Annotated in this window: 26 protein-coding genes (1 of these 26 running past the window's edge); 21 read left to right on the plus strand and 5 right to left on the minus strand. The window is 73.3% G+C overall.

All coding sequences use genetic code 11. The features are described 5' to 3' along the window. Positions 1 to 192: 192 nt before the first annotated feature. Positions 193 to 1353, plus strand: coding sequence for a cytochrome P450 (locus tag ACLJQZ_RS41005; RefSeq protein WP_410626277.1), 1161 nt, complete (start codon positions 193 to 195; stop codon positions 1351 to 1353). Between the two features lie 7 nt (positions 1354 to 1360). Here the strand turns inward: ACLJQZ_RS41005 and ACLJQZ_RS41010 are convergent, their stop codons facing one another. Next, entirely contained in the window at positions 1361 to 2122 is a 762-nt protein-coding gene (locus tag ACLJQZ_RS41010; RefSeq protein WP_410626279.1) for a DeoR/GlpR family DNA-binding transcription regulator, read from the minus strand. A 43-nt stretch (positions 2123 to 2165) separates the two neighbouring features. Next, positions 2166 to 2963, minus strand: a complete 798-nt coding sequence (locus ACLJQZ_RS41015; RefSeq protein WP_410626281.1) for a thioesterase II family protein — start codon at positions 2961 to 2963, stop codon at positions 2166 to 2168. 187 nt (positions 2964 to 3150) lie between these two features. Here ACLJQZ_RS41015 and ACLJQZ_RS41020 point away from each other — a divergent pair, with 187 nt between their 5' ends. From ACLJQZ_RS41020 to ACLJQZ_RS41050, 7 genes are all read left to right on the plus strand, one after another. Further along, positions 3151 to 3417: a hypothetical protein gene (locus ACLJQZ_RS41020; protein WP_410626283.1), complete on the plus strand. Its 267-nt coding sequence runs from the start codon at positions 3151 to 3153 to the stop codon at positions 3415 to 3417. Positions 3418 to 3476: 59 nt separating this feature from the next. Further along, a complete protein-coding gene (locus ACLJQZ_RS41025; protein WP_410626285.1) occupies positions 3477 to 6245 on the plus strand; it encodes an AAA family ATPase in 2769 nt (922 codons plus the stop codon). 248 nt (positions 6246 to 6493) lie between these two features. Further along, positions 6494 to 6742, plus strand: a complete 249-nt coding sequence (locus ACLJQZ_RS41030) for a hypothetical protein (protein WP_247051668.1) — start codon at positions 6494 to 6496, stop codon at positions 6740 to 6742. A gap of 164 nt (positions 6743 to 6906) precedes the next feature. Beyond that, a complete protein-coding gene (locus ACLJQZ_RS41035; RefSeq protein ID WP_410626287.1) occupies positions 6907 to 7770 on the plus strand; it encodes a 3-hydroxyacyl-CoA dehydrogenase family protein in 864 nt (287 codons plus the stop codon). Next, positions 7767 to 8042: an acyl carrier protein gene (locus ACLJQZ_RS41040; protein ID WP_247051670.1), complete on the plus strand. Its 276-nt coding sequence runs from the start codon at positions 7767 to 7769 to the stop codon at positions 8040 to 8042. Before ACLJQZ_RS41035 ends, ACLJQZ_RS41040 begins: the two co-directional genes overlap by 4 nt. Beyond that, positions 8035 to 9156: an acyl-CoA dehydrogenase family protein gene (locus ACLJQZ_RS41045; protein WP_410626289.1), complete on the plus strand. Its 1122-nt coding sequence runs from the start codon at positions 8035 to 8037 to the stop codon at positions 9154 to 9156. Before ACLJQZ_RS41040 ends, ACLJQZ_RS41045 begins: the two co-directional genes overlap by 8 nt. A 26-nt stretch (positions 9157 to 9182) precedes the next feature. Next, positions 9183 to 10253 carry an HAD-IIIC family phosphatase gene (locus ACLJQZ_RS41050; RefSeq protein WP_410626306.1) on the plus strand — a complete coding sequence of 357 codons (1071 nt, stop codon included), beginning with the start codon at positions 9183 to 9185 and terminating at the stop codon, positions 10251 to 10253. 77 nt (positions 10254 to 10330) lie between these two features. Here ACLJQZ_RS41050 and ACLJQZ_RS41055 read toward each other — a convergent pair whose 3' ends face one another. Beyond that, a complete protein-coding gene (locus ACLJQZ_RS41055) occupies positions 10331 to 10996 on the minus strand; it encodes a class I SAM-dependent methyltransferase (RefSeq protein WP_326949516.1) in 666 nt (221 codons plus the stop codon). Positions 10997 to 11256: 260 nt separating this feature from the next. After that, positions 11257 to 11898 (minus strand): DUF742 domain-containing protein, encoded by a 642-nt coding sequence (locus tag ACLJQZ_RS41060; protein WP_410626291.1) that lies wholly within the window; start codon positions 11896 to 11898, stop codon positions 11257 to 11259. A 298-nt stretch (positions 11899 to 12196) separates the two neighbouring features. On the opposite strand from ACLJQZ_RS41060, the gene ACLJQZ_RS41065 reads away from it, so the two are divergent. The 10 genes from ACLJQZ_RS41065 to ACLJQZ_RS41110 all read left to right on the plus strand — a co-directional run bounded on the left by ACLJQZ_RS41065 (position 12197) and on the right by ACLJQZ_RS41110 (position 25370). Continuing rightward, on the plus strand, positions 12197 to 15085 hold the full coding sequence (locus ACLJQZ_RS41065) for an AAA family ATPase (protein WP_410626293.1): 2889 nt from the start codon (positions 12197 to 12199) through the stop codon (positions 15083 to 15085). A 6-nt stretch (positions 15086 to 15091) separates the two neighbouring features. Next, a complete protein-coding gene (locus tag ACLJQZ_RS41070; RefSeq protein ID WP_326949519.1) occupies positions 15092 to 17911 on the plus strand; it encodes an AAA family ATPase in 2820 nt (939 codons plus the stop codon). Between the two features lie 359 nt (positions 17912 to 18270). Continuing rightward, the gene (locus ACLJQZ_RS41075; RefSeq protein WP_326949520.1) at positions 18271 to 18963 is read left to right on the plus strand and encodes a helix-turn-helix transcriptional regulator; all 693 of its coding nucleotides are present in this window, start codon (positions 18271 to 18273) and stop codon (positions 18961 to 18963) included. Between the two features lie 400 nt (positions 18964 to 19363). Then, a complete protein-coding gene (pfkB, locus tag ACLJQZ_RS41080; protein ID WP_410626295.1) occupies positions 19364 to 20299 on the plus strand; it encodes a 1-phosphofructokinase in 936 nt (311 codons plus the stop codon). A 93-nt stretch (positions 20300 to 20392) separates the two neighbouring features. Further along, positions 20393 to 21502: a mannitol-specific PTS transporter subunit IIC gene (gene mtlA, locus ACLJQZ_RS41085; RefSeq protein WP_410626297.1), complete on the plus strand. Its 1110-nt coding sequence runs from the start codon at positions 20393 to 20395 to the stop codon at positions 21500 to 21502. 34 nt (positions 21503 to 21536) lie between these two features. Next, positions 21537 to 21845, plus strand: a complete 309-nt coding sequence (locus ACLJQZ_RS41090) for a PTS lactose transporter subunit IIB (RefSeq protein WP_247051679.1) — start codon at positions 21537 to 21539, stop codon at positions 21843 to 21845. Beyond that, complete coding sequence (locus ACLJQZ_RS41095; RefSeq protein WP_247051680.1) at positions 21835 to 22290, plus strand: PTS sugar transporter subunit IIA; 456 nt, start codon at positions 21835 to 21837, stop codon at positions 22288 to 22290. Before ACLJQZ_RS41090 ends, ACLJQZ_RS41095 begins: the two co-directional genes overlap by 11 nt. Beyond that, positions 22287 to 23345, plus strand: coding sequence for a zinc-dependent dehydrogenase (locus ACLJQZ_RS41100; protein ID WP_326949522.1), 1059 nt, complete (start codon positions 22287 to 22289; stop codon positions 23343 to 23345). Before ACLJQZ_RS41095 ends, ACLJQZ_RS41100 begins: the two co-directional genes overlap by 4 nt. A 36-nt stretch (positions 23346 to 23381) precedes the next feature. Beyond that, on the plus strand, positions 23382 to 25049 hold the full coding sequence (ptsP, locus tag ACLJQZ_RS41105) for a phosphoenolpyruvate--protein phosphotransferase (protein WP_410626300.1): 1668 nt from the start codon (positions 23382 to 23384) through the stop codon (positions 25047 to 25049). Positions 25050 to 25085: 36 nt separating this feature from the next. Then, on the plus strand, positions 25086 to 25370 hold the full coding sequence (locus tag ACLJQZ_RS41110; RefSeq protein WP_247051683.1) for an HPr family phosphocarrier protein: 285 nt from the start codon (positions 25086 to 25088) through the stop codon (positions 25368 to 25370). A gap of 306 nt (positions 25371 to 25676) precedes the next feature. On the opposite strand, the gene ACLJQZ_RS41115 is transcribed toward ACLJQZ_RS41110, so the two are convergent. Further along, the gene (locus tag ACLJQZ_RS41115; RefSeq protein WP_410626301.1) at positions 25677 to 26735 is read right to left on the minus strand and encodes a DegT/DnrJ/EryC1/StrS family aminotransferase; all 1059 of its coding nucleotides are present in this window, start codon (positions 26733 to 26735) and stop codon (positions 25677 to 25679) included. A gap of 195 nt (positions 26736 to 26930) precedes the next feature. Between ACLJQZ_RS41115 and ACLJQZ_RS41120 the strand changes: the two genes are divergently transcribed. The 3 genes from ACLJQZ_RS41120 to ACLJQZ_RS41130 all read left to right on the plus strand — a co-directional run. Continuing rightward, positions 26931 to 27965 (plus strand): GDP-mannose 4,6-dehydratase, encoded by a 1035-nt coding sequence (locus tag ACLJQZ_RS41120; RefSeq protein WP_247051685.1) that lies wholly within the window; start codon positions 26931 to 26933, stop codon positions 27963 to 27965. Positions 27966 to 28153: 188 nt separating this feature from the next. Continuing rightward, entirely contained in the window at positions 28154 to 55279 is a 27126-nt protein-coding gene (locus ACLJQZ_RS41125) for a type I polyketide synthase (protein WP_410626303.1), read from the plus strand. A gap of 26 nt (positions 55280 to 55305) precedes the next feature. Further along, positions 55306 to 57671, plus strand: partial view of a type I polyketide synthase gene (locus ACLJQZ_RS41130; protein WP_410626304.1) — the 5' portion only. It continues 23101 nt past the right edge of the window; only the first 2366 of its 25467 coding nucleotides appear in the window; its start codon is at positions 55306 to 55308; its stop codon lies beyond the right edge, outside the window.

Genomic DNA, 57671 nt, shown 5'->3' on the forward strand with positions numbered 1-57671 from the left:
GGACGTCCGCGAGTGGATCAAGGACTGGAACGAGGACCCCAAGCCGTTCGTGTGGAAGAAGACTGCCGAAGAGATCCTCGACTCGCTCGCCCGATATATCTCACGAATTTCCGGCGCAGGACACTAGGGGTTCTTGCAGACTTCCGCCGTCGCAGCAGCCTTGGCGGGCAGCCGGGCGGTACAACAATCCGCATGGTGAGCACGGAATCCGGCGTGGTGAGCTTCCCCCGGCGCGCGCCCGGCCAGACCTCCCCGCCCGACGGCTACGCCGCGCTGCGCGGGAGGCCCGGGCTGTGCCGGACCATGCTGCCCGGCGGGAACCTGGTCTGGCTCGTCACCCGGCACGAAGACGTCCGGGCCGCGCTGACCGACCCGCGGCTCAGCTCCAACCCGGCGCTGCCCGGCTTCCCGGCCACCGGCGGGGCGCCCGAAGCGGTCCCCGGGTGGTTCGTCGCGATGGACGCGCCGGAGCACACGCGCTACCGGAAGCTGCTGATCCCGGAGTTCACCGTCCGCAAGGTGCGGGAGCTGCGGCCGGGCATCCAGCAGGTCGTCGACGACCGGATCGACGCGATGCTCGCCGCCGGCAACGCCGCCGACCTCGTGTCCGCTTTCTGCCTCGTGCTGCCCTCGCTGGTCATCTGCCAGCTGCTGGGCGTGCCCTACGGGGACCACGAGCACTTCGAGTCCCGCACCCGCGTCCTGGTCAGCCTGGCCTCGACGGCGCGCCAGCGTGAGGTCGCGCTCGGCGAGATCACCACCTACCTCACCGAGCTCATCGCCGCGAAGCGGGCGGAGCCGGGGGAGGACCTGATCAGCCGGCTGCTGGCCGGCGCCGCGTTGGACGACGACGAGCTGCGCGGTGTCGCGATGCTGCTGCTGGTCGCCGGCCACGAGACCACGGCGAACATGCTGTCCCTCGGCGTGGTCACGCTGCTGGAGAATCCACAGTGGATCGGGCACGAGGGTGTCGTCGAGGAGCTGCTGCGGTTCTACTCGATCTCCGACGTCGTCAGCCTGCGCGTCGCCACCGAGGACCTCGAGATCTCGGGCCAGCTCATCCGCCGCGGCGAGGGCGTGGCGCCGCTCGGGCTGGCGGCCGGGCACGACGGGACGGTGTTCGACGACCCGGGCGAGTTCTGCCCGGCGCGGTCCGCGCGCAGCCACGTCGCCTTCGGGTACGGCATCCACCAGTGCATCGGCCAGAACCTGGCGCGCCTCGAGATGGAGGTCGCGCTGACGACGCTGTTCGCCCGGATCCCGCGGCTGCGCCTGGCGGTGCCGGCCGACGAGCTGAACTTCAAGCACGACGGTGTCCTCTTCGGACTGTACGAGCTGCCGGCGCGGTGGTAGGGCGGCCTCACGCCGTGAGGACGTTGACGCCTTCACGCTCGATCTCCGCCGCCACGGTGTAATCGATGCCGCCGTCGGTGATGAAAGTGTCCACTTCGGACAGTTCGGCGAAGCGGGCGAAGTGGTCGTTGCCGACCTTCGTGTGATCGGCGAGCAGGACCACGCGGCGGGCGCCGGCGATCGAGGCGCGCTTGACCATCGCCTCGGCCGGGTCCGGGGTGGTCAGGCCGCGTTCGACCGACAGGCCGTTGGTCGCCATGAACGCCACTTCGACGAACGTCTCGCTCAGCGCGTGCAGGGCCCAAGCGTCCACCGACGCGAGCGTGCGGGCCCGCAGCCGGCCGCCGACCAGCATCACCGTCAGGTTGGGGCGCTTGGACAGCGACAGCGCGATGTTGACGGAGTTCGTGACGACCGTGAGGTTGCAGTCGATCGGCAGGGCCTCGGCCAGGTGCGCGGTGGTCGTGCCGGCGTCGAGCAGGATCGCGCCCTCCGACGGCAGTTCCGCCAGCGCCGCCTTGCCGATGCGCTTCTTCTCCGCCGTCATCACGCTTTCCCGCGTGGTGAACGCCGGTTCGAAACCCAGCCGCTCGATGGGGATCGCCCCGCCGTGCACGCGGCGGAGCGACCCGTGCCGCTCCAGCGTGGTGAGGTCGCGGCGGATGGTCTCGGTGGTGACGGTGAACTCGCCCGCCAGCTCGGCGACGTCCACTCTGCCCCGCGTACGTGCACGCTCGAGGATCATTTGCTGACGCTCCTCCGCGTACATCGCCGCCCCCTCCATGTCGGTGTGTGTTGCCGCCGATGTGAGTTTATGTTGAATCACGTCCGGAAAGCAACGCCGGGGTCTCCGTGGCCAGGGCCCGCAGTTCCCGCTGGATCTCGCCGTTGACGGCCCCCTGGTGACGCGCGAGGAAGAAGTGGCCGCCGGGGAAAACCTCCAGCCGGAACGCGCCGTCGGTGTGCTCGCGCCAGTTTTCCGCCTCTTCGGCGGTGACCTTGGGGTCGTCGGCGCCGATCAGGGCGGTGAGCGGGCACGGGACGCGGCGGCCGGGGGCGCAGGTGTAGGTCTCGATCGCGCGGTAGTCGTTCCGGATGGCCGGCAGGGCCATGCGGAGGATCTCGTCGCCGCCGAGCACGGTCAGGTCCTGCTTGTTGAGCTCCTTGACCTCCGCGATGATCCCGTCGTCGTCGCGTTCGTGGATCCGTTCGTCGCGGTGGGTCGAGGGACCGCGGCGGCCGGACGCGATCAGCGCGCCGGGTCCCGGCGCGCCGCGGTCCGCCAGCCGCAGCGCGACTTCGAAGGCCAGCACCGCGCCCATGCTGTGGCCGAAGAACACCGTCGGTTTCGCCGACAGGGCCAGCAGTTCCGTGGTCAGCAGGTCGGCCAGGTCGGTGATGGTGTCGACGCACGGTTCGCGGCGGCGGTCCTGGCGGCCGGGGTACTGCAGGGAAACGACGTCGACGTCCGGTGCGAACCGGGCGGAGACCGGGTGGAAGTAGCTGGCGGAACCGCCGGCGTGCGGGAAGCACACCAGCCGGGTCCGTGCTTCGGCCGCCTGGTGGTAGCGGCGGATCCACGGCGTCGTGGCGTTGTCCGCGATGTTCACGAGGCGTGTTCCTTTCGGCGTGCTTACGGGTCACCAGTAAACCCAGGCCGCCGCAACGGAAACCTTAGTGTTGCCGCTCACCCGCGACGGAACGCGCGAGATCCACGGTTTTCCGGGTCGGGGCCCGCCTAGCCTGCGCGTACGGCCGTTTCCCCGGCCGCGCCCGACCGCCCCGAGAGGAGCTCCGATGACCGGTGACGCGCTCGCCCTCGCCCGGCGCAAGGCCACCGAGCTGCGCCGGGCCGTCCAGTCCCTGCACCGGATCCACGGCGACACGCATTCGATGCGCCGGTTGCTGAGCGACCTCGACTGGATCGACGCCGGCCTCGGTGAGCTGCCGGCCTCCGCCGCGTGCGAGGGCATCGAACGGATCGTCGTGCCCGACACGCCCTACCGGCTGGACATGTGGCACGGCGCGGACGACGAGGGGCTCGGCGGCCGCCGGCACCAGTGAGTCGTTGACCTCGAATCGCTGACCTCGACGGTGCGGGAAGCAGGTGCGGGATGCCCGGTGTGGCGAGTGGGACCGCGGCTCGGACGACCGGGCGCCGGCGCGAGCTGGAGATCCTGAGCTCGGCGTTCGCCAACGCGCGCGCGGGCGCGGCCACGCTGGTGCGCGTCCGCGGCGCCGCGGGCACCGGCAAGACCACGGTGCTGGACGCGTTCGCGGAGCAGGTCGAGGACCGGGCGACGGTCCTGCGCGGCACGTGCCGCCGTCCCGGCCGCGCGAACGCCGAACGCGCCGTCGAGGAACTGCTGCCCGGCGGTGCGAGTAGTGCCGGCACGCCGGTCGCGCTCGTGTCGCGGCGGCTGGGCCGGTGGCTGGCCGAGGTCACCGCCACCCGGCCGGCCGTGCTCCTGCTCGACGACTTCCACTGCTGCGACGAGGCTTCGCTGCGGGTGCTGGCCCACCAGCTGCACCGCGCGGCCGAACTGCCGGTGCTGCTGGTGGTCGCGCAGCGGCCGGCCGACCTGCCCGTCTGGCCGCCGCTGGCGCTGCCGCCAGGTGATGTGGCGACGATCGACCTGGCCGGGTTCGGGGAGGCGGCCGTCGAAGAGCTGGTCACGGAGCTCTGGCCGATCCGGCCGGAGCCCGGCTTCGCCGCCGGCCTGACCGCGCTGACCGGGGGAAACCCGTCGCTGCTCGGCCAGGTCTGCCGGACACTGCGCGCGGAAGGCTTCGAGCCGGACGACCGCGGTGCGGCACGCGCCCGGCTGCTCGCCCCGGGCGCCCACGCCCGTCTCGTGGAGCGGATCCTCGCGGGCCGCCCCGCGTACGTCCGCCGTGTCGCCGAGGCCGCCGCCGTGCTGGACCGGACCGACGTCGAACTGGTCGCCCTGCTCAGCGGCGTGCCCGAACCCCTGGTCGGCGACGCCGTCCGGGTGCTGGCCGCCGAACACGTCCTCAGCCCGGCCGGCCACGGGTTCACCTCCGCCGAGGCGAGGGCCGGCGTCCTGGCCGGGTTGTCCGAACGGCGGCTGACGGCGTCGCGGCTGACCGCGGCCCGCCTGCTCAACGACCGCGGCCGGCCCGCGGAGGACGTCGGCACGCACCTGCTCGGCCGGCGGCGGCTGCCCGAACAGTGGATGCGGGACGTCCTCGCCGAAGCCGCGCGCGTCGCGGAGCGGGCCGGACGGCACACCGACGCGGCACGCTTCCTCGGCGTCCTGGTCGCCGACCGCCCCGAGGACGTGCCGACCCGGATCGAGTTCGCCCGCGTGGTCGGCGTGCGCGACCCGCTGGCCGCGTACGCGACGCTCGCCGGGACGTCGGTACCGGCCGGGGACACCCGCAGCCGGGCCCGGATCTCCCTGCAGCTGGCCAAGGCCGCGCTGACGGCCCGCGAGCCGGGCGAGGCGACCCGGCTGCTCACCACGGCGCTGGCCGAGCTCGACGCGGAGCCGGCCGGCACCGCGGCCGACGACGGCCGGGGCCTGCGCACCGAGCTCGAGGCCACGCTGCTCGTGGTGGCCTTCGAACAGCCGGGGACCCTCGGCCTCCTCGACGGCCGCCTCACCGGGATGTCCGGCCTGGGCGGCCAGACGCCCGCCGAGACGAGCGTGCTGGCCCTGGCCTCGGTGGCCCACATGCTGGCGGGCACCGACCGCGAGACCGCCGTGTCCTGCGCGCGCCGGGCCCTGGACCGGCCGGAACCCGCGGTGCTCTGGTCCGGTTCGCTGGCCGCCTACGTCCTCTACCTCGCCGACGAGGTGGACGAGGCGACCGGCGCGCTCGACGCCGTCGTACCGGACGCGCCGCGCGACGAAGCCGGCTGGGCCGCGATCACCGCCCTGACCGCGCAGTCCTGGCTCATGTGCGGGGCCGGCGACCTCGCCAGGGCCCTGTCCGACGCGACCGCCGCCGTCCGGCTCGCCGACGGCGACGGCCGCCCGGAACTCGCCGGGGCGCCACTGGTCTCCCAGGCGCAGATCCTGCTGCGCCAAGGTGACGTCGGCGGCGCGGAACACGCGCTCGCCCGGGCCGAACGGGAGGGCCCGGACACCGCGGTCCTCCGGCTGCCGCACCTGCTGCTGGCCCGGGCCCGGCTGTGCGAACTGGGCGACGACGCCGAAACCGCGCTCGGTCACCTCCTGCGCTGCGGCCGGCTCCTGCGGGAGGAGGACGTGCGCAACCCGGTCTTCGCGCCGTGGTGGCTGGACGCCGCCCGCGTACTCGTCCGGCTCGGCCGGCGGACCGAGGCGATCGAGCTCGTCGACCAGGGGGAAGACCTGGCCCGGAGCTGGGGAACGGCGTCCGCGCGGGGCCTGGCCCTGCTGGGCCGCGGCCTCACCGCCGAGGGGAGCGCGGCCGTCGACCGGCTGGCCGCGGCCGCCGAGGTGCTGGCCGGCACACCGGCGTCCTGGTACCGGACGGAGGCGGAGATCCTGCTGGGGCAGGCGCTCCTGGACGCGGGCGACCACCCCGGCGCCCGCAAGCACTTCCGGGCCGCCGTCGACCTCTCGGTGCGTGCGGGGTTCTGGGGCCGGGCGGACCGGGCCCGGGCCGGCGTGACGGCGTCGGGCGGGCGGAACTACGCCGTGACCGGCAACGTCACCGACGTGCTGACGGTGGGGGAGCGGCGGGTCGGGGACCTGGCCGCGACCGGCGCCACCAACCGGGAGATCGCGGACCGGCTCCTGCTGGCCCTGCGGACGGTGGAAATCCACCTGACGAGCGTGTACCGCAAGCTCGGCGTCAACGGCCGCGCCCACCTGCAGGAGAGCTTCTCGCGGGGCCTGCTCGCGCCGGAGCCCGCACTGGCCGGACCGGAATTGTCCTGACGGACAGCGGGGAATAATCGCCTCCGCGTGCGGTGGGGGTATTCCCATCCGATCCGCGTAATCGCGTGCGAGAATGCGCGTGCGTCCCGCCGACTGGGAACCACAATAGGTGACAAACGTCCTGGTCTGTTCCCGACCTGCGGTGATAGCGTTCGAGGAGAAGTCGTTCGAGGGCGCTGACGATGGGATCCGGCAGGGGGATCCGCGGGGATCCGACGCGGGAGAAAACGGGGAGCGGAATGCGGCCGGTGGCGGGACTGGCGGTGGTCGTGGACGACGCCGGCGTGCTCGAGATGTCGCTGCCCTCCGGTGAGCAGCGGGTCCTCGCGCAGGGCATCGGCGCGGCCATGTGGATCGCGCTGGCCCAGCACGACTGGGACCCCGGCGAAGCGGCGCTGACCCTCGCGCCCGAATGCGACCTCGAACCGAACGAGCTGGCCGACTCCATCCGCGCGTGGATGGGTGACCTGGCCGCGATCGGCGTGCTGGAGTCCTGAACGCGCCCTGCCGTCAGTTCTGAATGGATAGTCCGCTCTCCACCCGGAAACCGCCGTGTCCGGCGGAAAAACCCTAGAGTTGGCCCCGGCTCGTTGACCGCTCACACCTGAGTGACAGACCCTCCCAACGCACGAGGGAATGTCCCGAGGATTGTGGAGGCGCGGTGGTGGGCGGACAAACGCAGGATCACCCGGCCGTGATCGGTGGCGGCGTGATGGGATCGGCCATCACGGCGACGGCACTGGGACACGGTGTTCCGGTCACACTGGTCGAAGCCGGCGAAGAAGCACTGGCCCTGGCGCGGCGGAGGGTGGATCAGCAGCTGCGGCACGGCCGCCTGATGGGCGCGTTCCCCGACGTCGAACCGGGCGAGCTGACGGCGACGACGGACCTGACCGCGGCCAAGGGTGCCACGGCCGTCGTCGAAGCGATCATCGAAGACGCGTCGAGCAAGGCCGGGGTACTGGCCAGGATCGCGGGGCTCGTCGCCCCGCGGACCCCGTTGATCACCAACACCTCCGGCATCCCGGTCGACGAGCTCGCCGACGCGGTCGAGCGCCCGGAGGACCTGCTCGCGACGCACTTCATGAACCCGACGTACCTCATCCGGACCGTCGAGGTCGTGCGCGGCCCGCGGACCGGGAGCGACACGCTCGCAGGAGTCCTCGCGCTGCTGGAACGTTTGAAGCGGCGCCCGATCGTCGTGAACGACTCCCCGGGGTTCGTCACGAGCCGGCTGCTGCACCCGCAGATCAACGACGCGGCGCGGCTGGTCGAAGAGGGCACCGCGTCGGTCGAGTCGGTCGACGAGCTCATGCAGGGCTGCCTCGGCCACCCGACGGGCCCGTTGCGCACCGCGGACCTGATCGGCCTGGACAACCTGGCCGACGCGCTGCGGCTGCTGTCCGAACGCACCGGCGACCCGCGGCACCTGCCGTGCGCGCTGCTGGAGTCCAAAGTGGCCGAAGGCCACCTCGGCCGGAAGTCCGGACGAGGGTTCTACGAGTACGGGAAGGTGTTCCAGTGAACGACGTCTCCACCACCGAAACCCCGGCGCGGACGCCGGAGGTCGTCGCCCAGCAGATCAAGGACTTCCTGGCCGGGCGCATCAACCAGGAGGTCCCCTCGGACCAGGACCTGTTCCGCACCGGGCTGGTGTCCTCGATGTTCGCCATGGAACTGGTCGTGTTCCTCGAGCAGACCTACGGCATCGCGATCGTCGGCCCGGACCTGAAGCTGGACAACTTCCGCACCGTCGACGGCATGTCCGCACTCGTCCGGCGCCTGCTCGATGAGTGAGGACCCGCTCGCCGGCGCCGCCGCCGAGCTGACCGCGCTGGTCGCCGACCGGGCGGCCGGCTGGGACGTCGAGGGCCTGCTGCCCGTCGACATGCTGCGCGGTCTCGGTGCCCGTGGCCTGCTGTGCGCCGAGGTGCCCGCCGACTTCGGCGGTCTCGGCGCCGGCAGTCTCCACAGTGGACACTTCACCGCGCACGCCGGTGCGCTGTGCAGCTCGCTGCGCAGCGTGATGACGTCGCAGGGCATGGCGGCGTGGACGATCCAGCGGTTCGGGGACCGGGCCCAGCGGGCCCGTTACCTCGGGCGCCTGACGTCGGGTGACCTGGCCGCGGTCGCGTTCAGCGAACCCGCCGCGGGCAGCGACCTCTCCTCGGTCGCGACGACCGTCCGCACCGACGGCGACGACATCGTCATCACCGGCGAAAAGGTCTGGATCACCGCGGCGGCCTACGCCGACCTGCTCGTCGTCGTCGGCGAGCTCGACGGCCTGGGTGCGGCGGTGGTCGTCCCGGCGCGCGCGGAAGGCGTGTCGATCGAACGCATCCCGTACCCGAGCGGGTGCCGGGCCGCGGGGCACTCGACCGTGCGGCTCGACAGCGTCCGGCTGCCGCGCTCCGCCCTGCTGGGCGGAGGCGGCGTCGACCTGTCCATGCTGGTCACGACGGCGCTGGCGTACGGCCGGATCTCGGTCGCCTGGGGGTGCGTCGGCATCCTGCGGGCCTGCCTGACGGCGGCCGGCGACCACGCGGGCAAGCGGCACCAGGGCGGGATCCCGCTGGCCGACCGCCAGCTGGTCGCCCGGCACCTCGCCGACCTGTTCGCCGACGAGCAGGCCGCGACCCGGGTGTGCGAGCACGCCAGCCGGGCGTGGGACCAGCGCTCCCCGGAGATGGTGGTCTCGACCGTGCTGGCGAAGTACGTCAGCTCGACGAGCGCGGCACGCGGTGCCGCGGCGGCGGTGCAGGTGCTGGCCTCGGCCGCCGCGCAGGACGGCCACGTGGTCGCCCGCGCGCACCGCGACGCGAAGCTCATGGAACTCATCGAGGGCAGCAACGAAATCTGCCAGCTGATCCTGGCGGGGCACACGCGTGTCCTCGCGAACAGCGGCGGCTAAGGAGGAGTCCGGTGGCAAGCACGCAAATGGTCAAGTGTCTCGTGTGGGACCTCGACAACACGCTGTGGAACGGGACACTGCTGGAGGACGGCTCGGTCGAGATCCCCGAGCCGATCCGGGAGCTCGTGCGGACCCTGGACGCGCGCGGCATCCTGCAGACCGTCGCGAGCAAGAACGACCACGACCACGCCTGGGCGCGGCTGGAGGAGCTGGGTCTCGCGGAGTACTTCGTGCTGCCGCGGATCGGCTGGAACCCGAAGTCGGAGTCCATCCGGTCGGTCGCGGACGAGCTGAAGTTCGCCCTCGACACCATCGCCTTCGTCGACGACCAGGAGGCCGAGCTCGCCGAGGTGACCTTCCACCTCCCGCAGGTGCGGACCTACCGCGCCGAGCAGGTGCTGGAGCTGGCCGGTCTGCCGGAGTTCAGCCCGGCGACGGTCACCGTCGACTCGCGCCGCCGTCGGCAGATGTACCAGGCGTCGTTCCGCCGCCAGGAGGCGCAGGCCGGCTTCACCGGCCCGGACGAGGACTTCCTGCGGTCGCTGGAACTGAAGATGACGATCAGCCCGGCGACCGACTCCGAGCTGACGCGCGTCGAGGAGCTGACCCGGCGCACGAGCCAGATGAACGCGACCGGCGTCCACTACTCCCACGAGGCGCTGAGCGCCCTGATCGACGACCCCGGGCACCGGGTGCTCGTGGTGAGCATGCAGGACCGCTTCGGCCCGCACGGCGCCGTCGGCGTGCTGCTGCTGGAGACCGGGTCCGAGGTCTGGCACCTGAAGCTGCTCGCCACCTCCTGCCGGGTCGTGTCGTTCGGGGCCGGCTCGATCATCCTGCGCTGGCTGATCAACCAGGCCGCCACCGCCGACGCGCACCTGGTGGCCGACTTCCGGCCGACCGACCGCAACCGGATGATGGAGATCGCCTACCGCTTCACCGGGTTCGCCGACGAGGCGTGCGCGTGCCAGGCGGTGCTCGCCGACCCGGGCCTGGACGGCCTGCAGCGCCTGCACCTCGAGCCGGTGCCGCAGGAGGAGCCGACGACGGTGGCCCTGGTGGCCCCCGACCTCACCGAGGCGATCGGCGTGCACTGAGCGCCCCAGCAAGGCAAAACCGAAGGCCGCCGCGGGAATCCCGCGGCGGCCTTCGGTTTGTGCGTGTGGTCGGGGGTTCAGCTCGCCTTGCGGATGAGGGTGATGCCGTCGGCGACCGGCAGCAGCGACATCTCCACGCGCGGGTCGTCCCGCACGAAGCGGTTGAACTCGCGGATGGCCACCGTGTCGGGGTCCTGGGCGTCCGGGTCGGTGACCCGGCCGAAGAACAGGGTGTTGTCGACGACGACGAGCCCGTCCGGTGCCAGGAGCATCAGGGCGGCCTCGTAGTAGGCGGCGTAACCCGCCTTGTCGGCGTCGATGAAGACCAGGTCGATCGAGCCCGGGCCGTATTCGGCGAAGAGCGAGTCGAGCACCGCGGTCGCCGGGGCGATCCGCAGGTCGATCCGGTCGTCGACGCCGGCCCGCTTCCAGTAGGGCCGGCCGAACGCCGGCCAGCGGTCGGTGACGTCGCAGGTGATCAGCAGGCCGCGGTCGGGCAGCGCCCGGGCCATGCAGAGTGAGCTGTAGCCGGTGAAGGTGCCGACCTCCACCACCGTCCGCGCCCGCGTGAGCTTGACCAGCAGCGCGAGCAACTGGCCCTCCTCGGCGGACACCTGCATCGCCGCACCCATCGGCAGCGACGCCGTTTCTTCTCGCAACTCGCGCAGGATCTCGTCCTCGGCACGGGAATGGTCGCTCACGTACGTGAGCACGTCGGAGGACGCCAGTAGTTGGCTCGCCATGGCGTGAGCGTAGGGGCGCGGCTACCTGGAACTGTCTAGATTCTCGCCGGCCCGGAGGTGCACCATCGCGTGTTGGCCACTCCGGTCGCTGTGTTGGCCACTCCGGTCGGCGTGTTGGCCAGTGTGGTTCACGAGCCGACTGGGAACGTACTTCGCCGCGGTCGTCCGCCGCCCACCATCGCGACCGGAGTGGCCAAGATGGCGACCGGAGTGGCCAAGATGGCGACCGGAGTGGCCAACACGGCGTTTGGGAGGGCCGCTCAGCCGAGCCGCAGCAGGCCCGCGTGGACGCGGTGCAGCAGCTCGAGCGGCGGCCGGTCGGTGCGCCCGAGGTCGGTTCCGCGCGCGAGCAGCAGGCCGTCCCGGATGCCCTGCAGGACGAGCGGGCGGGTGACCTCGAGCGGCCGCATGAGGTAGGCGGCGACCTCGGCCACCGACGTCGGGATCTGGCACATCCGGCAGACGGCCACGAGGTCGGGGTCGAGGCCGGTGGTGGTGCGGTGCCGCCCGGTCGTGGTCAGCATGACCTCGGGCAGCAGGGGGTGACGCGGGCCCGGCCGCGGTGGTCGGGTGCCGCGGACGTAGGGCCGCGGGCGGAGCGGCTCGCGCATACCGAGCGGCTCGCGGGCGGGGCTCTCCGCCGCCGGCCAGGACGGCTCGGGCGGCTTAGGCGGCTCGGGCGGCTCGGCGGCGGGTGTTTCGGCTGGTCCGGCGGGCACGGTCGTGGCCGCCGTGCCCGCTTCGGCCCCGTTCGTGCCCGGTTCCGGGCTCGCGGCGCCCGGCTCGGACTTGGGTTTGGGTGTGAACCCATGTTCGACCCACAGCTCGTACTCACCCCAGCCGCCGAAGGACAGCGGGTGGTACTCGATCTTGCTGGGGCGGCGTTTACGATTCTTATTCATGTTTCTGGCCCCGTAAAGTCCGTGTGCGGCGCGGCGCACAGCCTGGCCACCGGGCGGTCAGGCCTGTCAAGTATCACCGCCAGAGACGTGGGTTTTCCTGGGACTTCGTGGGTAGTGCGTTGTCCACGAGGCCCAAGTACAGACAAAACGAAGGCGCTGGGCTTGTTAAACCAACATTCTGCGTCCTACGCTGGGAGGCCAAGTCGCTCGACGCAACGATGGGTGAGCGGCGGCGACGAGCCGCTGTGTGGGTCGGAGGGTGATGGTGTTGCCCGGACCAGGTAGGGCTGAACCGGCGATGGCGGACGCGCTCGTCCGCCCTGTCGCGGCGCCCGCCGTCCGGGAACGCCCGGCCGGTGGTGACGGCCCCGCGGCGCCGTCGGTGCTGACCCTCCCGTGGCGGGGCGAGTTCGAACGCCGCGCCCGGCGCGCCGGGGACGTCCGCCTCATCGAACGTGAAGACGAGATCGCCGTGCTGCGCCGCGGGATCCGCGGCGCGGTCGCCGGGCGATCGGGCCGGGTGGTCGTCGTCGGCCCGCGTGGCGCGGGCAGCAGCGCGTTGCTCGCCGCGGCCGTCCGCGAAGCGCGCGTCGCCGGGATGATCACGGCGTTCGCCCGCTGCACGCCCGCCGAATCCACCGTCCACCGCGGCGTGATCAACCAGCTCTCCGCGGACATCGCGGGCGCCGGCTGCCGGCTGGACAGCGGCACGCGCACCTGCGGCCGGGCGCTGACCGAGCGGACCATCCCGACGTTGTGCGGGGACTTCGTGGGGGTCGCCAGCCAAGGCCCGCTCCTGATCGCCGTCGACGACTCGCAGTGGTCCGACCCGGGCTCGCGGGCCTGGCTCGAGGCCATGGAACACCGCCTGCAGCAGGCGCCGATCCTGCTGGTCCGCGCCGTCATGCAGGCCGGTCACCGCCCGCTCGCCGTGCGGGCCGACGGGGTGGACACCGTCGTCGTCCGCCCGCTGACCGAAGACGGCCTGCGGCAGCTGGTCGCGGACCGCTTCCCGGGCACCCGCCCGGACGCGCGGTTCGCCGCCGGGCTGCACCTCGCCACCGGCGGCAAGCCGGCACTGGTGGCGCCGGTCCTCGAACGGCTGTCCGCCGCCGGGCTCGAGCCGGTCGCCGAGCGCCTGCCCGCGGTCATCGCGCACCTGGCCGACCTGCGCGACGCCGACCTCGCCGTCTCGATCGCCGCTCTTCCTGCCGACGCCCTGCACCTGCTGCGGGCCATCGCGATCTGCCGCGGCCTGCTCGACTTCGAGCTCGTGACGACTCTGGCCGGCCCGCTCACCGGCTCGGCCGAGGTCGCCCTGCGCATGCTCAGCGGGTTCGGTCTCGTGTTCGGCGGCGCGGAGCCGAAGGTCGCCGACGACGTCACCGCGGACGCCGCCCTGGGCACTCTGAACTCCGCCGAGCGCGCCGCCCTCGCGACCCGCGCGGCCGAGCTCGCCTACCGCGCGGCGGTGCCGGACGACCAGCTCGCCGAGCTGCTGACCACGATCCGGCCGATCGGCACGACCTGGGCGGTCGCCACCCTGCGGCGCGCCGCCGAGCAGCGCCGCGCGGTCGGCGACCGGCACGGCGCGGCGCGGCTGCTGACGCGGGCGCTGCGCGAACCGGTCAGCCAGGCCGAGCGCCGGAAGCTGATGCTGGGCCTGGCCTTGGCCGAGGTCGCCGACCAGCCCGAGCTGAGCGACCTGCGGCTGCAGCGGGTGCTGCTCGACGCCGGGCCCGAGGTCTCCGGCGCCGTCCTGCTCGACGCGGCCGACCACCTGCTCTCGCGGGGCGACACCCGCACCGCGCACCGCGCGATCGCGGCGACCTGGCGGCGGCGCAGCGCGTTCGACGCCGGCACGTCGGCGCTCGCCGCGCTCGGCTGGCTGGCGCAGGAGGACTCCGTGGCCGGCCCGGTCGTGCCGACGCCGGTGTTCGGGGCGCCCGCGGCGCAGCCCGGTCCGCCCGACGCGGCGCGCGCCGCGACGATCGCGTCGGAGCTCGCCGGCCGGGGGCGCGAGTTCGACCGGGCGCGCGAGCTGGCCCGGCTGGCGCTCGCGCCGCGGTCCGGGAAACTGCCGTCCAGCCTGCGGATCCAGGCCTCCTGGGTGCTGTTCTGCACCGACGACCTCACCGAAGCCGTACTGGGCCTGACCGACGTGCTGCAGGACGCCACCCGCGTCGGCGCCCGGGCGGCCGCGGCCAACGCGCTGCTGATGCGGGCCCGCTGCGAACTGCGGCGCGGCAACCTCGGCCAGGCCGAGGCCGACATCGAGGCGGCGGAGACCCGGCTGCCGGAAGCGGCCTGGCACCCGCGCTCGGTCTCGCGGCTGCTGGCCGTGCGGGCCGAGTTCGCCCTGGCCGGCCTGCGGCTGGACGAGGCCGAAAAGGCCGTGGCCGACCCGCTTCCCGCCGGCGCCGAAGACGGCATGGCCGCCGCGTACTTCCTGGTGCAGCGGGGTGCTGTGCGCCTCGCCGGCGGCGACCCGGCGGCGGCACTCGAAGACTTCCGCGCGGCCGGCCGCGGCACCCGTGCCCGTCGCGAAGGCAACCCCGTGGACCTGCCGTGGCGCACCGGCGTGGCGATCGCGCTGGCCCGGCTCGGCGAGCCCGCCGCGGCCGCGGAGATCGCGCGGGAAGCGTTGGCGCGCGCGGAGAACTGGGGCGCGCCGAGCGGCCGGGGCACGGCGAACCTGTACCTGGCGGAGGTCTTCGGCGGTGCCGAAACCCGGGCCCGGCTGGAAGAGGCGGTCGCCCTGCTGGAGGGATCGCCGCTGCGGGTCCAGTTCCTGACCGCGGTGACCGATCTGGCCGGCGCCTGCCTGGACGACGGCGATCCGGTGGAGGCGGCGGCGCTGCTGGGCCGGGTCGCGACGATCCGCCCGCTGCTGCTGCCCGCCGGCCTCGTGGCCAAGATCCGTGACGTGAGCGGCCGGCTGACCCGCAGCACGGGCACGGCCACCGTCGAGCCGGTGGCGGGCGACCCCGTCGGCTCACTGTCCGAAGAGGAGGCCAGCATCGCGGCGCTCGCCGCCGCGGGCCATTCGAACTCGGAGATCGCGCGGTCGCTGCGGCTGAGCGGCCGGCTCGTCGAACTCCGGCTCACCCGGATCTACCGGAAGCTGACGGTGACCGGGCGGCGCCAGCTGACCGAGCTCATGAGCCCCGATTCCGCGGCGAGTTGATGACCGGTGCTACTTGAGCGTGACGCCGAGCGGGCCGCGATCGCGACCGCGCTGAACGCGGCCGCGGGCAATGACGGCTCGCTGCTGCTGATCAGCGGGCCGGCGGGCAGCGGCAAGTCGGCGCTGCTGCGGGACGCGACCGCGTCGGCGCTGGCCGCCGGCGCCCGGGTGCTGCGCGCGGACGCGACCCAGCTCGAAGAGGACTTCGCCTTCGGCATCGCGCAGCAGCTGTGCCGCCCGGTGCTCGTCGCCGCCGGCACGGCCGAGCGGGAGCGCTGGTTCCAGGGCGCGTCCGAGCAGATCCTGCGCGCGCTGACCGAAGAGCGGCTCGTCACCAACGGCCACGAGCACAACCTGCCCACCGAAGCCGTCCTCTATGGACTGCACACGGTGGTGCACGCGATGTCGCACGACGACCTGGTCGTGGTGATCGTCGACGACCTGCAGTGGGCGGACCACGGTTCGCTGCGGCTGCTGGCCTACCTGGCCAAGCGGCTCAGCGGGTCGCGGATCCTGCTCGCGCTGGCCGTGGCGGAGGAGTGCGAGGCGCCGAAGTACGCGCTGGTGCACGAGCTCGTCACCGCGGCCGCGCGGATCGTCGTCCCGGCGCCGCTGTCACCCGACGGCGTCGCGTCGATGGCCGAGGTCGCGTTCGGCGAACGCGCCGAGGAACCGTTCACCGCCATGCTGCACCGGGTTTCGGGCGGCAACCCGGCGAACGTCGCGACCGTCCTCACCGGACTGGTCGGCGAAGGCCTGCGGCCGATCGCCGCGCAGATCACGGCGGCCACGGCCGAAGCCGAACGGCTGCTCGACCACCGCATCATGCTCTCGCTCGGCTCGCAGCCGCCCGCGGTGCTCGCGCTGGTGCGCGCGGTCGCGGTCCTCGGCGACCTCGCCGAGCCGCAGCTCGCCGCCGACCTGGCCGGCCTCGACGAGGTCGAGTACAAGTCGGCGCTGCAGAGCCTCGAACGCCTCGGCCTGCTCGTCCACGACGAGCGCCGGATCGGGTTCGCCAACGCCACGGTCCGGGAAGGCGTCGAACCGGCGATCCCGGTGGAACTGCGCGAAGTCCTCTACCGCCGCGCGGCGCGGTTGCTCTACGAGCACGGCCGGCCCGCGGAGCGCGTCGCGGAGAAGCTGATGAAGGTCGGCGCGGCCGAGGACCCGTGGGAGGTCCGCATCCTCAGCTCCGCCGCGGGGACCGTGCTGGAGCGGGGGGCCGGGGACCTGGCCGCGCGCTACCTGCGCCGGGCCTTGCTCAACACCTCGCCCGACAGCGAAGAGCGCGGCCGCCTGATGGTGGAGCTGGCCGCGGCGGAACGTGGGTTCGACCTGATCGCGTCGGCGCGGCACGTCTCGCAGGCGTTGTCCCTGCTGCCGGCCGGGCCCGCGCAGGCGGAAGCGGCGCTGTGGATCCCGCCCGCGCTCGCGGTGACTGTGCCCGCGCTCGGCGCGGCCGTGCGCACCGCCGTCGACTCCGTGCTGCGGGACGCCGACCCGGCCGCCGGCACGGACCTGGAGCTGCGGGCGGAGGCGCGGACCTGGTACCCGGGGGCCCGCCCGCCGGGCCAGGGTGACGCCGCCTTGGCGCGGCTGCGCGAGCTGGAGACGGCCGAGCGGCTCGACTCGCCCGCCGGCCGCGAACTCGCCGTCGTGCTGCTGCACTCCGCCGCGCTGTCGGGCAGTGTGGCGGCCGACGAGGTCGAGACCGTCCTCAAGCGACTCGTCACCGAGGAGCCGTTCGACCCGGCGCACGCCTACACCGCCCTGCCCCTGCTGGTCACCACGCTGGTGGCCGCCGACACCGCGAGCGTGCTCGAACCGGCGCTGGCCGCGGCGGCGGAGCAGGCGACCCAGCGCCGGTGGCAGGACACCGCCCACCTGATCGCCGCGGAGACCGCGGAAGTCAAGCGGGCGCAGGGGGATCTCGCCAAGGCCCGGCGGATCGCGCTGGGCGTCCTCGAAGGCGCCGACCACGAAACCTGGCCCGACGCGCTCGCGCTGTCGGTCACCACGCTGGCCCAGATCGCCCTGGAGACGCAGGATCCCGAGCTCGGCGAACGTCTGCTGGCGGTGCCGATGGACAGCACCGACCACCGCGTGTTCGCCGCGCGCCGGCTGACCCGCGGCATGATCGACCTGGTGCGCGGCGATCCGGCCACGGCGCTGGGCCGGTTCCTCGACTGCGGGCGGCGGCTGGAGCGCGAGGGCTGGGTCAACACGCCCCAGTACCCGTGGCGCACCTGGGCCGCGCTGGTGCGGCAGCGGATGGGCGACCTGCCGGCCGCGCAGGCGCACGCCGCGGCCGAAGACGTGGTCGCCCAGCAGTGGGGGAGCCCGCTGAGCGTCGGGCGTTCCCTGCGGCTGCAGGGCATGCTGACCGGCGGCGCCGACGGCATCGGCCTGCTCTACGAGGCCGCGGGCATCATCCGCGAGTCGGAAGACCTCGCCGAACGGGCGCGGACGTCGGTGGTCCTCGGGACCCGGCTGCTCGACTCCGGTGAGCCGGACGCGGCGGGATTCCTTGCGGAGGGCCGGGAACTGGCCAAGGCCATCGGCGCGACGTGGCTCGACGGCACGGGGGAGACCGAGCTGAACGGTCCCGTGCTGCGGTTTTCCGGGGGCGGCCTGGAAAACCTGACGAAGGCGGAGGCCGCGGTGGCCCGCCTCGTCGTGCGCGGCTGGACCAACCAGCAGATCGCGGACTCTCTGGGGGTAACCCGGCGCGCGGTCGAGAAGAATCTGACCGGCGCCTACCGCAAGCTCGAGGTCAGCGGCCGCGCCGAGCTCATCGAGCACCTCGGCGAGTCCGAGCGCGACTGACCCCCAGGGGTACGGTCCGCGGTGCGGTTCCGCACCCGGGGTACGGACCGCACGCGGCGTGCGGTGCGGGGGTTCGGACCCCCATTCACCTGCGAATCCCCTGGCCCAGGCCAAGACGTGCCCGCACGGGGGGCGCCACCGGCGTTCGGTACCGAACCGCACCGCACCGCACTCCGTACCTCCGTACCCCCAACGGGGGCGCACCACAGTGTTAAGGCTGGGTGTCCGCAACCTGTTGCCCCCGCTAATCGGCCGTGCCTAACATGATCTGCGTCACCCCGGAGATGTGGCTCACACGATCGCCACCAGTACCCGGCTTTCTTGTCGGAGTGCTTCTCGCCGAAGAGAGGAATCCCTTCATGAGTGCAGACGTTGCAGATGCGGTCACAGGCGTGAGCCTGGCTTCGGCGCTGGAGCGAATCAGCCGCCCCGCGCCGCGAAAGCCGGCTCCCCGACCGGTCACCCCGGAAATGTGCATGGTGAACGTCGACCACCGGCTGCGCATTGTCTCGGCCAGCATGGAATTCTTCCGCGTGTTCGAGCGCACTTCCGACGGCGTCACCGGCACCAGCCTGTGCGACCTGCTCCACCCCAGCGTGCGGGACAAGGTCGAGCAGCAGCTCCGGCTGCTGGTGCGCGGTGAGCGCACCCGCTTCGCCGAGCGGATCCTGGTCATGCGGGACAACGGCACGACCCTCAGCGGCGATTTCCTGGGCTCGACCGTGCACAGCGTCGGCGACCGGCTCGACAGCCTCACCGTGGTTTTCCGGCCGGACAAGTCCGACCGGGACAACCAGGTCGCCGTCACCCGGAAGAAAATCCTGACCGAGATGGACGCCCGCATTCTCGAGGGCGTCGCGTCGGGTGTTTCGACGATTCAGCTGGCGGCCAATCTCTACATGAGCCGGGGCGGCGTCGAATACCACGTGACGACACTGCTGCGGAAGATGAAGGTGAAGAACCGGCCCGCGCTGATCTCGAAGGCCTATTCGATGGGCATCTTCGGGGTCGGTTCCTGGCCGCCGCGCGCGCTGCCGGACTTCGTCCGGTGACACGCCGGTGGTGACGGGCCGGACCGGTGACGCCGAGGGCGGGCCGCAGGCGCACTCGCGAGACGGGTGGGCGTGCGGCCCGCTTCGCTGTGTCAACCGGGACTTCGTCCCGGGCCGGGGGCTCCGCCACCCGGAACCCCCGAAAGCGGCTGTCTGCGGACACCCAATGTTGGCTCGTGACCCGGGTCACCGCCCTGGTGTGGCTTTATGTGGCTTTACCCGATGGTCACACGGCGTCTCCGAGTGGGCACGGATCAGAGTGTTTTGGCTGCACAAGGTGACAGTCTGCTGGTCATCTGATGGTAACGGTTCGATACTCGTCGAGATCGGGTCTTGCAAACGCAGGCGAACACAGGCAATATCACTCAAACCAAAGAGGTTCCGGCGGAGGTGTACTGAAGTGTTCGTGACTCTGACGGCGAACCCGAGCGTCGACCGCACGGTCGAGGTCGACCGGCTGAACCGGGGCGAGCTGCACCGCGCTTCGGGCGCCAGTGTGCAGCCGGGTGGAAAAGGCATCAACGTGGCGCGTGCCTTGGTGCGCAACGGACTCAAGGCCCGCGCGGTGGTTCCCGCCGGCGGTGCCGAAGGCGACCAGCTGATCAGCTTGCTCGAGGACTACAACATCGACGTGGTCCGGGTGCGCACGGAAGAGTCCGTGCGCAGCAACATCAGCGTCGTGGAGCCGGACGCCACCGTGACGAAGGTGAACGAGATCGGCCCGCACCTCACGGGGCGGGAGATCGAAACCCTGTGCGACGTCCTGCTGGCCAACGTGGCCGACGCGGAATGGGTTGTGGCGGCGGGAAGTCTGCCGCCTGGTGTGAGTGAAGACTTCTACTCGGAGCTGATCGCGCGCCTGGCCCCCAGCGGGGTCCGGGTCGTCGTCGACACCAGCGGCCCGGCGTTCCGGACGTCGGTGAAAGCCGGGCCGGCGTTGGTGAAGCCGAACCTCGACGAGCTCGAGGAAGCGGTCGACCGCCAGCTCGACACCGTGCGGGACGTCGTCGACGCCGCACAGGAACTGCGCTCTCTGGGCGCGGGCACGGTTTTGGCCAGTCTCGGCAGCAAAGGTGCCGTGCTGGTCGAAGACGCGGGGATCTGGTGCGCCAACGCATCGGCCGAACCGCGCAGTTCGGTCGGTGCCGGCGACGCGATGCTCGCCGGTTTCCTGGCGGCAGGGGGGAGTGGCCCGCAAGCGCTGGCCACAGCCGTCGCCTGGGGTGCGGCCGCGGTGTCGCTCCCGGGAAGCACGATGCCGGGTCCCGAAGACGTGGGGGCACGACGAGTGCGGGTGGACCCGCATCCCGGCTGGGACGAGAAGATTCGCGAATAGCCCTGGGGCACCACGCGAAGCGGCTCGCCCCGACCACCGCCATCCGGTGATGGCGAAACCCTCAAATCACCTTTCCAGAAGAGGAAGCCAACGATGACAACCACCACGGAGATCGACGACGAAACTCCGTCGAGGGCGGAGCGCGCGCGGGTTTCAATCCAGCGCTTCGGCGGTCAGCTCGCGAGCATGGTCATGCCGAACATCGGGGCGTTCATCGCCTGGGGCCTGATCACCGCGCTGTTCATCCCGAGCGGGTGGACACCCAACGCGCACATCGCCGAGCTCGTCGACCCGATGATCAACTTCCTGCTGCCGGTCCTGATCGGTTACACCGGTGGCCGGCTGGTGCACGGCCAGCGCGGTGCGGTCGTGGGTGCGGTCGCGACGGTCGGCATCGCGGTCGGTGCCTCCATCCCGATGTTCCTCGGCGCGATGATCGTCGGCCCGCTCGGTGGTTTCCTGATCAAGCTGTGGGACGACAAGGTCGGCAGCAAGACCGCGCCGGGCTTCAAGATGCTCGTCGACAACTTCAGCGCCGGCATCATCGGCGGCACCATGGCGGTGCTGGGCCTGCTGGGCATCGGCCCGGTCGTGCAGGGCATCACCAAGGGCCTCGGCAACGGCGTGCAGGCCCTGATCGACAACCACCTGCTGCCGCTGGTCTCGATCATCGTCGAGCCGGCCAAGGTGCTGTTCCTCAACAACGCGATCAACCACGGCGTGCTGAGCCCGCTGGGTGTCGCCGACGCGTTGAAGGACGGCAAGGCCATCGAGTTCCTGATCGAGCCGAACCCCGGCCCCGGTCTCGGCATCCTGCTGGCGCTGACGTTCTTCGGCGCCCGCAGCGCGCGGGCCACCGCGCCGGGCGCGATCGTCATCCAGTTCCTGGGTGGTATCCACGAGATCTACTTCCCGTACATCCTGGCCACCCCGCGCCTGATCCTGGCCGCGATCGCCGGTGGCGCCGCGGGTGTCGCGACGTTCGCGATCTTCGACGCGGGCCTGACGGCGACGCCGTCGCCGGGCAGCATCATCGCGGTCCTCGCGGTGACGCCGAAGGGCGGTTACCTGGGCGTGGTCCTGGGTGTCCTGATCGCCGCGGCCGTATCGTTCGTCGTCGCTGCGGCCTTGCTGAAGTTCGGCAAGGACGCTCGAAGGGAAGAGCGGGAACTGGCCGTCGCCGAAGGCGGAGCAGTGGCTTGACGATCATCGTCGATCGACGGAAGGAAGTGCGGTTGTGAGCAGCATCGAAGGCAAGGAAGTCAAGAAGGTCATCATCGCCTGCGACGCCGGGATGGGCAGCAGCGTGATGGTCGCGTCCCAGCTGGCCAAGCGGCTGAAGCCCTACTCGGTCAAGGTCGAGCACACGCCGGTCAACGAGATCCCGGGCGACGCCCAGGTCGTGCTCTGCCAGAGCACGCTCGTGAAGCGGGCCCGCAAGGCCAACACCACCGCGGTGATCCTCGGGTTCCAGAGCTTCCTGGGCGACCCGGTGTTCGACCAGGTCGAGCAGGCGATCAGGGACGGCGGTTCCCTTGCCGACTGACGCTTCCATCCTCAGCGCCGAGTCGGTCCTCATCGGCTGCACCGCCCCCGACCAGGCCGACGCGATCACGCAGGTCGGCCGGAAGCTCCTGGAGCTGGGGGCGGTGGAGCCGGGCTACCTCGACGCGATGCACGAGCGCGAACGCTCCGTCTCGACCTTCCTGGGCGAGGGCGTCGCGATCCCGCACGGCACCGACGAGTCCCGCCGCTTCGTGAAGCGGACCGCGCTCGCGATCCTCCAGTTCCCCGACGGGGTCGACTGGGACGGCAACGAGGTCCGGTTGTGCGTCGGCATCGCGGCCAAGGGGTCCGAGCAGGTCGGCATCCTGTCCTCGCTCGCCCGGATCCTGATGGACGGCGAGCAGGTCCGGCAGCTGCGGGAAGCACCGGACGCCGAGACGATCTTGCGACTGTTGAACCAGATGGACGAGGAGTTCTCCGAATGAAGGTGGCACGTTTCTACGCGCCAGGTGACCTGCGGGTCGAAGACGCCGACGAGCCCAGCCCGGGCCCGGACGAGATCAAGATCCGGGTGCACAACACCTCGACGTGCGGCACGGACCTGAAGATCTTCCGCCACGGGCACCACCACATCGACCCGCCGCGCGTGATCGGGCACGAGATCGCCGGCGAGGTCGTCGAGACCGGCGCGAACGTCTCCGGCTGGGAGTCGGGTGATCGTGTGCAGGTCATCGCCGCGATCCCGTGTGGTGAGTGCAAGCAGTGCCTCAAGGGCCTGCAGCAGGTGTGTCCGAACCAGCTGTCGATGGGTTACCACTTCGACGGCGGCTTCGCCGAGTACATGATCGTGCCGAAGCAGGTCCTCAAGGTCGACGGCGTCAACCGGATCCCGGAGGGCGTCAGCTACGCGGAGGCCTCGGTCGCCGAGCCGCTGGCCTGTGTCCTCAATGGACAGAGCTTCGCGCAGGTCGGCGAGGGCGACGTCGTCGTGGTCGTCGGCGCCGGTCCGATCGGCTGCTTGCACGTGCGGCTCGCCCGCGCCAAGGGCGCGGCGGCGGTCTACCTGGTCGAGCTGAACCGCGGCCGGCTCGACATGGCCGCCGAGCTCGTCAAGCCCGACGCCGCGATCTGCGGCGCCGAGGAGGACCCGGTCGCGAAGGTCCTCGAGCTCACCGGTGGCGACGGCGCGGACGTGGTCATCACGGCCGCGGCGGCGGGCAAGGCCCAGGAGGACGCGCTCAAGATGACGGCGCGCCGTGGCCGGATCAGCTTCTTCGGCGGCCTGCCGAAGGACAACCCGATCATCGCGTGCGACTCAAACCTGGTGCACTACCGCGAGCTGACCATTTATGGCGCCAACGGGTCCAGCCCCGAGCACAACCGCCAGGCGCTCGAGCTGATCTCGTCGGGCAAGGTCCCGGTCGACGATCTGATCACCCACCACCTCCCGCTCTCGGACGTGCTGAAGGCGATCGACATCGTCAGCAGCGGCGAGGCGATCAAGGTGACGATCGAGCCGGGCGCGGCCGTCCCCGCGTGAGCGGTGAGGGCCCGAACCCCAAGGAGGCGACCAACGGTGGTTGACGAACTGCGCGGCAACCCGGCGAGCCCGGGCGCGGCCGCCGGGCCGGTGGTGCGGCTGACGCCGCCCCCGGTCCTGCCGGAGCACTGGGACGCGCCGTCGGCTCCCGAGGAGGAGCTGGCGGCCGCGACCGCGGCGCTCGACGCGGCGGTGGCGGACCTGGAGAAGCGCGCGGCGACGGTTTCGGGCGAGTCCAAGTCCATCATGGACACCCAGATCATGATGGCGCAGGACCCTACGCTGCGGACCGGGATCCAGGAGGGGGTGGCCGCCGGCCGCCCCGCCGCCTGGGCGATCCGCGACGCGTTCGGCAAGCACGTGGCCGCGCTGGAGGCCATCGGCGGCTACCTCGGCGAGCGGGCGGCCGACCTGATCGACATCCGGGACCGGGCGATCGCCGCCGCGCTGGGGCTGGCCCAGCCCGGCATCCCGGACGTCGACGGCACGTTCGTCCTCGTCGGCCAGGACATCGCGCCGGCCGACACGGTGCTGCTCGACCCGGCGAAGGTGCTCGGCATCGTCACCGAGAAGGGCGGCCCGACCAGCCACACGGCGATCGTCGCCCGGGCCCTCGGGATCCCGGCGGTGGTCGGCTGCGCCGGCGCCGCGGGCCTGGCGGACGGGCAGCGGATCGCCGTCGACGGCGGGCGCGGCACGGTCGTCGTCGATCCGGCGGACGACTACGTCCGGCAGGTCGAGGCGGAAGCGGCGTCGCTGAAGGAGAAGCTGGCGGCGCACAGCGGCCCCGGCGCCACCGCGGACGGCCACCCGGTCAAGCTCCTGCTCAACGTCGGCAGCGCCGGCGGGGTCGAGCAGGACGCGGCGGCCGACGCCGAGGGCGTCGGGCTGTTCCGGACCGAGTTCCTGTTCCTGGACCGCACGGAGGCCCCGACGGTCGAGGAGCAGCGGGCGGCCTACGGCGAGGTGCTGCGCGGGTTCGGCGGCCGGCCGGTCGTCATCCGCACGCTGGACGCCGGCGCCGACAAGTACATCCCGTTCGCCAACACCGAGGACGAGCCGAACCCGGCGCTGGGCGTGCGCGGCTACCGCGTCGGCGTCCGCAACCCGGGGCTGCTCACCGCGCAGCTGGAGGCGATCAGCCTGGCGGCGGCCGACCACGAGGCCGACGTGCGGGTGATGGCGCCGATGATCGCCACGCCGGCGGAGGCCGCGGCGTTCCGCGATCTCGCCCGCGAGCACGGGATCGGCCAGGCCGGCGTGATGATCGAGGTGCCCGCCGCGGCGATCCGCGCCGCGGACATCCTGGCGGAGGTCGACTTCGTCAGCATCGGCACCAACGACCTTTCGCAGTACACCTACGCCGCGGACCGGATGCTGGGTGAGCTGGGGGACCTGCTCGACCCCTGGCAGCCGGCGTTGCTGGCGCTCGTGGCGAACGTCGCGGCGGCGGCCAAGGAGGCCGGCAAGTCCGCCGGCATCTGCGGCGAGGCGGCCAGCGACCCGGGCCTGGCCCCGGTGTTCGCCGGCCTGGGCATCACCAGTCTGTCGATGTCGGTGTCCGCAGTCCCCGCGGTCCGCGCCGCGTTGAAGGACTACACCCTCGAGCAGTGCGAAACCCTCGCCCGCGAGGTGCTTTCCGCGTCCGACGTGCCCCAGGCGCGCCGGATCGCGGAGGAATTCTCCGCCAAGACGGCCGGCTGACGCGTCACAGCTTTCTCCACGAGATGGGAATCGGGAATGTCCAGTAAAAAGGTGGTAATCGGCTCGCCCGTCGGGCTGCACGCGCGTCCGGTCAAGCTGCTGGTCGAGGCCGCGGGCCGGCAGCCGGTGCCGGTGAAGATCGGCCGCACCGAGGACAAGCTGGTGGACGCCACCAGCATCCTGGGCGTCATGGCGCTCGGTGTCCGCGGCGGCGAAGAGGTGCTGATCTCGGCCGAGGGCGAAGGTGCCGACGCCGCCGTGACGGAGATCGCCGAGCTGCTGGCGCGCGACCTCGACTCGGCCGAGCAGCCGGCCGGCTGACGTCGGTGGTCCGGCAGGCGACCCCCTGGTCTGCCGGCCCACCGCCGCGCCGGAGTGCCCCTCCGGCCCACGAACGCCGGTGAGCCGTCCTGGTCACTGTCCGGGCGGCTCACCGGTCCCCAAAGCTCGCCGCAGCCCGCCTCCCGGCCGGTTGCGGCCGAGTCGTTTCACGGCCCGGACTGGCCAACACACTGCCCGGAACGGCCAACACGCTGCCCGGAACGGCCAACACGCCGAGAGCGCCGGCGTGTTGGCCGTTCCGGGCGTTGTGTTGGCCAGTCCGGGCGTCGTATTGGCCGCGCGGGTTCAGCTGCTGCCGTAGAACTCCGCGACGCGGTCCACGATGAAGTCCTGGTCGCTCTCCTCCAGGCCCACGTAGGTCGGCAGGTAGAAGCCCTGGGCGGCCAAGCGGGCCGCGTTCAGCTCCGGCCACTTCGGGTCGAGGTACATCGGCTGGCGGCTCATCGGCTGGAAGAACAGCCGCGTCTCGACGCCGGCGGCCGAGAGGTGGGCGCGCAGCTCGTCGCGGCCCTCGGCCAGCAGGTCGTACATCCACAGGACGTCGCGGCCGGGCATGCGGGTGATCCCGGGGATGCCGGAAAGCCGTTCGTCGTACTGCTTTTCGATCCGGGACCGCAGTTCGAGGATCTCGTCGATCCGCTCCACCTGCGCCAGCGCGACACCGGCCTGCAGGTTGGTCATCCGGAAGTTGTAGGCCAGCTTCTTGTGGATGAAGTCGTGGGCCTTGCTGAAGGCCATGCCGCGCAGGTGCTTCATCTGCTCGGCCAGCCGCGCGTCGTTCGTCAGGCAGATGCCGCCCTCGCCGGACGAGATGATCTTGTTGGCGTACAAGGAGAAGCACGCGATGTCGCCGACCGGGCGGACGCCGTGGGCCTCGGCCGAGTCCTCGACGACCCGCAGGTTGTACTGGTAGGCGAGGTCCATGATCGCGTCCATGTCGCAGCGCCGGCCGTAGATGTGCACCGGCATGATCGCCTTGGTCCGCGGCGTGATCTTGGCTTCGAGCTGCGCGACGTCGATGTTGAGATCGTCGCCGCAGTCGACGAAGACCGGCGTGGCGCCGGTGTAGGTGACCGCCCAGGCCGACGCGATCATGGTGAACTCCGGCACCAGCACCTCGTCGCCGGGCCCGATGCCGAGCGCGCGCAGGGCGAGGGTGAGCGCCGTCGTGCCGGAGGAGCAGGCGACGCCGTGGCCCTGGCCGTTCCAGTCGGCGAAGGTCTCCTCGAAGCGCTGCACGAACGGGCCCTGGGAGGAGATCCAGCCCGTCGTCACCGCTTCGGTGACGTAGTAGATCTCACGGCCGGTGAGATGGGGCTGGGAGACGGGATATCGGAATGCCATCAGGTCCTCGCATGCCTCGGCTACCGGAAAGCTGCAGGATGGACCCGCTGAAGACGGGAAATCACCAGAAGTTCCCGATGGGGGCACGGATTGTCCAATGTTTTCCAGGGCGGGGCGGGTGTGTGATCGAGCGGATCAGCGGCGGTGCCGGGCGGCCGCGAGCACGGCCGGTCGGCCGGTGAACGTGGGAGAGCTATGACGAAACGAGCATTGATCACGGGTGTCACGGGACAGGACGGCTCTTACCTGGCCGAGCACCTGCTGGCACTGGGCTACGACGTGTGGGGCCTGGTGCGCGGTCAGGCGAACCCGCGCAAGTCCCGGGTCAGCCGGATCGCCGCCGAGCTGAACTTCGTCCACGGCGACCTGCTGGACCAGGCGAGTCTCGTCGGGGCCGTGGACCTGGTGCAGCCGGACGAGGTCTACAACCTGGGCGCGATCTCGTTCGTGCCGATGTCGTGGCAGCAGGCCGAGCTCACCACCGACGTCAACGGCATGGGCGTGCTGCGCGTGCTGGAGGCGATCCGGATGGTCTCCGGGCTGGACAAGTCGCGGACCACCGCGCCGGGCAGCCAGATCCGGTTCTACCAGGCGTCGTCGTCGGAGATGTTCGGCAAGGCGGCCGAGACGCCGCAGAACGAGAAGACGATCTTGCACCCGCGCAGCCCGTACGGCGTCGCGAAGGCCTACGGCCACTACATCACGCGCAACTACCGCGAGTCCTACGGGATGTACGGCGTCTCGGGCATCCTGTTCAACCACGAGTCGCCGCGCCGCGGCATCGAGTTCGTCACCCGCAAGATCTCCAACGCCGTCGCCCGGATCAAGCTGGGCCTGCAGGACGAGCTGCGCCTCGGCAACCTCGACGCCGTGCGCGACTGGGGCTTCGCCGGCGACTACGTCCAGGCGATGCACCTCATGCTGCAGCGCGACGAGGCGTGCGACTACGTGATCGGTACCGGCCGGATGCACACCGTCCGCGACGCCGCCGACATCGCGTTCGCCGCCGCCGATCTCGACTGGCGCGACTACGTCGTCGTCGACCCGAGCCTGGTGCGGCCCGCCGAGGTCGAGACGCTGTGCGCCGACGCCACGCTGGCCCGCGCCGACCTGGGCTGGAAGCCGTCGGTGCCGTTCGAGGAGCTGATGCGCATGATGGTCGAATCCGACCTGCACCAGACCGCCCGGGAGCTGGACCTCGGCGAGGCGCTGACCGCCGCCGTCTGGTAACCGGCCCAGGCCGGTCCCGGATGAACTCGGCGGTCGCGGCCCGGGCGAAGTGCCGCCGAGGACGATTTCCGCCGCAGAAAACCATTTTCCGCGCCCCGGGCGGCAGCCGGCCGTGCGCCGGACTGCCACCGCAGCAGCCGTCCCGGGGCGCCACCGCTCGCCGTCGTGTCGGGATGGGTTGCTGATTCATGGACAACGAACAGAAGCTCCGGAGCTACCTCAAGCGGGCCAGCGCGGACCTCGTGCGCACCCAGCAGAGGCTGGAGGAGCTGGAGACCCGCGCGGTCGAACCGATCGCGATCGTCGGGATGAGCTGCCGCTATCCCGGCGGGGTCACCAGCCCCGAAGACCTCTGGGAGCTGGTCGGCTCCGGGCGCGACGGCGTCACCGGGCTGCCCGCCGACCGCGGCTGGGACCTCGGCGCGCTCGCCGAGGCCGGCGGCGAGGCGGCGATGTCCGGCGGGTTCCTGCTCGACGCCGCCGAGTTCGACGCCGGGTTCTTCGGCATCTCGCCGCGCGAGGCGGCCGAAATGGACCCGCAGCAACGGATCCTGCTCGAGACGACGTGGGAGGCGATCGAGCGCGCCGGCATCGCGCCGTCGTCGCTCAAGGGCACCCGGACCGGCGTGTTCGTCGGCGCGATGGCCCAGGAGTACCTGACCGGCGCCGCCGGGCCGTCCGAGGGCTTCCTGCTGACCGGCAACACGAACAGCGTCCTGTCCGGCCGCCTTTCCTACGTGCTGGGCCTGGTCGGCCCGGCCGTCTCCGTCGACACGGCGTGCTCGTCTTCGCTCGTCGCGCTGCACCTGGCCGCGCAGTCGCTGCGGTCGGGGGAGTCGACGCTCGCCGTCGCGGGTGGCGTGACGGTGATGTCCGCCCCGACCACGTTCGTCGAGTTCAGCCGCCAGGGCGGGCTGTCCCCGGACGGCCGCTGCCACTCGTTCGCGGACTCGGCCGCCGGCACCGGCTGGGCCGAGGGCTCGGGTGTGCTCGTCCTCGAACGCCTGTCGGACGCCCGCCGCAACGGCCACCCCGTGCTCGCGGTCGTCCGCGGCAGCGCCGTCAACCAGGACGGCGCCACCAACGGCCTGACCGCCCCCAACGGCCCGTCCCAGCAGCGGGTGATCCGTGAGGCGCTGAAGAGCTCCCGGCTTTCACCGAGCCAGGTCGACGTCGTCGAGGCGCACGGCACCGGCACTCGGCTGGGCGACCCCGTCGAGGCCCAGGCCCTGATGGCGACCTACGGGCAGGACCGCGAACGCGCACTGCTGCTCGGGTCGATCAAGTCCAACATCAGCCACACCCAGGCCGCCGCCGGGGTCGCCGGCGTGATCAAGATGGTCCTGGCCATGCGCCATGGCGTCGTCCCGCCCACGCTGCACGTCGACGCCCCGTCGTCCCATGTGGACTGGCGCGCGGGCCGCGTCGACCTGGTCACCGAGGCCACCGAATGGCCGGAGACCGGCGAGCCCCGCCGCGCGGGTGTGTCGTCCTTCGGGCTCAGCGGCACCAACGCGCACGCGATCATCGAGCAGGCCCCGGCCGAGGACGCCGAGCCGCGTGACGTCGTCGCGCGGCCGGTGCCTTTCCTGATTTCCGGCAAGACCGACGAGGCCCTGCGCGAGCAGGCCGGGCGGCTCGCGCGGCAGCTGACGGACGGCGACGCGCCGCTCGCCGACGTCGCGTTCTCCCTGGCCACCGCGCGGACGCCGTTCGAGCGTCGCGCTGCTGTCGTCGGTGTCGATCGCGATGCCGTGGCGGATGCCTTGCGGGCGCTCGCCGCGGGGGAGTCCGGAGTCGTCGGCTCGCCGCGTGCGCGGGCCAAGACCGCGTTCCTGTTCACCGGCCAGGGTTCGCAGCACCTGGGCATGGGGCGCGAACTGTACACCGCGCACCCGGCGTTCGCCGCCGCCTTCGACGAGGTCCTGGACCGGCTCGAGCCCGGACTCCGGGACGTCGTTTGGGGCACCGACGCCGGTACGCTCGCCGACACCGGCTGGGCGCAGCCGGCGATCTTCGCCGTCGAGGTCGCGCTCTTCCGCCTGCTGGAGTCGTGGGGGGTCCGCGCCGACCTGCTCGCCGGGCACTCGGCGGGCGAGATCGCCGCTGCCCACTGCGCCGGCGTGCTGTCCCTCGACGACGCCTGTGCCCTGGTGTCCGCGCGCGCCCGGCTGATGCGCGACCTGCCCGCCGGCGGCGCGATGGTCGCCGTCCGGGCCACCGAGGACGAAGTCCGCGCCGAGCTGGTCGACGGTGTGGGTATCGCCGCCGTCAACGGCCCTCGCGCAGTTGTCTTGTCCGGTACCGAAGACGCCGTGCTGGCCGTCGCTGCCCGCTTCGAGCGGACGACGCGGCTGCGCGCGTCCCACGCGTTCCACTCGCACCTGATGGACCCGATGCTGCCCGCGTTCCGCGAGGTGGTCGCCGGGCTGACCTTCGCCGAACCGGCACGTGCGCTGATCGTCGCCGGTGAGGTGACCGACCCGGAGTACTGGGTGCGCCACGTCCGCGAGACCGTCCGCTTCGGCGACGTCCTCACCCGCCTCGCCGACGCCGGGGCCAACCGGTTCGTCGAGGTCGGGCCGGAAGCCGCGCTGACGCCGCTGGTCGACGTCCCGGACGCACTCGCCGTGCCGGTGCTGCGCAAGGACCGCGACGAACTCACGTCTTCGGCCGAGGCCCTCGCCCGGCTGCACGGCGACGGCGTCGCGATCGACTGGGCGGCGTTCTTCGCCGGGACCGGCGCCGCGTGGACCGAGCTGCCCACCTACGCCTTCCAGCGCCTGCGGTTCTGGCCGCGCGACACCGGCCGCGGCCGCGGCGACCTGCGGTCCGCGGGCCTGCGCAGTGTCGACCACCCGCTGCTCGGCACCGCCGTCGAGGTCGCCGACGCCCGCGGCCTGCTGCTGACCGGCCGGCTGTCGGCCGGCACCCACGCCTGGCTCGCCGACCACCGCGTCGGCGGCGCGGTCGTCGTGCCCGGCACGGCGCTGCTGGAACTGGCCGTCCGCGCCGGCGCCGAGACCGGCTGCCCGGACGTCGAAGAGCTGACCCTCACCCGGCCGCTGGTGCTGGGTGCGGACGAGCGCGTCGTCGTCCAGGTGTGGGTCGGCGCCCCGGACGACGACGGCCGCCGCGCGGTGGCCGTCCACTCGCGTCCGGACGGCGAAGTCAGCGGCAACTGGACGTCCCACGCGGTCGGCCGGCTGACCGCCGTCACCCGGGAAATCGTGATCCCGGAAGCGGCCTGGCCGCCCGCGGACGCCACCCCCGTCGAGCTGGCCGGGTTCTACGACGGCATCGACGACGGCCGGGAGTACGGCCCGGCGTTCCGCGGCCTGCGTGCCGCCTGGCGTCGCGGCGACGACGTCTTCGCCGAGGTCGCGCTGCCCGACGACGTCGAAGCCGAGACGTTCGACCTGCACCCGGCGCTGTTCGACGCGGCCCTGCACGCCACGGCGTTCCTCGCCGGTGACGGCGGCCTGCCGTTCTCGTGGCGGGACGTCGCCGTGCGCGCGGTCGGCGCGACGGTGCTGCGGGCCGAGCTGCGCAAGACCGGTGACGACTCACTGTCCCTCGTCCTGTCGACGCCCGAAGGCGACCTGGTGGCGGTGGCCGGCGGCCTGTCCGTGCGGCCGATCGCTGCCGAATCCTTCGCCGCCGGCACCGGCGGCGGCCTCTACCGGGTCGACTGGACCGAGCCGGTCACCGGGATCACCGACCCGGCCGACGCCGACGTCGTCCCCCTCGACGTTCCGGCGGGGGAGACCCCGGCGGCGGCACGCGACCTCGCCGCGCACGCCCTCGGCCTGCTGCAGGCGCGCGTCGAAGCGGCTGATGACCGACGGCTGGCCCTGGTCATCCCGGCCGGTGTGCCCGCCGCGGCGACCGTGCGCGGGCTCGTCCTGGCCGCCCAGCAGGAACACCCCGGCCGCTTCGTCCTGATCGAAACCGACGAGCAGCCGGCGTCCGCCGACGCCGTCACGACCGCGCTGTCGACCGGCGAGCCGCGCGCCCTGATCCGCGCCGGGCGCGTGCTCGTGCCCCGGCTGGTGCGGGCCGTGCCCGCCGAGCCGCGCGGCTGGGACGCCGGCGGCACCGTCCTGATCACCGGCGGTACCGGGGGACTGGGCCGGATCATCGCCCGGCACCTCGTGCGCGAGCACGGCGTCCGGCACCTGGTCCTCGCGAGCCGCCGCGGTGTCGCGCCCGACGACCTCCTCACCGAGCTGGCCGGTCAGGGCGCCGACGTCAGCGTCGTCGCCTGCGACGCGAGCGACCGCGCCGCGCTGGCCGCGCTGCTCGCGGACATCCCGGCCGCCCACCCGCTGACCGCCGTCGTGCACGCGGCCGGCGTCCTCGACGACGGCCTGCTCGGCACCCTCGACGCGGCGAAGCTCGCCACCGTGCTGGCGCCCAAGGCCGACGCGGCCTGGAACCTGCACGAGCTGACCCGCGACCACGACCTGACCGCGTTCGTCCTGTTCTCCTCCCTGGCCGGCACGCTCGGCGCGGCCGGGCAGGCCAACTACGCCGCCGGCAACGCCTTCCTCGACACGCTCGCCCAGGTGCGCCGCGACGCCGGCCTGCCCGCGGTGTCCCTCGCGTGGGGGCCGTGGGCGGGTGAAGCCGGGATGGCCGGCGACGGCACCCTGCGCCGGTTCGCCCGGATGGGCATTCCCGCGCTCACCGAGGCCGAAGGTGTCGCGCTCTTCGACGCCGCTCTCGCGGCCGACGAGCCCGTCGTCGTCCCGGTCCGCTTCGACCTGCCGGTGCTGAGCGCCCGGCCGGAGCCACCCGCCGTGCTGCGGTCGCTCGTCGGCGGCGGCCGCAGGGCCGTGCGGACCGCGGGCGGCGCGGGCCGGCTGGCGCACCAGCTGTCCACATTGGACGACGCCGCGCGCGCGGCGCGGGTTGCCGACCTGGTCCGCCGTGAGGTCGCCGGGGTGCTCGGGCACGCCGGGGCCGCGGCCGTCGACCCGGAGCGGTCCTTTTCCGAACTCGGCTTCGACTCCCTCACCGCCGTCGAGCTGCGCAACCGCCTCGACGCCGCGACCGGGCTGCGCCTGCCCGCCACGACGGCGTTCGACCACCCGACACCCGCCGCGCTGGCCGCCCACATCCTGGCCGAGCTGCTCGGCGACGACGCCCGCGGCCCGGTCGTCACCCGGACCGTCGCGGCCGACGACGACCCGATCGCCATCGTCGGCATGAGCTGCCGCTTCCCGGGCGGGATCGCCTCGCCGGAGGACCTGTGGGCGGCGGTGGCCGAGGGCCGCGACACGACGTCGACGTTCCCGGTCAACCGCGGCTGGGACCTGGGCGCGCTGTACGACCCGGACCCCGACCACAAGGGCACCTCCTACACCCGCGAAGGCGGCTTCCTGCACAACGCCGGTGAGTTCGACCCGGCGTTCTTCGGGATGAGCCCGCGCGAAGCCGAAGCCACCGACCCGCAGCAGCGCCTGCTGCTGGAGGTCTCGTGGGAGGCGATCGAACGCGCCGGGATCGACCCGCGACGCCTACGCGGCAGCTCCACCGGCGTGTTCGCCGGCGTGATGTACAACGACTACGGCCTCGTCATGGCCGGCGGCGACTTCGAAGGCTTCCAGGGCAGCGGCACGGCGTCGAGCGTCGTGTCCGGCCGGGTCGCCTACTCGCTCGGCCTCGAAGGCCCGGCCGTCACGATCGACACGGCCTGCTCGTCGTCGCTCGTGGCGATGCACTGGGCGATGCATGCCCTGCGCTCCGGCGACTGCACCCTCGCTCTGGCCGGCGGCGTCACCGTGATGTCCACTCCGAACTCGTTCGTCGAGTTCTCCCGCCAGCGCGGCCTGTCGCCCGACGGCCGCTGCAAGTCCTATTCGGACGAAGCCGACGGCGTCGGCTGGTCCGAAGGCGCAGGCGTGCTCGTGCTCGAACGCCTCTCCGACGCCCGCCGCCACGGCCACCGCGTGCTGGGCCTGGTCCGCGGCTCGGCCGTCAACCAGGACGGCGCGTCCAACGGCCTCACCGCGCCGAACGGCCCGTCGCAGCAGCGCGTGATCCGCGCCGCGCTGGCCGGTGCCGGACTGTCCACTTCGGACGTCGACGTCGTCGAGGGACACGGCACCGGCACGACCCTGGGCGACCCGATCGAGGCGCAGGCGCTGCTCGCGACGTACGGCCAAGACCGGGAAACCCCGTTGCTGCTGGGTTCGGTGAAGTCGAACATCGGGCACACGCAGGCCGCCGCGGGTGTCGCCGGCGTGATCAAGCTGATCATGGCGATGCGGCACGGCACGGTGCCCCAGTCGCTGCACGCGGCCGCGCCGTCGTCCCATGTGGACTGGAGCGCGGGCGCGGTGTCGCTGCTCGCCGAGCCGTCGCCGTGGCCGGAGACCGGGCGCGCCCGGCGTGGCGCGGTGTCGTCGTTCGGCATCAGCGGGACCAACGCGCACGTCGTCCTCGAAGCGGCTCCTTTCGTCGAGGCCTCGCCGGTCGTATCCCCGGTGGACGCCGTGGCCGCGCCGCTGCTGCTGTCCGCGCGGACCGCCGGTGGGCTGCGTGAGCAGGCCGCGAACGTGGCGTCGATCGACGCCGGTCGGCTGGACCTCGCGTGGTCCCTGGCCACCACGCGCACCGCGTTCGAGCACCGGGCCGTGGTGCTCGGCGACGACGTCTCGTCGTCGCTGGCCGCACTCGCCGCCGGGAACTCGGCGTCCGGTTTGGTCACCGGGGTTGCCGCCGCCGGCGGCCTCGCGTTCGTCTTCCCCGGTCAGGGCGCCCAGCGCCTGGGCATGGGGCGTGAGCTGGCTTCGCGGTTCCCCGTGTTCGCCGACGTGTTCGCCGACGTCCTCGACCGGTGCGAGCCGGGCCTGCGGGACGTGGTGTGGGGCGACGACCCGGTCGCTTTGGAACGAACCGGGACCGCGCAGCCCGCGTTGTTCGCCTTCGGCGTGGCGGCGTTCCGGCTGCTGGAGTCGTGGGGCGTCCGGCCGGATCTCGTGGCCGGGCACTCGATCGGCGAGATCGCGGCGGCGCACGTCTCGGGCGTGCTGTCGCTGGACGACGCGTGCGCGCTGGTGTCCGCGCGGGCCCGGCTGATGCAGGCCCTGCCCGCCGGCGGCGCGATGGTGTCGGTGCAGGCGTCCGAAGAGGACGTTCGCGCAGGCCTGACCGACGGCGTCGACATCGCGGCGATCAACGGCCCGGACTCCGTGGTGCTCTCGGGCGTCGAGGACGTCGTGCTGGCCGTCGCCGCGCGCTTCGAGCGGACGAAGCGGCTGCAGGTGTCGCACGCGTTCCACTCGCACCTGATGGACCCGATGCTGGCGGAGTTCGGCGAGGTCGTGCGGGGGCTGGACTTCGCCGAGCCGTCACTGACGTTCGTGGCCCAGGGCGACGTCCGGTCGCCGGGGTACTGGGTCGAGCACGTGCGCGCGACGGTCCGGTTCGCCGAGACGATCGCGCGTTCGGCTGCCGCCACGTTCCTGGAACTCGGGCCGGGCGCGGTGCTGTCGGCCATGATCGACCAGCCGGGCGCGATCCCGTTGCTGCGCAAGGACTGTCCGGAGGTGGAGTCCGCCGTCACGGCCCTGGCGGTGCTGCACACGCGCGGCTGCACGGTGGACTGGCCGGCCTACCTCGGCCGCGCGGGCGCGCCGGTCGAGCTGCCGACCTACCCGTTCCAGCGCGAGCACTACTGGGCTGCCGCCACCCCGGCGCGGCCGGTGGCCGCCACCGCGGACGGCCCCCTGTGGGAAGCGATCGGCCGCGGCGACCCGACGGAACTGGCCGGCCTGCTCAACTTGGGCGACGACCAGCAGGAATCCCTGACCACGCTGCTCCCGGCCCTGTCCGGCTGGCGCGACCGCCGGGCGGCGGAGGAGAAGGCGAAGTCCTGGCGCTACCGCACGGAGTGGCACCCGTTCCGCACCGCGGAGAACCCGGCCCTGCCGGGAACGTGGCTGCTGGTGACGTCGACCGCCGACGAAGGCACGGAGGTCGAGGCAGCCCTCACCACCCACGGCGCGACGATCAAGCGCGTGGTTCTGTCGGCTCTGGACGCTCCGAAGTCCGTGAATGGCACATCCACGGACTCTGAGTCCCTCGATGTGCCATTCACGGACTTGGGCGAGCGTGCGCGACTGGCCGCGGCGCTTGCCTCGGCTGGGCCGGTTGACGGTGTCCTTCACCTGCCCGCCGCCGGGGATGGCGGGTTGCGGGATCTGCTCACCCTCGTTCAGGCCCTTGGCGACGCCGACCTCGGCCTTCGCCTGTGGACGCTCACCTCCGGTGCCGTCGTCACCGCGGGGGAAGGGGCGCCCGATCCCGTCGCCGCGCGGGTGTGGGGGCTGGGGCGGACCGCCGCGCTCGAACAGCCCGCGCTGTGGGGCGGGCTGATCGACCTGCCCGCCACCCTCGATCCCGCCGCCGGGCGACGGCTCGCCGCCGTGCTCGCCGGATCCGGTGGGGAAGACCAGGTCGCGATCCGGGCCCAGGGGGCCTTCGGGCGGCGGATCGGGCGGTACCTGCCCGCCGAATCCACCGGGCGCTTCCGCGCTTCCGGGACCGTGCTCGTCACCGGCGGCACCGGTGCGCTCGGCGCGTCCGTCGCGCGGTGGCTCGCCGCCGCCGGGGCCGAGCACCTGGTGCTCGTCAGCCGTCGCGGCCCAGCAGCGCCCGGCGCCGCCGAACTCGAAGCCGAACTCACCGAGGCCGGTGCCCGGGTGACGATCGCCGCCTGCGACATCGCCGATCGCGCCGCCGTCGAGGAGCTGCTCGACGGCCTGCAGCTCACCGGGGTCGTGCACACGGCGGGCATCGCGCAGGCGATGGATCCGATCCACGGCGCCGACTTCGCCGAGTACACCCGCGTCATGGCCGCCAAGACCGAGGGCGCCGCGCACCTCGACGTCCTCCTCGCCGGGCACGACCTCGACTTCTTCCTGCTCTTCGGGTCCGTCGCCGGCGTCTGGGGCAGTGGCGGCCAGGCCGCCTACGCCGCCGGCAACGCCTACCTCGACGCGCTCGCCGAAGCCCGCCGGGCCCACGGCCGCAAGGCGACGTCGATCGCCTGGGGTGCCTGGGCCGAGGAAGGCATGGCCACCGACGAGCACGTCGCCGGCCAGCTGAGCCGCCGCGGCCTCGGCTTCCTGCCGACCGCGCCCGCGCTCGCTGAGCTGGAACGCGCGCTGCTGCGCGACGACACGGCCGTCGTCGTCGCCGACATCACCTGGGACACCTTCCTGCCGGTGTTCACCGCCACCCGCGCCAGCCGGCTGTTCGACGAACTCGTCGAGAGCAAGCCCGAGCCCGTCGCGGCCGCCGCCGTGACCGCCTTCGCGGCGCGCTTCGCCGGGATGTCCGAGACCGAACGCGACCGCGCGCTGCTGGACCTGGTGCGCGTCGAAGCCGCCGAAGTGCTGGGCCACGTCACGGCCGACGCCATCGACGAGGACCGCGCCTTCCGCGACCTCGGCTTCGACTCGCTGACCGCCGTCGAGTTCCGCCGCCGTCTCGTCGACGCCACCGGTCTGTCCCTGCCCGCGACGCTGGTCTTCGACTACCCGACCCCGCTCGCGCTCGTCGCGTTCCTGCGCGAGGAGATCGACGGCCCGGCCGTCGGCGACGTCGTCGTCACGCCGGGTGCGGTCGACGAGCCCATCGCCATCGTCGGCATGGGCTGCCGGTTCCCCGGCGGCGTCGGCTCGCCGGAAGACCTCTGGAACGTCGTCGCCGGCGGTGTGGACGCGATCTCGTCGTTCCCCGCCGACCGCGGCTGGGACATCGCGGGCCTGTTCGACCCGGACCCGGACCGCGGCGGCAAGACCTACTCGACGCTCGGCGGGTTCCTGGAGGACGCCGCCGAGTTCGACGCCGGGTTCTTCGGGATCTCCCCGCGTGAAGCCATGTCCATGGACCCGCAGCAGCGGTTCCTGCTCGAAGTCTCGTGGGAGGCCCTGGAACGCGCCGGCGTCGACCCAGCATCGGTGCGGGGGAGCCGGACCGGCGTCTTCATCGGCTCCAGCTTCCAGGACTACGGCACCTCGACCGGCGAAGGTTCCGAGGGCCACCTCGTCACCGGCACCATCCCGAGTGTCCTTTCCGGACGGTTGTCGTACCTGTTCGGCTTCGAGGGCCCGTCGGTCACCGTCGACACGGCGTGTTCGTCGTCGATCGTCGCGCTGCACCTGGCCTGCCAGTCCCTGCGCGCCGGGGAAAGCTCCCTCGCCCTGGCCGGTGGCGCGACGATCATGGCGTCGCCCGACCCGTTCGTCGCGTTCAGCCGCCAGCGCGCGCTGGCCGCCGACGGCCGCTGTAAGGCGTTCTCCGAAGCCGGCGACGGCATGAGCCTCGCCGAAGGTGTCGGCATCCTCGTGCTGGAACGGCTGTCCGACGCCCGCCGCCACGGCCACCAGGTCCTCGCCGTCGTGCGCGGCACCGCGGTCAACTCCGACGGCGCGTCCAACGGCCTCACCGCGCCCAACGGCCCCTCGCAGCAGCGCGTCATCCGCCAGGCCCTGGCCAACGCCGGGCTCGCCGCGGCCGAGGTCGACGCGCTCGACGCGCACGGCACCGGCACCGCGCTCGGCGACCCGATCGAGGTCCAGGCGCTGCAGGCGACCTACGGCCGCGACCGCGAACGGCCGCTGCTGATCGGCTCGGTGAAGTCCAACATCGGGCACACGCAGTCCGCCGCCGGTGTGGCCAGCTTGATCAAGATGGTGCACGCCATGCGCCACGGCGTACTGCCGCGCACCCTGCACGTCGATCAGCCGTCCACGAAGATCGACTGGTCGGCCGGCGCGGTCCAGCTGCTGCACGAACAGGCCGAGTGGCCGGAGACCGGACGGCCGCGCCGGGCCGGCGTCTCGTCGTTCGGCATCAGCGGCACCAACGCCCACGCGATCATCGAAGCCCCAGCGCCGGAAGACGTCCCGGCCGAGCCCGAAGCCGCGTCCGGACCGGTCGTCTGGCCGCTGTCTGCCCGCACCGCGCCCGCCCTGCAGGCCCAGGCCTTGCGGCTGCTGCAGCACCTCGACGAGCACCCCGCGGCGCGGCCGGTCGACGTCGGCTGGTCGCTCTCCGGCACGCGGTCGGTGTTCGAGCAGCGCGCGGTCGTCGTCGGCGAAGACCCGCTGGACCTGCGCCGCGGCCTCGCCGCCCTGGCCGGGAACGCGGCTGACTCGGCGCTCGTGCGCGGGGTCGCCAAGCGCACCGCCGCACCCGTGTTCGTCTTCCCCGGCCAGGACTCGCAGTGGCCGGGCATGGCCCGCGAGCTGCTGGCGTCGTCGCCGGTGTTCGCCGGCCGGATGGCCGAGTGCGCCGCCGCGCTCGCGGAGTTCACCGACTGGTCGCTGCCGGACGTGCTGCGCGACGACGAAGCCCTGGAACGGGTCGACGTGATCCAGCCGGTGCTGTGGGCCGTGATGGTGTCGCTCGCGAGCCTGTGGAGCGAACACGGTGTCGAGCCGGTCGCGGTGATCGGGCACTCCCAGGGGGAGATCGCCGCAGCCTGCGTGGCCGGGGCCCTGACGCTGCAGGACGGCGCTCGGATCGTGGCGCTGCGGTCGCGGCTGATCGCCGAGCGGCTTTCCGGCCGTGGGGCGATGTTGTCGGTCGTCGCGGCCGCGGACGACGTCCGCGAGCTGATCGCCGAGCTGGCCGACCGGATCGCCGTCGCGGCGGTCAACGGGCCGCGTTCGGTGACCGTGTCCGGCGACCCGGACGCGCTGGCCGTGCTGGAACGGCGGCTCGCCAAGGCGGGCCTGATGCGCTGGCGGCTGGACGGCGTCGACTTCGCCGCGCACTCGCCGCAGGTGGACGCGATCGCGGGTGAACTCGCCGAGCTGCTGGCGCCGGTGGCTCCGCGCGAGACCGGCGTCCGGTTCTACTCGACGGTGACCGGCGGGCTCGTCGAGCCGACCGAGCTGACCGGCGACTACTGGTGCCGCAACCTGCGGGGGACCGTCGAGTTCGGCGCCGCGCTGTCCGCGGCGGTCGCCGACGGTCACCCGGTGTTCGTCGAGTCGAGCCCGCACCCGGTGTTCACCATGGCCATCGGCGAACTGGCCGAAGCGGCCGGCGTGCCGGTCGCGGCGCTGGGCACCCTGCGCCGCGACGACGGCGGAGCCGACCGGTTCCTGAAGTCCCTGGCCGAGGCGCACACCCGCGGGGTGACGGTCGACTGGGCGGACACCCTGACCGGCGGCCGCCGCGCCGACCTGCCCACCTACGCGTTCCAGCACGAGCACTACTGGGCCATCGAAGAAGCGGCGTCGGCGGTGGCGGGCGCGCCGGCCGACGACGAGTTGTGGCAGGCGGTGGGCCGCGCCGACACCGGTGAGCTGACCCGTCTGCTGGACCTCGACGAGCACCAGCGAGGTGCCCTCGACGACCTGCTGCCGTCGCTGTCGGCCTGGCACGCCCGCCGCGACGAGGAGTCCACTGTGGACGCCTGGCGCTACCGCGTCGCCTGGCGACCGGCCCGCCCGGCCGGCGGCACCCTGTCCGGCACGTGGCTGGTCATCGGCACGGACGCCGGCGACGAGATCGCCGCCGCCCTGCGCGGCCACGGCGCCGAGGTGCGTGCGGTTGTCCTCGCCGACGACTCCGATCGCGAGGCCGTGACGACCGCGCTCGGGGACACCGGCGGCGTGACCGGCATCGTCTCGCTGCTCGCCGCCGACCACGCGCCGACCGAGCACCCCGGTCTCGGCCGCGGACTGCTGCGCACCCTCTCGCTCGTCCAAGCCGTCGCCGAGACGGACCCCGCGATCCCGATCTGGGCGCTGACCCGCGGCGCCGTCTCCACCGGGCCCGCCGACCCCGTCCGCGATCCGGCCCAGGCGCAGGTGCACGGCCTCGGCTGGTCCGCCGCCCTGGAGCACCCCGGACACTGGGCCGGGCTCATCGATCTCCCCGAAACCCTCGACGCCGCGGCTGCCCGGCGGCTTGCCGCGGTGCTGGCCGGGTCCGGCGATGAGGACCAGCTCGCCGTCCGGGCGTCCGGCGTGTTCGCGCGCCGGATCGTGCCCGCTCCCGTGGCCGGACGTCGTCCGGAACGGACCTGGCGCGCCTACGGCACCGCTATCGTCACCGGCGGTACCGGCACCCTCGGCCCGCACCTCGCCCGCTGGCTTGCCGGTGAGGGTGTCGAGCACGTCGTGCTGACCGGCCGCCGTGGCCCCGACGCGCCCGGTGCCGACGCGCTGGTGGCGGACCTTGGTTCGGCCGAAGTGGTCGCCCTCGACGTCACCGACCGCGACGCCGTCGCCGCGCTCGTCACCCGGCTCAAGGCCGAAGGCCGCCGCATCACCACCGTGGTGCACACCGCCGCGCACATCGCCCTCGCGCCGCTGACCGGCACGGACCCCACCGCCTTCGCCGAGGTCCTCGACGCCAAGGTCACCGGTGCGGCCAACCTCGACGCCGTCCTCGACGACCTGCTCGACGAGGGCGAACTCGAGCACTTCGTCATGTACTCCTCGACCGCCGGCGTCTGGGGCAGTGGCGACCACGGCGCCTACTCCGCGGCCAACGCCTACCTCGGCGCCCTGGCCGAGCAGCGGCGCGCCCGCGGGGTCCCGGCGACGACGATCGCCTGGGGCATCTGGGCCGACGACCGCGAGCTGGGCCGGGTCGACCCGGGCCGGATCCTGCGCAGTGGCCTGCAGTTCATGGAACCGCGCCTCGCGCTGGCCGGGCTGAAGCGCGCCCTCGAGGACGACGAGACGTCCCTGATGATCGCCGACCTCGACTGGGAGCGGTACTACCCGGTCTTCACGTCGGTGCGGCCCAGCCCGCTGTTCTCCGAGCTGCCCGCGGTCCGCAAGCTCGCCGAGGCCGCCCCGGAGACGGCCGACGTCGCCGCGTTCGCCGGCCGGGTTCGCGCCCTGCCCGCGGCGGCCGGACGCCGGCTCGTCGTCGACCTCGTCCGCGCCGAAGCCGCGACGGTGCTCGGCCACGCCGGCGGCGACGCCGTCGAGGCCGACCGCGCCTTCCGTGACCTGGGCTTCGACTCGCTCACCGCCGTCGACCTGCGCAACCGCCTCGAGGTCGTGACCGGCCTGAGCCTGCCCAGCACGGTCGTGTTCGACTACCCGAACGCCGACGCGCTCGCCGGGTTCATCCTGTCCACTCTGGACGGATCGGACACCGCCGAGACCGTCGTCACGCGGGCGATGACCGACGAGCCGATCGCCATCGTCGGCATGAGCTGCCGCTTCCCCGGTGGCGTCGCGTCGCCGGAAGCGTTGTGGGACCTCGTGCTCGGCGGCGGGGACGCGATCTCGTCGTTCCCGGCCGATCGCGGCTGGGACGCGGCCGGGCTGTTCGACCCCGACCCGGACCGCAGCGGCAAGACCTACTCGACGCTCGGCGGCTTCCTCGAAGGCGCCGCGGACTTCGACGCCGGCTTCTTCGGCATCTCGCCGCGCGAGGCGCTGTCGATGGACCCGCAGCAGCGGCTCCTGCTGGAAGTGTCCTGGGAGGCCCTCGAACGCGCCGGGGTCGACCCGGCGACCGTGCGGGGCAGCCGCACCGGCGTCTTCATCGGCTCCAGCTACCAGGATTACGGCTCCACCGTGCTCAACGCGGCCGAGGGCTCCGAAGGCCACATGATCACCGGCTCGGTGTCGAGTGTCCTGTCCGGCCGCGTCGCCTACCTGTTCGGTCTGGAAGGCCCGGCCGTCACGCTCGACACGGCCTGTTCGTCGTCGCTGGTCGCGTTGCACCTGGCCTGCCAGTCCCTGCGCACCGGCGAGAGCACGATGGCCCTCGCCGGTGGCGTCACCGTGATGGCGACGCCCGCGCCATGGATCGGCTTCAGCCGCCAGCGCGCGATGGCGCCCGACGGCCGCTGCAAGGCCTACTCCGACGAGGCCGACGGCATGAGCCTCGCCGAGGGCATCGGCCTGGTCCTCGTCGAGCGGCTGTCCGACGCCCAGCGCAACGGCCACGAGATCCTGGCCGTCGTCCGCGGCTCGGCGATGAACTCCGACGGCGCGTCCAACGGCATGACCGCGCCGAACGGGCCGTCCCAGCAGCGCGTGATCAAGCAGGCGCTGGCCAACTCGGGACTGGCTGCTTCGGACGTCGACGTCATCGAGGGTCACGGCACGGGCACCGCGCTCGGTGACCCGATCGAGGTCCAAGCCCTGCAGGCCACCTACGGCCGCGAGCGCGAACGCCCGCTGCTGCTCGGCTCGGTGAAGTCCAACATCGGCCACACGCAGATGGCGTCCGGCATCGCCGGCGTCCTCAAGATGGTCATGGCGATGCGTCACGGCGTGCTGCCGAAGACACTGCACGCCGGGACGCCGTCGTCGCACATCGACTGGTCCAGCGGGACCATCGCGCTTCTCGGCGAGCAGACCGACTGGCCCGAGACCGGTGCGCCGCGCCGTGCCGCCGTCTCGTCGTTCGGCCTGAGCGGCACCAACGTCCACACCGTGCTGGAACAGGCCCCCGCTGCTGAACTCGAGGAGACCGAAGCCGAGCCGAAGACCGTCGGGACCGTCCCGCTGGTCGTGTCGGCCCGGACGCCGGAAGCACTGCGCGCCCAGGCGGCCCGACTGCGCACCTGGCTGGCCGACCAGCCCGAGCCCGCGCTCGCCGACCTCGGCTTCTCGCTCGCCACGGCCCGTGCCGACCTGAGTCACCGCGCGGTCGTCTTGGCCGCCACACACGACGACGTCCTCGACGGGCTCGCCGCTGTCGCCGCTGATCAGCCCGCGGCGAGCGTGCTGCGCGGCACCACCGGCGGCCCCGGCACCGCGTTCCTGTTCACCGGCCAGGGCAGCCAGCGCCCGGGTGCCGGGCGTGAGCTGGCCGAGCGGTTCCCGGTCTTCGCCGAAGCCCTCGACGAGGTCGTCTCGCACCTGGACGCCGGGCTCGAACACCCGCTGCACGGCCTGCTGTTCGCCGAGCCGGGTACGCCGGAAGCCGCGCTGCTGGACGAAACCCGCTACGCCCAGCCCGCGTTGTTCGCGATCGAGGTCGCGCTCTTCCGGCTCCTGGAGTCGTGGGGCGTGCGCCCCGACCACGTCGCCGGCCACTCGGTCGGCGAGATCGCCGCGGCGCACGTCGCCGGCGTGTTCTCCCTGGCCGACGCCGCCACGCTGGTGCTCGCCCGCGGCCGCCTGATGCAGGCGCTGCCCTCCGGCGGCGCCATGGTGGCGATCCGCGAGGCCGAGGCCGACGTGCGAGCGTTGCTGCCCGAGGGCATCGACATCGCCGCGGTCAACGGGCCGCGTGCGACCGTCGTCGCCGGTCCCGAGGACGCCGTGCTCGCGTTCGCCGAGCAGTTCCCGAAGACCCGCCGGCTGACCGTGTCCCACGCCTTCCACTCGGCGGCGATGGACCCGATGCTGGACGAGTTCCGCGCGGCCGTGGCCGGGCTGACCTACGCCGCGCCGGACCTGTCGCTCGTCTCCGGCATCACCGGCGGCTTCGGCGACGCCGACCTGGTGTCCACTCCGGACTACTGGGTGCGTCACGCCCGCGAGGCCGTCCGCTTCGGCGACACCATCGGCACGCTGCACGAGGCCGGTGTCACCGCTTACGTCGAACTCGGACCCGACGGCGTCCTGTCGGCGATGGTTGGCGAGATCGTCACCGACGTCGCGGTGCGGCCCGTGCTGCGCCGCGACCGGCCGGAGGAGGAGACCGTCGCGGCGCTGCTCGGCGAGCTGCACGCGCACGGCGTCCGCCCCGACTGGGCCGCCTTCTACGCCGGCACCGGCGCCCGCCGGATCGACCTGCCCACCTACGCCTTCCAGCGCGCCCGCTACTGGCCGGAGCCCGCTCCGACGGAGGCCACGGCCGAAGCCGACACCGGCTTCTGGACGGCGCTCGAAGCCGCCGACGTCACCTCGTTGTCGACGACGCTCGACGTCGACCGTGACGCGCTCGGCACCGTGCTGCCCGCGCTCACCGCGTGGCGGCGCCAGGTCCGGACGGAGTCCGAGGCCGACGCGTGGCGCTACCGCGTCGTCTGGACGCCGGTCCGCACCGAGCCCGCGACCCCGCGCCGCGTGCTGGTCGTCGTGCCCGCCGAACCCGGTCCGTGGGCCGAGTCGGTCCTGTCCGCTGTGGACGGTGTCCGGTTCGAGGTCGGCGGCGAAGACCGCGAGACCCTGACCGCACGACTGTCTGAAATGGACACAGACGTCGTGCTCTCCCTGCTGGGAGAGACCGACCGTGCTCTCACCGTGGCGCAGGCGCTCGGTGACGCCGGAGTCGCCGCGCCGCTGTGGTGGGCGACCCGCGGCGCCGTCAGTGTCGGCGCCGCCGACCCCGCGGCGGACCCGCGTGGTGCGGCCCTGTGGGGCCTCGGCCGGGTGCTGGGGCTGGAGCAGCCGCAGCGCTGGGGCGGGCTCGTCGACCTGCCCGAAACCCTGGACACCCGCGCGGTCAACCGGCTCTTCGCCGTCCTGGCCGGGATCGGCGACGAGGACCAGGTCGCCGTCCGGCCTTCCGGCGTCTTCGCCCGTCGCCTCGCCACAGCCCCCATGACGACCGTCGAGGCCTACACCCCGCGCGGCACCGTCCTGATCACCGGTGGCACCGGCGGGCTCGGCGCGGAAGTCGCGCGCCGCTTCGCGACGGCCGGTGCCGGCCACCTGGTGCTCGTCAGCCGCAGCGGCGCGGACGCACCCGGCGCGGCCGACCTCGAAGCCGAACTCACCGCTGCCGGAGCGCGCGTGACGATCGCGGCTTGCGACGTCGCCGACCGCGACGCCTTGGCCGGGTTGATCGCGTCGCTTCCGACGGTGAACGCCGTCGTGCACACCGCCGGTGTCGTCGACGACGGCACCACGGATTCCCTGACCCCGGACCAGTTCGCGACGGTCTTCGGCCCGAAGTGCGTGGGCGCCGAGAACCTCGACGAGCTGACCGAGAACCTCGACGCCTTCGTGCTGTTCTCCTCGACCGCGGGCACGTTCGGCGCGGCCGGGCAGGGCAACTACGCCGCCGCCAACGCCTACCTCGACGCCCTCGCCGCCCGACGGCGGGCCGCGGGTCAGCCCGCGACGTCGATCGCCTGGGGTCCCTGGGCGGGCGCCGGCATGCTCGGCGGGGACGCCGGGGTGCGGGACCGCGTCGGCCGCGGCGGGCTCGCCCTGCTGCCGCCGGACCGCGCGATCGCGGCCATGCGCCGCACGATCGGCGCCGGTGACGCGGAAGTGGTCGTCGCCGACATCGACTTCACCCGGTTCATCCCGGCGTTCAGCATCGGCCGGCCGTTCCCGCTGCTGGCCGACCTGCCCGCGGCTAAGGCCGTGCTCAGCCAGGCCCGCGAGGCGGGGGAGCGCGGCGACCTGCGCACCACCCTCGCCGGGCTGCCCGACGCGGACCGCGAGAAGCACCTGCTGAGCCTGCTGCGCACGCAGGTCGCGATGGTCCTCGGGCACTCCGACGCCGGGGCCGTCGCACCGGACGCCGCGTTCGCCGACCTCGGCTTCGACTCGCTCACCGCAGTCGAACTCCGCAACGGCATCGGCGCGGCGACCGCGCTCGCGCTGCCGTCGTCGCTGGTCTTCGACCACCCGACCCCGCGCGCGCTGACCGCGTTCCTGCTCGGCGAACTGGTCGGCACCACCGAACTCACGACGACCACGGCGGCCACGCGGGCCGACGCGACCGACCCGGTCGTCATCGTCGGCATCGGCTGCCGCTTCCCCGGCGGCGTCACCTCGCCGCGCACCTTCTGGGACCTCCTGGACGGCGGCGGCGACGCGATCGGGCCGTTCCCCACCGACCGCGGCTGGGACCTCTCGACGATCAGCGCCGGCCAGGCCGGGTTCCTGCCCGACGCCGGGCACTTCGACGCCGGGTTCTTCGGCATCTCGCCGCGCGAGGCCCTCGCGATGGACCCGCAGCAGCGGCTGCTGCTGGAGACGTCGTGGGAGTCCCTGGAGCACGCCGGGATCGACCCGGCGACGCTGCGCGGCTCCGACACCGGCGTGTTCGTCGGCACCAACGGCCAGGACTACACCGGCCTGCTGCTCACCTCGGGCGCCGACGTCGCCGGGCACATGGCCACCGGCACGACGGCGAGCGTGCTGTCCGGCCGGCTGTCCTACACGCTCGGCCTGGAAGGCCCGGCCGTCACGGTCGACACGGCCTGCTCGTCGTCGCTGGTCGCGCTGCACTGGGCGGCGCAGTCGCTCGCCTCGGGCGAGTGCTCGCTGGCCCTGGTCGGCGGCGTCACGGTGATGACCAGCCCGTTCTCCTTCGTCGAGTTCGACGCCCAAGGCGGCCTCGCCGCCGACGGCCGCTGCAAGGCCTTCTCCGACGCTGCCGACGGCACCACCTGGTCCGAGGGCGCGGGCGTGCTGGTCGTCGAGCGGCTGTCCGACGCGCGCCGCCTCGGCCACGACGTCCTCGCCGTGGTGCGGGGTTCGGCGATGAACCAGGACGGCGCGTCCAACGGGCTCACCGCCCCGAACGGCCCGTCGCAGCAACGCGTGATCCGCCAGGCCCTGGCCAACGCCGGACTGGCTGCTGAGGACGTCGACGTCGTCGAGGCGCACGGCACCGGGACCACCTTGGGTGACCCGATCGAGGCCCAGGCGCTGCTGGCCACCTACGGCCGTGAGCGCGAGGAGCCGCTGCTGCTGGGTTCGGTGAAGTCGAACCTGGGCCACACCCAGGCCGCCGCCGGTGCCGCCGGCGTCATCAAGATGGTGCTGGCCCTGGGGCGCGGCACTGTCCCGAAGACGCTGCACGTCGGCGAGCCGTCGTCCCATGTGGACTGGTCCGCCGGCGCAGTCCGGCTCGTCACCGAGGCGACCGCGTGGCCCGAGACCGGCCGCCCGCGCCGCGCCGCCGTGTCGTCGTTCGGCGTCAGCGGCACCAACGCCCACGTGATCCTGGAGGCGCCGCCCGCTCGCGAGGAGGTCACTGGCACTCGCCCGGCGGTCGTGCCGTGGCCGGTGTCGGCCCGCTCGGCGGCCGCGCTCGACGCGCAGCTCGCCCTGCTGGCCGACGTCGATGCCGACGCGCTCGACGCCGGGTTCACCCTGGCCACCGGACGCGCCGCGCTCGACCACCGGGCCGTGCTGGCCGGCGGCCGGGTCGTGGCTCGCGGTGTCGCTCGTGAGCGCGTGAGCGCGTTCCTGTTCTCCGGCCAAGGCGCCCAGCGCCTCGGCATGGGCCGCGAGCTGTACGACCGGTTCCCGGTGTTCGCCGAGGCGTGGGACGAGGTCTGCGCCCACTTCGACGCCGGGCTGCCCGGCTCGCTGCGGGACGTCACCTGGGGCGACGACGCGGCCGAGCTGAACCACACCGGCTGGGCTCAGCCCGCGCTGTTCGCGGTCGAGGTCGCGCTGTTCCGGCTCCTGGAGTCGTGGGGGATCCGCCCCGACTTTGTCGCCGGGCACTCGATCGGCGAGATCGCCGCCGCCCACGTCGCCGGTGTGCTGTCCCTGGACGACGCGTGCACGCTCGTCGCGGCGCGTGGCCGGCTGATGCAGGCGCTGCCGACGGGCGGCGCGATGGTCGCCGTCCGCGCGGCCGAGGCGGATGTCCGGCTCACCGACGGCGTCGACCTCGCCGCCGTCAACGGGCCCGAGTCGATCGTGCTGTCCGGAGTCGAGGACGCCGTGCTCGCCGTCGCGGCGAACTTCGAGAGCAGCAAACGGCTTTCGGTCTCACACGCGTTCCACTCGCACCTGATGGAACCGATGCTCGACGAGTTCCGCACGGTCGTCGCGGGCCTGCGGTTCGCGGCGCCGTCGATCCCGGTCGTGACGTCCGGCGACGTGACCTCGCCGGAGTACTGGGTGCGGCACGTGCGCGACACCGTCCGGTTCGACGACACGCTGACCCGGCTCGCGGAGTCGGACGTCTCGCTGTACGTCGAGATCGGGCCGGACGCCGTCCTGACGCCGCTCGTCGCCGAGGCGGACGACCGCGTCGTCGTGTCGGTGCTCCGCCGCGGAAAGTCCGAAGAGGACAGTGCCGCGACCGCGCTCGGCACCCTGTTCACCGCCGGCATCGACCCGGACTGGGCGGTCTGGTTCGCCGGCACCGCCGCGCGACGGGCCGAACTGCCCACCTACGCGTTCCAGCGCCGTCGCTACTGGCCCGACGCGCCCGCCACGGCCGTGGCCGGGACCGCCGTCGACGCCGAGTTCTGGGCGTCGGTCGACCGCGCCGACGGCGCCGAGCTGGCGACCGCCCTGGACGTCGACCCGGCCGCACTCACCGCCGTACTGCCCGCCTTGGCCGAGTGGCGCCGCAAGCGCGACGTCGAATCCGCCGCCGACGAGCTGCGCTACCGGATCACCTGGCAGCCCGTCACCGTCGGCGCTGCTGACGCCGCCGACGTCGTGGTCATCAGCGGTCCGGACACTGCATGGGCCGCGACCCTCGCCGACGCCCTCGGTGCCGAGGTCCATCGCCCCGACGCCGACCTGACGCAGGTGCGGGCCACGCGGATCGTGTCCCTGCTCGACACCGTGGCCGACACCCGCGCGCTGCTGGCCGCGCTCGACGACGCCGGCCTCGACGCGCCGGTGTGGTGCGTGACCCGGGGCGCGGTCGCCGTGACCCCGGCCGAACGGATCGCTTCGCCGGAAACGGCCGCCCTGTGGGGCTTCGGCCGCGTCGCCGCGCTGCACGACCCGGTGCGCTGGGGCGGTCTCGTCGACGTCCCCGCCGAGCTGGACGCGCGGACCGCGGCCCGGCTGGCCGGCGTGCTCGCCGGCGACGAGGACCAGGTCGCCGTCCGGGCGGCCGGGGCCTACGGCCGCCGCCTGACCCGCGCGACAGCGACCGGTGAGCGCTGGGAGCCGTTCGGCACGGTGCTCGTCACCGGTGACGGCCCGGCCGCCGCGATCGCGGACCGGCTCGCCGAGCGGGACGGCGTCCACGTCGTCCGCGGCGCGACGGCCGACCCGGATGCCTTGCGCGACCTGCTCGCGCAGTTCCCGCCCGACGCCGTCGTCCACGGCGAGGGTCTCGCGGGTGCCCGGCACCTCGCGGACCTGCTGGACAGCAAGGAACTCGACGCGTTCGTGCTGCTCACCTCGATCGCCGGGGTGTGGGGCGTGCGCGGCCGCGGTGACGAAGCCGCCGAGGCCGCCGCGCTCGAAGCGTTCGCCCGGCAGCGCCGGGATCGCGGTGAAAAGGCGGCGGTCGTCGCGTTCTCGGCGTGGGAAGGCGCCGACGAGGACCTCGACCACCTGCGCGACAGCGGCCTGCCCGCGCTCGACCCGGCGACCGCCGTCACGGCGCTCACCACGGCCGTGCGCGCCGACGACGTCACCACCGTCGTGGCCGACGTCCGCTGGGAGCGGTTCGGCCCGGCGTTCACCGCGCGGCGCCCGAGCCCGCTGCTGGCGCAGCTCCACAGCCCGGCCGAGGCCGGCGAGCGGACCCACGGCCTGCGCGACCGGCTGCTCGCCCAGTCCGCGGGCGACCGGGCCGACGTCGTGCTGGACGTGGTGAAGACGGCCGTCGCCGAGGTGCTGCGGCACCCGGACACGACCGAGATCGACACCGACCGCGCGTTCTCCGCGCTGGGCTTCGACTCGCTCACCGCGATGGACCTCCGCAACGCGCTCAGCACCGAGACCGGCCTGCGGCTCCCGGCGACGCTGGTCTTCGACCGGCCGACCCCGCGCGAGCTGGCCGCGTTCCTGCTCGGCGAGCTGATCGGCGAGGCCGAAGTGGCGCAGGTGAGCGTGGCCGCCCCGGTCGCGGGCGATCCGATCGTCATCGTCGGCATGAGCTGCCGCTACCCCGGCGGGATCGGCTCGCCGGAAGAGCTCTGGCGGGCGATCGTCGACGAACGTGACGTCGTCGGCGGCTTCCCGGCCGACCGCGGCTGGGACCTGGCCACCCTGACCGGCGACGGCCCGGGCAGCAGCGCCGCCAAGGAAGGCGGCTTCCTGCACGACGCGGCCGAGTTCGACCCCGGCTTCTTCGGGATCGCGCCGCGCGAGGCCATCGTGATGGACCCGCAGCAGCGGTTCGTCCTCGAAGTGGCGTGGGAGGCGTTCGAACGCTCCGGCGTCGACGCGACCGCGTTGCGCGGCGGCGACACCGGCGTCTACATCGGCGGCGGTTCCGGCGACTACCGGCCGCCGACCGACACCGCGGGCCACCAGTCCACGGCCCAGGCCGGCAGCCTGCTGTCCGGCCGCGTCTCCTACACCTTCGGGCTGGAAGGCCCGTCGGTCACCGTCGACACCGCGTGCTCGTCTTCGCTGGTGGCGATGCACCTCGCCGCGCAGGCGCTGCGGGCGGGGGAGTGCTCGCTCGCCGTCGCCGGCGGCGTGATGATCATGTCCAGCCCGGCCGGGTTCGTCGAGTTCGGCGAGATGGGCGCGTTGTCGGCCGACGGGCGCTGCAAGGCGTTCGCCGACGCCGCCGACGGCACCGGCTGGTCCGAGGGCGTCGGGATGATCGTGCTGGAACGCGAATCCGACGCGCGGCGCAACGGGCACACGATCCTCGCCGTCGTGCGCGGCTCGGCCGTCAACTCCGACGGCGCGTCCAACGGCCTCACCGCGCCCAGCGGCCCGGCCCAGCAACGCGTGATCACCCGCGCCCTGGCCGTTTCCGGGCTCACGGCGTCCGAAGTGGACGCCGTGGAGGCGCACGGCACCGGGACCAAGCTCGGCGACCCGATCGAAGCGCAGGCCCTGCTGGCCACCTACGGCCGCGAGCGCGACCGGCCGCTGCTGCTCGGCTCGGTCAAGTCCAACATCGGGCACACCCAGGCCGCCGCCGGCGCCGCCGCGGTGATCAAGATGGTCCTCGCCATGCGGCACGGGCTGCTGCCCAGGACCCTGCACGTCGACCGGCCCTCGGAGCACGTCGACTGGTCGGCGGGCACGGTGTCGCTGCTGGCCGAGAGCACGCCGTGGCCGGCCACCGGCCGCCCGCGCCGCGCGGCGGTGTCGGCCTTCGGCGCCAGCGGCACCAACGCGCACCTCATCCTCGAACAGGCCCCGCCGACGCCGACGCGGGAGCCCGCCGACGCCGTGGCCGTGCCGGTCAAACTGTCGGCGCGGACGCCGGACGGCCTGCGGGCCCAGGCCCGCGCGCTGCGGGACCACCTCGCCGCGCGGCCGGAGCTGGCGTTGCCGGACGTCGCGTACTCCGCGGCGACCACCCGCGCGTGGCTCGAGTCGCGGGCCACCGTCGTGGCCGAGGACCGCGAGGAGCTGCTGACCGGGCTCGCCGCGATCACCGCCGGGACGACGTCGCCGCTGGTGCTCACGGGCCCGCAGACGGGCGGGAAGCTCGCGTTCCTGTTCTCCGGGCAGGGCTCCCAGCGTCCCGGTATGGGCCGCGACCTCTACGCGCGGTTCCCGGTGTTCGCCGAGGCGCTCGACGCCGTGTTCGCGCACCTGGACCTCGAACTGCCCGGCTCGCTGCGCGACGCGATGTTCGGCGACGACGCCGACCTGCTGGCCGAGACCCGGTGGGCGCAGCCCGCTGTGTTCGCGCTGGAAGTGGCGCTGTTCCGGCTCGTCGAGTCGTGGGGCGTGCGGCCCGACTACCTCGTCGGGCACTCGATCGGCGAGTTCGCCGCCGCGCACGTCGCCGGGGTGCTGTCCCTGGCCGACGCCTGCACGCTGATCGCCGCCCGCGGCCGGCTCATGCAGGAGCTGCCGCGCGGGGCGATGGTCTCGCTGCAGACCACCGAGGCCGAAGCCGAGCGCCTCGTCGCCGGGTACGGCGGCCGGCTGTCGATCGCGGCGGTCAACGGGACCGACGCGGTGGTCGTCTCCGGCGACCAGGACGCCGTGGCCGAAGTGGCCGAGGCCGTCGCGGCGGCGGGCGGAAAGACTAGACATTTGCGGGTCAGCCATGCGTTTCACTCGTCCCACATGGACGCGATGATGGACGACTTCGGGCGGGTCGCCGCGGGGGTGGTGTACGCCCCCGCGGTGCTCCCGATCGTGTCCACGGTGACGGCCTCCCCGGCCGGGCCGGAGATCCAGGACGCGCGGTACTGGGTGGATCACGCCCGCCGTCCGGTGCTCTTCACCGGCGCGATCTCCGCCCTCGGCGCCCTCGGCGTCACCAAGTACCTCGAGCTCGGGCCGGACAGCACCCTCGCGGCGCTGACCCGCTCGTTCGCCGGCGAGGCCGCGACGGTCACCGCCGCCCTGCGCAAGGGCCGCTCGGACGAGTCGTCCGTGGTCGCCGCGCTGGCCCGCCTCGACGTCGCCGGCACCCCGGTCCGCTGGGCGGACTTCTTCGCCGGCACCGGCGCGCGGCCGGTCGACCTGCCCACCTACCGGTTCCAGCACGAACGCTTCTGGCCGGACCAGACCCACGTCACCGCTGGTACCAGCGAGGACCTGTGGGCGGAGCTGGACGCCGAGTCCCTGGCCGGCCTCGGTGTCGACCGCGCCGCGCTCGACGCCGTCCTGCCCGCGTTGCTGGACCTCAAGCACCGCCGGGCCACCCAGTCCACTGTGGACGACCTGCGCTACCGGATCGCCTGGAAGCCGCTCGGCGGCTCCCTCGGCGTCGTCCCGGACGGTACCTGGCTGGTCCTCGTGCCCGCCGGGTGCACCGACGACGCCTGGGCCGCCGGTGTGGTCAAGGCTCTCGGGGCCGAGCGCATGGACGTCACCGGCACCGACCGCGCGTCGCTGACCGCCGCGCTCGGCGGGTTCGACGACGTCGCCGGCGTCGTTTCCCTGCTCGGCCTGGACGAATCGACGCCGACGGCGGGGGTCGCGGCGACCACCGCGCTGCTGCAGGCCCTCGCCGGGACCGGCAGCACCGCACCCCTGTGGTGCCTGACGCGTGGCGCCGTCACCGCGATCCCGTCCGACCGGCTCACCTCACCGGCGCAGGCCGCGCTCTGGGGCCTCGGCCGGGTGGCCGCGCTCGAACAGCCGGGCCGCTGGGGTGGCCTGATCGACCTGCCGGGTGAGCTCGACGACCACGCGGTCGCGCGGCTCGGCGGCATCCTCGCCGGTGATGAGGACCAGGTCGCGGTGCGGGCCGCGGGCGTGTTCGCCCGCCGGCTCGTCCGGACGCCGTCCGGTGCGGCCCCGAAGGCGTGGCGCCCGCACGGCACCGTCGTCGTCACCGGTGGCACCGGTGCGCTGGGCCGGCGGCTGGCCCGCTGGCTGCTCGACGAAGGCGCGGCCAAGGTCGTGCTGACCGGGCGCCGCGGCCCGGACACCCCCGACGCCACGGAACTGCTGGCCGAGCTAAGCGAGCGCGCATCGATCGTGGCGTGCGACCTGACCGACGCGGCCGCCGTGCGCACCCTGCTGACCGACGTCCCGGCGGACGCGCCCCTGTCCGCCGTGGTCCACGCGGCCGGCGTGCTCGACGACGGTGTCCTCGAAAGCTACGACGCCGACCGGTTCGACGCCGTCTTCGCGGCCAAGGCCGACTCGGCACGGGTGCTCGACCAGGTCACCCGCGAACTGGACCTCGACCTCGACGTCTTCGCGTTGTTCTCCTCGGCGTCCAGCTCGGTCGGCAACGCCGGGCAGGCCAACTACGCCGCGGCGAACGCCGTGCTCGACGCGATCGCCGAACACCGGACCCGCGCCGGGCTGCCGGGCACGTCGATCGCCTGGGGCGCTTGGCAGGCCGGCATGGCCGAGACGGCCGACGCCGCCGCCCGGGCTAAGCGCACCGGGACCCGGCCGGTGCCGGTGGACCTCGCGCTCACCACGTTCGCGCAGGTCGTGCTGGCGACCGACGCCACCCCGGTGGTCGCCGACATCGACCACGCCACGTTCCTCCGCGCGTTCACCGCGGCCCGCCCGAGCCCGCTGCTGACCGACCTGCCCGAGTACCACCGGCTCACGGCCGAGGCACCGGTCGACGTCTCCGGGGCCCTGCGGGACAAGCTGGCGAAGCTGCCGGCTTTGGACCGCGAGAAGGCCGCGCTGGACGTCGTCCGCACCCAGGTCGCCGCGGTGCTCGGCTTCGCCGGGCCGCACGCGGTCGACCCCGAACGGCCGTTCTCCGGACTGGGCTTCGACTCGCTCAGCGCGATCGAGCTGCGCAACCAGCTGGCCGCGGCGACGGGCCTGGAACTGCCGGCGACGCTGGTGTTCGACCACCCGTCCCCGGCGGTGCTGGCGGCGGACCTGGTCCGGCAGCTGGTGCCGGCCACGGATTCCAACGACGACGATGCGGCACTGCGAGCCCTGCTCGCGACGGTACCCCTGGCCCGCCTGCGTGAGATCGGCGTGCTGGAACCCCTGCGGCGCCTGGCCGGGCAGGTCCCGGACCCGGTCGGCGGCACCGGGAAGGCGAGCGAAGACATCGACGGGATGTCGCTCGACGACCTGGTCCGCGCCGCGCTCGACGGTGAGGCCACCTGATCCCGATGAACCTACGGAGCTGACACATGTCCACGCCGAACGACCGGGTCGTCGAAGCACTCCGTGCCGCCATGAAGGAGTCCGAACGGCTCAAGCGGCAGAACCAGGAGTTGCTGGCCGCGTCGACGGAGCCGATCGCGATCGTGGCCATGAGCTGCCGGTTCCCCGGTGGCGTCCGCTCCCCGGAGGCCCTCTGGGACCTGGTGGCGAGCGGCGGGGACGCCATCGGGCCGTTCCCCGCCGACCGTGACTGGGACCTCGAAGCGGTCACCGGCGCCGGCGTGGACGAGCGCGGCATGAGCGTCAGCCAGGCCGGCGGTTTCCTCGACGGAGTCGCCGACTTCGACGCCGGGTTCTTCGGCATCTCGCCGCGCGAGGCGGTGTCCCTGGACCCCCAGCAGCGCCTGCTGCTGGAGGTGTCCTGGGAGGCGATCGAGCGCGCCGGGATCGACCCGAAACGGTTGCGGGGCAGCAAGACCGGCGTCTTCGCCGGAACGAACGGCCAGGACTACGCCTACCTGATGGTCCGCTCGCTCGCCGACGCGGACGGTTCGGTGGGCACCGGGATCGCGGCGAGCGCGATCTCCGGCCGGCTCGCGTATTCGCTGGGCCTGGAAGGCCCGGTCGTCACCATCGACACGGCCTGTTCGTCGTCGCTGGTCGCGGTGCACCTGGCCGCGCAGGCCCTGCGGGCGGGGGAGTGCTCGCTCGCGCTCGCCGCCGGCGTCAACGTGATGTCGACGCCCGGTTCGCTCATGGAGTTCAGCCGTCAGGGCGGCCTCGCCGGTGACGGCCGCTGCAAGGCCTTCTCCGACGACGCCGACGGCACCGGCTGGTCCGAAGGCGTCGGCGTGCTCGTGCTGGAGCGGTTGTCCGACGCGCAGCGCCTCGGCCACGAGGTCCTCGCCGTCGTCCGCGGCACCGCCGTGAACTCCGACGGCGCGTCGAACGGCTTCACCGCCCCGAACGGGCCCTCTCAGCAGCGTGTCATCCGTCAGGCTTTGGCGAGCGCTGGACTGTCCACTTCGGACATCGACGTCGTCGAAGCGCACGGTACCGGCACGAAGCTCGGCGACCCGATCGAAGCCCAGGCCCTGCTGGCCACCTACGGCCAGGACCGCGAGACGCCACTGCTGCTGGGGTCCGTCAAGTCCAACATCGGCCACACCCAGGCCGCGGCCGGCGTCGCCGGGATCATCAAGACCGTCGAGGCGATCCGGCACGGCGTCGTGCCGCAGACCCTGCACGCCACCGAACCGTCGTCGCACGTGGACTGGAAGTCCGGCGCCGTCGTTCTCGCCGCCGAGCAGACGCCGTGGCCGGAGACCGGCCGCCCGCGTCGCGCCGGTGTGTCGTCGTTCGGAGTCAGCGGGACCAACGCCCACGCGCTGATCGAGCAGGCGCCGCCGCTGACGGTCGCCGAGGAGACCCCGCGGGCCTCGATTCCGGTGCCGTGGCTGCTGTCCGGGCGCACTCCGGCCGCGCTGCGGGCCCAGGTCGCCCAGGTGCTCTCGGCCACCGAAGACCGCGAACCCCTGGACGTCGCCTGGTCGCTGGCGACCACCCGCTCGTCGTTCGAAGAGCGGCTGTCGGTCGTCGGCGGCGACCCGCGGGCCGCCCTGGCGTCCTGGCTGGACGACGGCGAAGCGGCCGGAGTCGTCACCGGTTCGGCCGACCAGCCCCCAGCCCTCGCCTACGTCTTCTCCGGGCAGGGCGCGCAGTGGCTCGGCATGAGCCGCACCCTCGCCGCCCGGTTCCCCGCCTTCGCCGACGCCCTGTCCGCGACGCTCGACCTGCTCGACCCGCGCGTCCGCGAAGTCCTGTCCGGTGCCGACACCGCTGCCCTCGACGACACCGGGCACGCGCAGCCCGCGCTGTTCGCCGTGGAAGTGGCCCTGTTCCGCCTGTTGGAGTCCTGGGGCGTGCGGCCCGACTTCGTCGCCGGGCACTCCGTCGGCGAGATCGCCGCGGCGCACGTCTCCGGCGTGCTGTCCCTGAACGACGCCTGTGTACTGGTCAGCGCCCGCGCCCGGCTGATGCAGGCGCTGCCCGCGGGCGGCGCGATGGTCGCCGTGCGCGCGTCCGAAGACGACGTCCGGCCGTACCTGAGCGACGACGTCTGCGTCGCCGCGGTCAACGGGCCAACGTCCGTCGTGCTGTCCGGCACCGAGGACGCCGTGCTCGCCGTGGCCGAGCGGTTCGACCGGCCGCGCCGGCTGGCCGTGTCCCACGCGTTCCACTCGCGGCTGATGGACCCGATGCTTGCCGGCTTCCGGCAGATCGTCACCGGCCTGACCTTCGCCGAGCCGGTGCTGCCGTTCGTCGCCGGCGGCGACGTCACCTCGGCCGAGTACTGGGTGAGCCACGTGCGCGAGCCCGTCCGCTTCGCCGA

It is taken from the genome of Amycolatopsis sp. cmx-8-4, assembly GCF_046548675.1.
Lineage (GTDB): Bacteria > Actinomycetota > Actinomycetes > Mycobacteriales > Pseudonocardiaceae > Amycolatopsis.

Excerpts from the sequence above, each read along its gene's own strand:
- ACLJQZ_RS41055 (WP_326949516.1), bottom strand. The coding sequence starts at position 10,996 with ATGGCGAGCCAACTACTGGCGTCCTCCGACGTGCTCACGTACGTGAGC.
- ACLJQZ_RS41045 (WP_410626289.1), top strand. The coding sequence starts at position 8,035 with ATGAGTGAGGACCCGCTCGCCGGCGCCGCCGCCGAGCTGACCGCGCTG.
- ACLJQZ_RS41065 (WP_410626293.1), top strand. The coding sequence starts at position 12,197 with ATGGCGGACGCGCTCGTCCGCCCTGTCGCGGCGCCCGCCGTCCGGGAA.
- ACLJQZ_RS41010 (WP_410626279.1), bottom strand. The coding sequence starts at position 2,122 with ATGTACGCGGAGGAGCGTCAGCAAATGATCCTCGAGCGTGCACGTACG.
- ACLJQZ_RS41125 (WP_410626303.1), top strand. The coding sequence starts at position 28,154 with ATGGACAACGAACAGAAGCTCCGGAGCTACCTCAAGCGGGCCAGCGCG.
- ACLJQZ_RS41005 (WP_410626277.1), top strand. The coding sequence starts at position 193 with ATGGTGAGCACGGAATCCGGCGTGGTGAGCTTCCCCCGGCGCGCGCCC.
- ACLJQZ_RS41060 (WP_410626291.1), bottom strand. The coding sequence starts at position 11,898 with ATGAATAAGAATCGTAAACGCCGCCCCAGCAAGATCGAGTACCACCCG.
- ACLJQZ_RS41020 (WP_410626283.1), top strand. The coding sequence starts at position 3,151 with ATGACCGGTGACGCGCTCGCCCTCGCCCGGCGCAAGGCCACCGAGCTG.
- ACLJQZ_RS41110 (WP_247051683.1), top strand. The coding sequence starts at position 25,086 with ATGTCCAGTAAAAAGGTGGTAATCGGCTCGCCCGTCGGGCTGCACGCG.
- ACLJQZ_RS41115 (WP_410626301.1), bottom strand. The coding sequence starts at position 26,735 with ATGGCATTCCGATATCCCGTCTCCCAGCCCCATCTCACCGGCCGTGAG.
- mtlA (WP_410626297.1), top strand. The coding sequence starts at position 20,393 with ATGACAACCACCACGGAGATCGACGACGAAACTCCGTCGAGGGCGGAG.
- ACLJQZ_RS41050 (WP_410626306.1), top strand. The coding sequence starts at position 9,183 with ATGGTCAAGTGTCTCGTGTGGGACCTCGACAACACGCTGTGGAACGGG.
- ACLJQZ_RS41100 (WP_326949522.1), top strand. The coding sequence starts at position 22,287 with ATGAAGGTGGCACGTTTCTACGCGCCAGGTGACCTGCGGGTCGAAGAC.
- ACLJQZ_RS41075 (WP_326949520.1), top strand. The coding sequence starts at position 18,271 with ATGAGTGCAGACGTTGCAGATGCGGTCACAGGCGTGAGCCTGGCTTCG.
- ACLJQZ_RS41120 (WP_247051685.1), top strand. The coding sequence starts at position 26,931 with ATGACGAAACGAGCATTGATCACGGGTGTCACGGGACAGGACGGCTCT.